This window comes from Pseudomonas sp. S3_A09 (assembly GCF_054668065.1).
The window spans coordinates 337,257-394,927 of sequence record NZ_CP162752.1 but is presented as its reverse complement, the minus strand read 5'-3'; the positions used below and the strand labels follow the sequence as shown (position 1 = coordinate 394,927).

At 60.8% G+C, this 57,671-nt stretch carries 50 protein-coding genes and 1 pseudogene (2 of these 51 cut by a window edge); 21 read left to right on the top strand and 30 right to left on the bottom strand.

Annotated elements, in window-relative coordinates:
• From hpaA to AB4N92_RS01840, 5 genes are all read left to right on the top strand, one after another.
• Positions 1-690, top strand: the 3' portion of a protein-coding gene (hpaA, locus tag AB4N92_RS01860; RefSeq protein ID WP_137205549.1) for a 4-hydroxyphenylacetate catabolism regulatory protein HpaA. It extends 171 nt beyond the left edge of the window; only the last 690 of its 861 coding nucleotides appear in the window; its start codon lies off the left edge, out of view; it ends in the stop codon at positions 688-690.
• Between the two features lie 206 nt (positions 691-896).
• Entirely contained in the window at positions 897-3,227 is a 2,331-nt protein-coding gene (locus tag AB4N92_RS01855; protein ID WP_460129104.1) for a putative mucin/carbohydrate-binding domain-containing protein, read from the top strand.
• A complete protein-coding gene (locus AB4N92_RS01850; RefSeq protein ID WP_460129102.1) occupies positions 3,158-3,448 on the top strand; it encodes a putative mucin/carbohydrate-binding domain-containing protein in 291 nt (96 codons plus the stop codon). Before AB4N92_RS01855 ends, AB4N92_RS01850 begins: the two co-directional genes overlap by 70 nt.
• Before the next feature lie 679 nt (positions 3,449-4,127).
• Positions 4,128-4,871 (top strand): hypothetical protein, encoded by a 744-nt coding sequence (locus tag AB4N92_RS01845; protein ID WP_010209269.1) that lies wholly within the window; start codon positions 4,128-4,130, stop codon positions 4,869-4,871.
• On the top strand, positions 4,871-5,584 hold the full coding sequence (locus AB4N92_RS01840; protein WP_236298279.1) for an AAA family ATPase: 714 nt from the start codon (positions 4,871-4,873) through the stop codon (positions 5,582-5,584). The genes AB4N92_RS01845 and AB4N92_RS01840 overlap by 1 nt, the downstream gene beginning before the upstream one ends.
• A gap of 52 nt (positions 5,585-5,636) precedes the next feature.
• Here AB4N92_RS01840 and AB4N92_RS01835 read toward each other — a convergent pair whose 3' ends face one another.
• From AB4N92_RS01835 to pmrG, 3 genes are all read right to left on the bottom strand, one after another.
• Positions 5,637-5,840: a hypothetical protein gene (locus AB4N92_RS01835; RefSeq protein WP_080662759.1), complete on the bottom strand. Its 204-nt coding sequence runs from the start codon at positions 5,838-5,840 to the stop codon at positions 5,637-5,639.
• A 60-nt stretch (positions 5,841-5,900) separates the two neighbouring features.
• Positions 5,901-7,556 carry a lipid IV(A) 4-amino-4-deoxy-L-arabinosyltransferase gene (gene arnT, locus AB4N92_RS01830; RefSeq protein WP_137205547.1) on the bottom strand — a complete coding sequence of 552 codons (1,656 nt, stop codon included), beginning with the start codon at positions 7,554-7,556 and terminating at the stop codon, positions 5,901-5,903.
• 174 nt (positions 7,557-7,730) lie between these two features.
• Positions 7,731-8,405 (bottom strand): lipopolysaccharide core heptose(II)-phosphate phosphatase PmrG, encoded by a 675-nt coding sequence (gene pmrG, locus AB4N92_RS01825; RefSeq protein ID WP_010209274.1) that lies wholly within the window; start codon positions 8,403-8,405, stop codon positions 7,731-7,733.
• A gap of 276 nt (positions 8,406-8,681) precedes the next feature.
• Here pmrG and AB4N92_RS01820 point away from each other — a divergent pair, with 276 nt between their 5' ends.
• From AB4N92_RS01820 to AB4N92_RS01800, 5 genes and pseudogenes are all read left to right on the top strand, one after another.
• Entirely contained in the window at positions 8,682-9,350 is a 669-nt protein-coding gene (locus AB4N92_RS01820) for an ABC transporter ATP-binding protein (RefSeq protein ID WP_010209278.1), read from the top strand.
• A 1-nt stretch (position 9,351) separates the two neighbouring features.
• The gene (locus AB4N92_RS01815) at positions 9,352-11,814 is read left to right on the top strand and encodes an ABC transporter permease (protein WP_044287424.1); all 2,463 of its coding nucleotides are present in this window, start codon (positions 9,352-9,354) and stop codon (positions 11,812-11,814) included.
• Positions 11,804-12,865, top strand: a complete 1,062-nt coding sequence (locus tag AB4N92_RS01810; RefSeq protein ID WP_137205546.1) for a lipocalin-like domain-containing protein — start codon at positions 11,804-11,806, stop codon at positions 12,863-12,865. The genes AB4N92_RS01815 and AB4N92_RS01810 overlap by 11 nt, the downstream gene beginning before the upstream one ends.
• 137 nt (positions 12,866-13,002) lie before the next feature.
• A pseudogene (locus AB4N92_RS01805) lies at positions 13,003-13,953 on the top strand (hypothetical protein).
• A 481-nt stretch (positions 13,954-14,434) separates the two neighbouring features.
• Entirely contained in the window at positions 14,435-15,877 is a 1,443-nt protein-coding gene (locus tag AB4N92_RS01800; RefSeq protein WP_137205544.1) for a PPC domain-containing protein, read from the top strand.
• A 48-nt stretch (positions 15,878-15,925) separates the two neighbouring features.
• On the opposite strand, the gene AB4N92_RS01795 is transcribed toward AB4N92_RS01800, so the two are convergent.
• A complete protein-coding gene (locus AB4N92_RS01795) occupies positions 15,926-17,026 on the bottom strand; it encodes an SMP-30/gluconolactonase/LRE family protein (RefSeq protein WP_137205543.1) in 1,101 nt (366 codons plus the stop codon).
• Positions 17,023-17,700, bottom strand: coding sequence for a sterol desaturase family protein (locus AB4N92_RS01790; protein WP_021492875.1), 678 nt, complete (start codon positions 17,698-17,700; stop codon positions 17,023-17,025). The genes AB4N92_RS01795 and AB4N92_RS01790 overlap by 4 nt, the downstream gene beginning before the upstream one ends.
• A 294-nt stretch (positions 17,701-17,994) precedes the next feature.
• Between AB4N92_RS01790 and AB4N92_RS01785 the strand changes: the two genes are divergently transcribed.
• The 6 genes from AB4N92_RS01785 to AB4N92_RS01760 all read left to right on the top strand — a co-directional run bounded on the left by AB4N92_RS01785 (position 17,995) and on the right by AB4N92_RS01760 (position 24,958).
• Positions 17,995-18,918: a substrate-binding domain-containing protein gene (locus AB4N92_RS01785; protein WP_137205542.1), complete on the top strand. Its 924-nt coding sequence runs from the start codon at positions 17,995-17,997 to the stop codon at positions 18,916-18,918.
• A 63-nt stretch (positions 18,919-18,981) separates the two neighbouring features.
• Positions 18,982-20,490, top strand: a complete 1,509-nt coding sequence (locus tag AB4N92_RS01780; RefSeq protein WP_045791862.1) for a sugar ABC transporter ATP-binding protein — start codon at positions 18,982-18,984, stop codon at positions 20,488-20,490.
• Entirely contained in the window at positions 20,456-21,448 is a 993-nt protein-coding gene (locus tag AB4N92_RS01775; RefSeq protein ID WP_010209289.1) for an ABC transporter permease, read from the top strand. The genes AB4N92_RS01780 and AB4N92_RS01775 overlap by 35 nt, the downstream gene beginning before the upstream one ends.
• A 28-nt stretch (positions 21,449-21,476) precedes the next feature.
• On the top strand, positions 21,477-22,556 hold the full coding sequence (locus AB4N92_RS01770) for an erythritol/L-threitol dehydrogenase (RefSeq protein WP_010209291.1): 1,080 nt from the start codon (positions 21,477-21,479) through the stop codon (positions 22,554-22,556).
• Between the two features lie 3 nt (positions 22,557-22,559).
• A complete protein-coding gene (locus tag AB4N92_RS01765) occupies positions 22,560-24,092 on the top strand; it encodes an FGGY-family carbohydrate kinase (protein ID WP_042572063.1) in 1,533 nt (510 codons plus the stop codon).
• Between the two features lie 140 nt (positions 24,093-24,232).
• Positions 24,233-24,958 (top strand): SDR family oxidoreductase, encoded by a 726-nt coding sequence (locus AB4N92_RS01760; RefSeq protein ID WP_021492873.1) that lies wholly within the window; start codon positions 24,233-24,235, stop codon positions 24,956-24,958.
• On the opposite strand, the gene AB4N92_RS01755 is transcribed toward AB4N92_RS01760, so the two are convergent.
• The 14 genes from AB4N92_RS01755 to AB4N92_RS01690 all read right to left on the bottom strand — a co-directional run bounded on the left by AB4N92_RS01755 (position 24,955) and on the right by AB4N92_RS01690 (position 41,519).
• A complete protein-coding gene (locus AB4N92_RS01755; RefSeq protein ID WP_021492872.1) occupies positions 24,955-25,959 on the bottom strand; it encodes a LacI family DNA-binding transcriptional regulator in 1,005 nt (334 codons plus the stop codon). The two genes, AB4N92_RS01760 and AB4N92_RS01755, sit on opposite strands and share 4 nt — an antisense overlap.
• Positions 25,960-26,017: 58 nt before the next feature.
• Positions 26,018-26,881 carry a LysR family transcriptional regulator gene (locus AB4N92_RS01750; protein ID WP_021492871.1) on the bottom strand — a complete coding sequence of 288 codons (864 nt, stop codon included), beginning with the start codon at positions 26,879-26,881 and terminating at the stop codon, positions 26,018-26,020.
• An 898-nt stretch (positions 26,882-27,779) separates the two neighbouring features.
• The gene (locus AB4N92_RS01745; protein ID WP_236267555.1) at positions 27,780-29,183 is read right to left on the bottom strand and encodes an amidase; all 1,404 of its coding nucleotides are present in this window, start codon (positions 29,181-29,183) and stop codon (positions 27,780-27,782) included.
• The gene (locus tag AB4N92_RS01740; RefSeq protein WP_236267554.1) at positions 29,180-30,448 is read right to left on the bottom strand and encodes a Zn-dependent hydrolase; all 1,269 of its coding nucleotides are present in this window, start codon (positions 30,446-30,448) and stop codon (positions 29,180-29,182) included. The genes AB4N92_RS01745 and AB4N92_RS01740 overlap by 4 nt, the downstream gene beginning before the upstream one ends.
• A gap of 13 nt (positions 30,449-30,461) precedes the next feature.
• Positions 30,462-31,157 (bottom strand): ABC transporter ATP-binding protein, encoded by a 696-nt coding sequence (locus AB4N92_RS01735; RefSeq protein WP_042572037.1) that lies wholly within the window; start codon positions 31,155-31,157, stop codon positions 30,462-30,464.
• Entirely contained in the window at positions 31,157-31,906 is a 750-nt protein-coding gene (locus AB4N92_RS01730) for an ABC transporter ATP-binding protein (protein WP_010209301.1), read from the bottom strand. Before AB4N92_RS01730 ends, AB4N92_RS01735 begins: the two co-directional genes overlap by 1 nt.
• On the bottom strand, positions 31,903-32,913 hold the full coding sequence (locus AB4N92_RS01725) for a branched-chain amino acid ABC transporter permease (protein ID WP_010209302.1): 1,011 nt from the start codon (positions 32,911-32,913) through the stop codon (positions 31,903-31,905). The genes AB4N92_RS01730 and AB4N92_RS01725 overlap by 4 nt, the downstream gene beginning before the upstream one ends.
• 1 nt (position 32,914) lies before the next feature.
• On the bottom strand, positions 32,915-33,775 hold the full coding sequence (locus tag AB4N92_RS01720) for a branched-chain amino acid ABC transporter permease (protein ID WP_021492866.1): 861 nt from the start codon (positions 33,773-33,775) through the stop codon (positions 32,915-32,917).
• Between the two features lie 57 nt (positions 33,776-33,832).
• Complete coding sequence (locus AB4N92_RS01715) at positions 33,833-35,035, bottom strand: ABC transporter substrate-binding protein (RefSeq protein ID WP_010209304.1); 1,203 nt, start codon at positions 35,033-35,035, stop codon at positions 33,833-33,835.
• Between the two features lie 223 nt (positions 35,036-35,258).
• Entirely contained in the window at positions 35,259-36,026 is a 768-nt protein-coding gene (locus tag AB4N92_RS01710) for a FadR/GntR family transcriptional regulator (RefSeq protein WP_010209305.1), read from the bottom strand.
• A gap of 107 nt (positions 36,027-36,133) precedes the next feature.
• Positions 36,134-36,877, bottom strand: coding sequence for an alpha/beta fold hydrolase (locus tag AB4N92_RS01705; protein ID WP_460129092.1), 744 nt, complete (start codon positions 36,875-36,877; stop codon positions 36,134-36,136).
• 104 nt (positions 36,878-36,981) lie between these two features.
• Entirely contained in the window at positions 36,982-38,385 is a 1,404-nt protein-coding gene (locus tag AB4N92_RS01700; protein ID WP_045791864.1) for an efflux transporter outer membrane subunit, read from the bottom strand.
• A complete protein-coding gene (locus AB4N92_RS01695; RefSeq protein WP_010209310.1) occupies positions 38,378-40,348 on the bottom strand; it encodes a MacB family efflux pump subunit in 1,971 nt (656 codons plus the stop codon). The genes AB4N92_RS01700 and AB4N92_RS01695 overlap by 8 nt, the downstream gene beginning before the upstream one ends.
• Before the next feature lies 1 nt (position 40,349).
• Positions 40,350-41,519 (bottom strand): efflux RND transporter periplasmic adaptor subunit, encoded by a 1,170-nt coding sequence (locus AB4N92_RS01690; RefSeq protein ID WP_236267552.1) that lies wholly within the window; start codon positions 41,517-41,519, stop codon positions 40,350-40,352.
• A gap of 365 nt (positions 41,520-41,884) precedes the next feature.
• Between AB4N92_RS01690 and AB4N92_RS01685 the strand changes: the two genes are divergently transcribed.
• From AB4N92_RS01685 to AB4N92_RS01670, 4 genes are all read left to right on the top strand, one after another.
• Positions 41,885-42,367: a sigma-70 family RNA polymerase sigma factor gene (locus AB4N92_RS01685; protein ID WP_029529099.1), complete on the top strand. Its 483-nt coding sequence runs from the start codon at positions 41,885-41,887 to the stop codon at positions 42,365-42,367.
• A 119-nt stretch (positions 42,368-42,486) separates the two neighbouring features.
• Positions 42,487-43,824: a lysine N(6)-hydroxylase/L-ornithine N(5)-oxygenase family protein gene (locus AB4N92_RS01680; protein ID WP_010209316.1), complete on the top strand. Its 1,338-nt coding sequence runs from the start codon at positions 42,487-42,489 to the stop codon at positions 43,822-43,824.
• A 77-nt stretch (positions 43,825-43,901) separates the two neighbouring features.
• A complete protein-coding gene (locus AB4N92_RS01675; protein WP_010209318.1) occupies positions 43,902-45,122 on the top strand; it encodes a putative DNA modification/repair radical SAM protein in 1,221 nt (406 codons plus the stop codon).
• Positions 45,119-45,949 carry a TIGR03915 family putative DNA repair protein gene (locus AB4N92_RS01670; protein ID WP_021492860.1) on the top strand — a complete coding sequence of 277 codons (831 nt, stop codon included), beginning with the start codon at positions 45,119-45,121 and terminating at the stop codon, positions 45,947-45,949. The genes AB4N92_RS01675 and AB4N92_RS01670 overlap by 4 nt, the downstream gene beginning before the upstream one ends.
• A 3-nt stretch (positions 45,950-45,952) precedes the next feature.
• Here the strand turns inward: AB4N92_RS01670 and AB4N92_RS01665 are convergent, their stop codons facing one another.
• From AB4N92_RS01665 to ctlX, 7 genes are all read right to left on the bottom strand, one after another.
• Complete coding sequence (locus tag AB4N92_RS01665; RefSeq protein WP_010209320.1) at positions 45,953-46,450, bottom strand: Lrp/AsnC family transcriptional regulator; 498 nt, start codon at positions 46,448-46,450, stop codon at positions 45,953-45,955.
• Positions 46,451-46,455: 5 nt separating this feature from the next.
• Positions 46,456-47,286 (bottom strand): ABC transporter ATP-binding protein, encoded by an 831-nt coding sequence (locus tag AB4N92_RS01660; RefSeq protein WP_010209321.1) that lies wholly within the window; start codon positions 47,284-47,286, stop codon positions 46,456-46,458.
• A gap of 3 nt (positions 47,287-47,289) precedes the next feature.
• Positions 47,290-48,003, bottom strand: a complete 714-nt coding sequence (locus AB4N92_RS01655) for an ABC transporter permease (protein ID WP_010209322.1) — start codon at positions 48,001-48,003, stop codon at positions 47,290-47,292.
• A complete protein-coding gene (locus tag AB4N92_RS01650) occupies positions 48,000-48,701 on the bottom strand; it encodes an ABC transporter permease (protein WP_021492859.1) in 702 nt (233 codons plus the stop codon). Before AB4N92_RS01650 ends, AB4N92_RS01655 begins: the two co-directional genes overlap by 4 nt.
• Positions 48,702-48,773: 72 nt before the next feature.
• A complete protein-coding gene (locus AB4N92_RS01645) occupies positions 48,774-49,550 on the bottom strand; it encodes an ABC transporter substrate-binding protein (protein ID WP_010209324.1) in 777 nt (258 codons plus the stop codon).
• Between the two features lie 244 nt (positions 49,551-49,794).
• Positions 49,795-50,841 carry an ornithine cyclodeaminase gene (locus AB4N92_RS01640; RefSeq protein WP_010209325.1) on the bottom strand — a complete coding sequence of 349 codons (1,047 nt, stop codon included), beginning with the start codon at positions 50,839-50,841 and terminating at the stop codon, positions 49,795-49,797.
• Positions 50,842-50,857: 16 nt separating this feature from the next.
• Entirely contained in the window at positions 50,858-51,784 is a 927-nt protein-coding gene (gene ctlX, locus AB4N92_RS01635) for a citrulline utilization hydrolase CtlX (protein WP_010209327.1), read from the bottom strand.
• A gap of 195 nt (positions 51,785-51,979) precedes the next feature.
• On the opposite strand from ctlX, the gene AB4N92_RS01630 reads away from it, so the two are divergent.
• Positions 51,980-52,873, top strand: coding sequence for a GNAT family acetyltransferase (locus tag AB4N92_RS01630; RefSeq protein ID WP_074900420.1), 894 nt, complete (start codon positions 51,980-51,982; stop codon positions 52,871-52,873).
• A 73-nt stretch (positions 52,874-52,946) separates the two neighbouring features.
• Here AB4N92_RS01630 and AB4N92_RS01625 read toward each other — a convergent pair whose 3' ends face one another.
• The 4 genes from AB4N92_RS01625 to AB4N92_RS01610 form a co-directional block, all read right to left on the bottom strand.
• Positions 52,947-53,966, bottom strand: coding sequence for a branched-chain amino acid aminotransferase (locus tag AB4N92_RS01625; protein WP_021492858.1), 1,020 nt, complete (start codon positions 53,964-53,966; stop codon positions 52,947-52,949).
• Positions 53,967-54,090: 124 nt separating this feature from the next.
• Positions 54,091-55,470 carry a dihydrolipoyl dehydrogenase gene (lpdA, locus tag AB4N92_RS01620; RefSeq protein WP_010209331.1) on the bottom strand — a complete coding sequence of 460 codons (1,380 nt, stop codon included), beginning with the start codon at positions 55,468-55,470 and terminating at the stop codon, positions 54,091-54,093.
• Positions 55,471-55,473: 3 nt separating this feature from the next.
• Positions 55,474-56,733: a dihydrolipoamide acetyltransferase family protein gene (locus AB4N92_RS01615; RefSeq protein ID WP_236267463.1), complete on the bottom strand. Its 1,260-nt coding sequence runs from the start codon at positions 56,731-56,733 to the stop codon at positions 55,474-55,476.
• Positions 56,734-57,671, bottom strand: the 3' portion of a protein-coding gene (locus AB4N92_RS01610) for an alpha-ketoacid dehydrogenase subunit beta (RefSeq protein ID WP_010209333.1). The gene runs 121 nt beyond the window's last position; only the last 938 of its 1,059 coding nucleotides appear in the window; its start codon lies off the right edge, out of view; its stop codon occupies positions 56,734-56,736.

The window sequence follows — 57,671 nt, the reverse complement described above, 5'->3', positions numbered from 1 at the left end:
CGGGTGTACCTGGACGACCGCCAGTACGTGGAGTCCGGGCCGATGTTCTTCCTGACGCCGCCCACGGTGCCCCACGCTTTTGTCACTGAGGCGGATGCCGACGGGCATGTGCTGACGGTGCGCCAGCAACTGGTGTGGGGATTGATCGATGCCGACCCCAGCCTGGCCTCCGGCGCCGCCTGTGTGGCGCTGACGGCGGGTGACCAGGGGCTGGATCGGTTGTTCGAAGAGTTGAACGAAGAGATCAACGCCGCGAGGGCAGGGCGTGCCGCCGCGCTGGACAGCCTTACGCGGCTGATCATGATTCGCCTGCTGCGCCTGTGCGTTCACTCACTGCCCGCGCAGCCGACCCGCCATGAAGACCTGCGCATCTTCCATCGCTTCAACGAACTGATCGAGGCCCACTACCTGGAACACTGGCCGCTGGCACGCTATGCCGAAGGAATTGGCGTGACCGAGGCACGCCTGAATGATGTGTGCCGGCGCCTGGCCGACCTGCCCTCCAAGCGCCTGATCCTGGAAAGGCTGATGCAGGAAGCCAAGCGCCTGCTGTTGTTCACCGGTAGCTCCGCCAACGAAATCTGCTATCAGCTGGGCTTCAAGGATCCGGCGTACTTCAGCCGGTTTTTCCTTCGGTATGCGCAGGTGACGCCGGGGGAGTATCGGCTGCGGCAGTCGGGCTTGCGCTGACTTGCAACGCGCCGCCCAACTCAACGGCGCCGCAGAATCTGACGGTTTAAGTGCGGTCCCTGTGGGAGCACCCTTAAACCATTCTTTAGATGCTTTTCTTTTAAGGGGGCAAAGAACTAATTATAAAAAACTGTCATTTATAACAGTCGCTGCGCAGTTGATTTCGGCTTAAGTTTGGATGGGCGAATCACTGTGCGAGTGTTGAAATGATCGAGTTAAAGGATAGTGTGAAAACGTACAAGCCTTATACGTTAGAGTATCCGTCCTGGTTGTTTGGGACCGGCTTTAGCAAAGGTATTTACCATGATCGCCAGTCGCTGGGCATTGCGTTGCCTGCCGGTGCCAGCTTTTCAATTCGTCGATCGAGTCCAATGGACACCGTGTTAGAGTTGGATATGCTGAATGATAGCGGATCGACGGAAACCTACGTTAGGATCACTGGAGAGTGGACGACACTTACTGTGACTAGCGCATCGGTACCCTTTATTCGTACACCCTATATTCCCATTGATGTGCAAATTGAATATTCGGCGGTGGGTGAGCATGTATTGCCGACCTATCGCGCGGGTGATGATGCTGACTTGTTTTTTCGGCAATGGGATGAAACTGACTCGGCGTTTACACTTGTTCAAACAACGTATGCAAATTTGCTGGTGCCGGCAGTTGATAAGTCAAGGCTCAAGGAGCTGCATCAGGCGGAAGGTCTGGGCGCCCTTGAAGCCTATTATGTGAATGTGTTTGAATATTTTAATCGGTTGGCGGGTATTTCGCTTGATGCAACAGTGCCTACGGATAAAAATATTCTCAATCGTTATTTTATCAAGGCTGATAAGGACGGAGGAGGGTCAGCGTATTATGGTCAGTATTGGACCGCCCAAGTGGCAGCAACTATCGCGCCTTGTTGGCTGGATACCCGCCCCGATAATTGGTGTGCGCTGCATGAGATCGCTCACGGTTATCAAACGTTAGCGATGTATAATAGTTCGATACCGACCGGTGAGGTTTGGAATAATATCTACGCAACGTACTATCAGCATAAGATGATGGGCGACAGTGTGTATGAGCGTGGTTGGATGTATGGGGGAAATGCTCAGGCTACCTTTGATGCCGTGCGTAGTCGTATTGATAGTGACGTCCCCCTTTCGATGTGGCCCCTGAGTGAGTTGCTTTTCATATTTATGCTTGTCATTGATAAAGTCGGTGAGCCTGCATTTACCGAGTTTAATCAGTATTATCGACGACTCGCCAATGCTGAAGGGTTTAATTACCTCACCTTTCCTTTGGAAGATATCTTCGTCACACGCTGGGCTGAACGAACCAACCTGGATGTCGGCCCGTTCATGACGCAAGTGGGGGCCAACGTCACGAATGCGGTTAGCTTCAACACTGCCTATGGCAATTATCAACCCTGTTGCCCCTTGTACAGGGTTGTTCCTCCCGAACAGCTGGCCTCCATTCAACGACGCCTGAAGTTAAAGACGCCACTGTCTCTTGTTGATTGCAAATCCCTCCTGGAGACCGACCTCAAGGGCGACGTGACACTGAGAATGACAGAGCGAGCCTATTTCGAAAATAAAGGCAAATCCCTTGTCATTCGGACGGGTAGCAATATATCAAGGGTCGTTAAGGTGATTTCACCAACGTTAGAAGTAAAGGGGCTGCCAATCGGTGTTTATACCTTGCAGCCCCCGGCGATGACCAGTGGGAATCTCATCAAAAATTACACGTACGTGGAAGTTGCCGCCAATATGAACAATCTCGTTGAGTTAGATAGCGTGCTGGCGAAGGGGACTTCATTGGCTTCCCAAACAATTGACTTTTTGGGACTTGGCGATGGGAAAATTGCAACGTTATGTATTGATATAGAATCGTGCAGGGCTTCGTTCAGTGTTGTCAGTACCACGCCACACTCTTACTTTGGTTCTGCGACGTATGCAAGTGTTCTTGTTAGGGATTTGAATGGCTTTATATTGTGCGATGTGGTACTTCCGGGCGTGGGTGCGCTCGTGGGCGTGTATGAGTTTCCGATAGCCCCGGGTTGTACTGTCAACGTTCACCACCAGGAACCTGTTCGGCTGAGAGAAGTTCCGAGGTTGCAGCCATTTATTGACCTCAAGGCAATAGATAATTTTTTAGAAGTTACAACGCAGGGTTTTAAAAATATCAAGATGGGCAGCTGGCCCGCGGATAACCTCAAGACCAGAATTGCAGCCGCGGCCGATGAAATCAGAAAAACACCGCATGTATTGCTCCATGCTGGATCAGCACCTGTGATGGATGTCTTCGCAGCGATCCATACGTTCGACGGCGCCGAAAAAGACACGCTCATCGGCCTGTATAAGGACTTGATCATTTCTTACGCGGACACGGGGGGGCAGTCGTTTCGGGTAACTATTTTACCTGGAGTCAGCCTGGACTTGAAAATAGGTCGGTCGCGGAAATCAATATTAATACAGCGACTCAGCAAGTGGCTATCCAAGTGCACCCCGGTGCGCCGCACTATTATTTTTCAACGATCTATATTGCCGTATGGGTGAGGACTGCGACAGGTGAAGTTCTGTTCTCTCAGGAACTAAGAGGTACTGCGCCTGCTGAGGCCAGTTATGTAAGTCTGCCGTTTGTCAAAGGGTCTACGGTCAGCGTTCTGCACGTGGAGTCGGTACGCTCTGAATTGGTGAATACCGATACTCAAGCGCGATATCCGGTGAAACAGATACAGGTTGTTCGAGCGCTCGGCGACGGGAAGTTACAGGTCTGATCGCCCTCAATGATAACGTCGTGCGGGGACCCGCGAGAAGATCGACCTGTCGGGCCGATGAAACCTCTGTCTATCGAAGCGTTGGCACAAACGCCACGCTTCCATCCTCACGCTTATGAAACCACCGCTCATCATTATCTGGTTGGGTGGTTATCACCCCATGATCTTCGCCTAAGTACGCCAGAGGCTCCCCCACATGTGGTACTGCTGCCACGGCGCGCGTTTGGCCGCTTCTGTTCGCACATCCTCGGAGAGCGCAGTTACTACGCGGGTAAGCAGCCAGTGTTAGCTTCGCGCAGGTAGCAAACCCTTAGAGACAAACAGCGCCACTTGTCGGATTTATTCTGCACACCTGTCGAGAAAAGTTCTGTTTTGCAAAAAAAATCGATATTGGTGTTGGCTGTTGCTTTTGGTTAGACGATTTGCAACGTATTAATTTTATTTAGATTGATTTTTTAATGCGTGGGTGGCGACGGTTTTTATATTTTTGGCAATTGTTTGGCTTCCGAAATTCATGAATGAATTTTCCTAAAATTATAAGTTATATGTCCTACATAAATTTTTTATTGTTGTTGCGAGATTCTCCAGTCGGACTAGATTTGATTTTGTTGCTTGTTGATGAGCGACCTAAAGTCAATAGCTTCACAAAGCTGGAGATCCGACATGAACGAGGTGAGTGATGGTTTTTTATTGTGTGTCGAGACCGGTCTCGTTAGCGGCGTTATTTATAAAAGAACAGCTCAGAGAGCCTGTTGCATTGTTTTGGACGGTGATATCTCCAGTGGTGACCTACTATTTGATTACCTACGTGCGTGCGCCACTGAATAGTTCGGCTGTGGATTATCTCTCCAGTACTTCGTGGTTCTATGCTTTTGTGTCATCGAACGTGGCATTGTTTGGGCTGGCGTTTTACATGGTCGGTCGGAGGGAAAGTGGTTTTCTTCGGTCTTTTGTTTATACGGGGCGTACTAAGGTTGTCTTTTTGGTTGGGCAGTTTTTCGCATATACAGTTGTGTCGATATTGTATGGCTCTGTGTTTTATTTACTTACCCGTATTTTTTCAGGGCGTGTGGATGTTGCCGAGTATCTCGTGATTATTGGACGGTTTTACGTTTGTTTTCTTGTTTTTTCTATTCCCTCGCTGTTGCTGACACTGGTCCCGTTAGGTTTTCAAAATACGAGTACACTTTTTTCTATTGTGTCCCTCACGATGTTAGCACTTGGAATTCTGAGTGTGGGTCCAGTAAGTCCGGCATTAGGGGTTATCAGTTTTTTTAATCCGATGTGGTGGGCGAATAGGATTATGTTGGACGGAGTGATGGAATGTGGGATGGTTGTCTTGGTGGTTATTATTTCACTTCCGTTTTTGTTTTTAGTGATGTGCCGGTTTTTACTGATTAACCCTGTTTGGAGCCGTTACTGATGGCGGGACTTCTTGTAGATTCTCTTGATGTCAGATATGGAACTCATATCGTGTTTCATAAGGCTTCTCTGACAGTCGAGGCCGGCTCCATATCAGGCCTTCTCGGTCCAAATGGCTCCGGCAAAACCACCTTTTTTGATGTGCTGTGCGGCCTGAAGAAAATGGATGGCGGCGCGATAAACAACGCCTTCTCAAAGCTGCTCTACCTGTCGCAGATCATCAGCACACCCCCTGTATTTCGCATGTTCGACATCTTCAAAATGACCATGCTGTTTTGCTCTGACACCAAGGTCACCCAACAACATGCGCTTGATAAAATCGAAAAATGGAGCCCAGGCATCGCAGAGCGTTACGGCGAGATCTGGAACAAAAAATCTGCACTCTGCAGCTACGGGGAAAAACGCTGGTTTTTTACGTTGTCCCTGCTCTGCGCCAGCCCGGACCTTGTGATATTGGATGAACCCACTGCGGGTGTGGATCCAGAGTTCCGTTATCACATCTGGCGTTGTCTGGAGGGGGCCGCGGCAGGAGGTGTCGCGGTGTTGGTTTCATCACACAATGTCGATGAGATCGTTGCGCATTGCGATGATTTCTACATGTTGAGTCAAAGACAATTCAACCGTTTCACTGATACGCAAGGCTTCATGGATGCATACAGCGCTAATAGCTTGGATGAGGCATTTATTCACGCCGCCAGCCTGCCAAAAGGATAAGACCGCCTCATATTTGGGCTGCGGAATGGACACCACGCTCCCACAGCGCGCTTTAGGGCGCCGCGGTTCGAACGTCTTCGGCAAAGCGCGGCACACCGCCATTTCCGTTGCTCCACGGGTAAACCACGCCCAGTATCAGCAGCATCAGCACAGCAGCTGTTCGTTGATCAGATAGATCCGCCACACGCTCAGCCAGGCGCCGATCCCGTACGGAAGACGCAGTGACCAGGACCGAGGCCACCCAGCTAGTGGGCATTGGCAATGATCAACCAGTTGCAGGACAGCGCGCCGCGTTCGGTCTTCCAGAACGTAGCCATCAAGGCGATTGCGGATAGATGATCAGTTCAAGGGAGCCTTTGTAGTAGCGTTTGCCTCCTGGCGGTAGTTGCCCGGCTTCGCGCATTTCACGGGTGCTGTTGACGCGCATCAGTACGCCGACCGATCCGATAAGGCGCTTCTCCTTGAGCCAGGCCTGCACGTCTTCCAACCCCACTTTGCGATGTACTGACCCCGCGTATTGCAAGCCATAACGCAACTCGCCCTCGGTGTCATACAACGCGACTTCCGGGCGTTTCAGGCGCCAGGCCAGGGCGCTGGCATTCCCCAGTTCGTTGCTCAGCAGGGCTTGGGTCTGTTGCAGTTCTTCCAGGTGTTCGAGCACAAACTGGTCGGGCATTTCGTTGTCTGCGATCCACTCCGGCATGCTCGCCGGCAGCAGGATAACCAGCACGCCAATGCCCAAGGTCGGCATCGCCCACAGCGTCAGCGGGCGGAAGGCTTGCAGCAGGTTAGTGAGGATCCACACCAACAACACGATAAACGCCAGGGACAGGCTGAACATCTCCGCGTGGCTGTTGCTGTACAGCGGCCGGGCGATTTGCAGGTAGATCAGCACGATCATGGCGGCCATGCCGATCAGGAAATTGAGCAGGCCATTGAGGCAAAGGGTGCGGGCGCGGCCGTTGTTGATCAGGTTGACCAGTGTATGCCCCATCAACAAGGCCAGGGGCAGCAGGCACGGCATGATGTAGGTCGGCAGCTTGCCTTTGCTCAAGCTGAAGAAACCCAGCGGCAACAGCAGCCACAAGGCGAGGAAGGCGATCGCCGGTTGGCGCTTTTCCTGCCAGGCCTTGCGCAGGGTGGTCGGCAGCAACCCTGCCCAGGGCAGGCAAGCCACTGCGATGATCGGCAGGAAGAACCACCATGGCCGCACGTGTTGCGCGTTGTCGGCGCTGAAGCGGCGGATGTGTTCATTCCAGAAAAAGAAGCGCCAGAAGTCCGGTTCCTGCAGATGGACCGCCAGTGCCCAAGGCACGCACACCAGCAAGCACACCAGCACGGCCAGCGGGCCATAACACAGCAGTTCGCCCAGGCGGCGTTGCCAGAGCATGTAAGGCACGGCAATCAGCACCGGCAACACCAAGGCCAGGAAACCCTTGGTCAGGAAACCCAGGGCGCAGGCCAGGCCCACGACGGCCCAGGCCCAAAGACGGCCGCGCAATGTGCTGCTGTCGAACGCAAACCACAGGGCTACCAGGCTCAGATTGACCCACAGGGTGAATTGCGGATCCAGGTTGGAATAACCCGCTTGCCCGGCCACCAGGCCGAAGCTCAGGTAGAGCAGCGCGCAGGCGAAGCTTTTGCGAGGGTCTTTCCACAGGCGACGGGCGATCAGATAGGCGAGCAGCACGCTCAATCCGGTGGTAAGGGCCGAGGCGATGCGCACACCAAACAGGTTCTGGCCGAACACCGCCTGGCCCAGGGCGATCAACCAGTAGCCGCCGGCAGGCTTTTCGAAATAGCGGATGCCCATGAAATGCGGCGCTATCCAGTTGCCGCTCTGGAGCATTTCCTGGCTGATCTGGGCGTAGCGGGTTTCGTCCGGGGTCCACAAGCCGTGCAGGCCCAGGGGAAGCAGGTAAAAGGCGACAAAGGCCAGTAATAATATCGGCAGGGGTTTTAATCGAGTCATGCAAACGTCGCTCCCTGACGTTTAGTTGCGGGGCTTTCAAGTAATGAAGTAGAAGAAAAAATCACAGCGCTCACTGAATTACGGGAAATAGTCATGATGTCCTTAGTTAAAAGGCGCAACTAAACATGCCAGAGCAGGGCTGTCTTTTTGCTGAACAAACAGACAGGAAAGTGTCTAGAGTTGTTTTAAGGCGGCGGGCCAGTCCTGGCTGTTGACGATGCCCAGCGTGTTGAATTTTCCGTTGGGCAATACCTGCACGAACAAGGCGCTGCCGTATTTGGGGAACGCGGCACGGGGAAAACCCAGGGTGCTTTCGAAGTCGGCGATGCAACCGCTGTGGGTGACGAAGACCAGGTTGCGTCCGGGGGTTTTGTGACTGAGCAATTCTTCGCCCATGGCCGCGCCGCAGACGGCTTGCTGGCCGGAGGTCAGTTCATTTTTGCCGAACATGAAGCGTAAGGTCTGGGCGGTGCGGATGGTTGGACTGGCCAGCACGTCGCTGCCCTCCATACCCAATGTTTTAAAGGCTTTTCCCAGGGCTTCGGCGTTCTGGCTGCCGTTGATCGTCAGGCCTTCCACGGGCCCCAGGCAAGGGTTGGTCGAACGGTCGCAACGTTCTTCGTGGCGCACCAGCACGATCAGGTCGCCGTCGCGCCACAGGGGCAGCATGTGGGAGGTCAATAGGCGATTGCCGATGCCCAGGTCCTTTGGCGATGCGTTCCACAGCAGGCTGGCGGCGAACAGCAAACCCACCACGAAGAGCCCCAGCCACAGGCGTCGCAGGCGCTTGATAAAGACCCATCGCGAGCGCGGTTTGGTCAGGGTAAAGTCAACCACTTCAGTCACCATGGGCAGTGTTGGCAAAGTTGTATTAGTTAGGTGCAACGTGTTGGCGTATGCCCACAGTGAAGCCAGAGGCTGTCACACGGAGGCTGTCTTTTGGCTGAACATGCTGCGGTTAAAAAGTTGTCAGGCGGGGCAACTAACAAGTTGCCGGCGAACGACCCATGGCCGGTAATCTAAAGTGTGCAGGGTGGTTAGCCGGTGAAATCCATGTGAAAAATTTGCATGGCCGGGATCGGCAGCCGTTATTCTCGATTGCCCCCCTATCAAACGAGTGTCGTCATGCTGCAGGTGCAAGGTGTGTTCAAAAGCTATGCCACCCCCCAGGGACCTCTGGCGGTATTGGCCGGTGTGGATCTGCATTTGGCCGAGCGCAGCAGCCTGGCATTGATGGGCGAGTCGGGCAGCGGCAAGAGCACCTTGCTGCATTTGGTGGCCGGGCTGGACCGGGTGGACGGTGGCAGCATCCAGGTCGGCGAGCAGCGCCTCGATCAGCTCAGCGAAGCGCAGCTGGCCCACTGGCGGCGCACGGACATCGGGCTGGTGTTTCAGCAGTTCAACCTGATCGGCAGTCTGCGGGTGGATGACAACCTGGCGTTTCAGGCGCGATTAGCGGGGCGGTTTGACCCGCAGTGGCAGGCCCAGTTGGTGGAGCGCCTGGGCCTGGGTGATCTGCTCAAGCGCTATCCGGAACAGCTTTCCGGCGGCCAGCAGCAACGGGTCGCGGTGGGGCGGGCATTGGCGTCACGGCCGGGTCTGTTATTGGCCGACGAACCCACCGGCAACCTGGACGAAGCCACCAGCGACGAAGTGCTGCAACTGCTGCTGGACTTGCTGCGTGACAGCCCCACCAGCCTGCTGATGGTCACTCACAGCCCGCGCATCGCCGCCCGGCTGGACCAGCAGGTGGTGCTGCACCGCGGTCGTGTCGTGCCCGCGGGCGTCGCCTGACATGGCGGTCTTTCATTGGACCCTGCGCGCGTTGCTCAGCCACTGGCGGCGGCATCCTGTGCAGTTTTTCAGCGTGCTCACCGGCTTATGGCTGGCCACCGCGTTACTGGTCGGCGTGCAAGCCCTCAACAGCCAGGCGCGTGATAGCTATGCCCGCGCCAGCCAATTGATCGGCGGCGAACCCCAAGCCAGCCTCGGTACGCCGGACGGCGCCAGTTTCGCCCAAGAGGTCTTTGCCCAATTGCGCCGTGCCGGATGGCCGGTGTCGCCGGTGGTACAGGGGCGGGTGCAGCTCGAGGGACAGCCAGACGTGCGCCTGCAACTGATGGGCATTGACCCGGTGTCGTTGCCCGGCAGCGGTGCGGTGGCGGGGCAGCGTTTGAGTCAGGCGCAGATGCTGGCGTTTTTCGATCCGCCGGGGCGTACCTGGATCGCACCGCAGACCTTGCAGGCCTTGGGGCTGCATGAAGGTCAACAGCCAACCACCCTGAGCGGACACACCCTGCCGCCGCTGCAAATCCAAGCGGATATGGCTCCCGGTCTATTGCTCACCGATATCGGGTTTGCCCAACCGGTGCTGGAGATGCCGGGTCGCCTATCGCGCCTGCTGGTGGACAAGGCATTCGCTGCCGGCCAGCCCACGGCGCCCGCCGGGCTGCAACTCAAGCAGGGCGAGGATAATAACCTCGCACGCCTCACCGAGAGCTTTCACCTGAACCTCGACGCACTGGGCTTTTTGTCCTTCGTAGTGGGGCTATTTATCGTGCATGCCGCCATCGGCCTGGCACTGGAGCAACGGCGCGGACTGCTGCGCACCCTGCGGGCCTGTGGCGTCAGTGTGCGGATGTTGATTGCCAGCCTCAGCGTGGAACTGGGCGCGCTCTCATTGCTGGGCGGTGTGTTAGGCGTGGCCAGCGGCTACCTGTTGGCCAGCCTGTTGTTGCCGGATGTGGCCGCCAGCCTGCGCGGGTTGTATGGCGCTGAGGTACCGGGGCAGTTGAACCTCAGCCCCTGGTGGTGGGGCGCGGGGTTGGGTTTGAGCCTGCTCGGTGCCTTGCTTGCCGGCGCCAGTAGCCTGTGGCGGGCGGCGCGTTTGCCCTTGCTGGCGCTGGCCAATGCACAGGCCTGGCATGAAGCCCATGGACGCTGGTTGCGTCGCCAAGGCTGGGTGGCCAGTGCGGCGCTGTTGATTGCGGTGCTGGCGCTGTGGTTGGGCAACAGCCTGGCTGCTGGTTTTGTGTTGATGGCGGCGTTGCTGCTCGGTGCCGCCCTGGGGTTGCCGGTGGTGCTCAATGGCCTGCTCAAGGCCGTGTTGGGGCGCAGCCGTTCGGTGCTCGGCCAATGGTTTCTGGCTGATTGCCGCCAACAATTGCCGGCATTGAGCCTGGCGTTAATGGCACTGTTGCTGGCCCTGGCTGCGAACATCGGGGCGGGTTCGATGACCTCGGGGTTTCGTTACACCTTCAACAATTGGCTGGAGCAACGCCTGACCGCCGAGCTGTACCTCAACCCACAAACCCCGGCTCAGGCACAGCAACTCAGCACCTGGCTGGCGCAGCAACCGTTGGTGCAAACCGTGCTGCCCACTTGGCAGGTCGCCGTGCAACTGCAAGGTTGGCCGGCGGACCTGTTTGGCGTGGTCGACGACCCGACCTATCGCCAGCATTGGCCCCTGCTGGAAGCGGCCAATAAACCGTGGGACCAGTTGCAGCAAGGCGACACCCTGATGCTCAGCGAGCAACTGGCGCGCCGGCTCAACGTGAGGCTGGGCGATAGCGTAAACATTGCCACGCCCCAAGGCGTGTGGGCGCCGAAGGTGGTGGGGGTCTACGCCGACTACGGCAACCCCAAGGGGCATATGTTGGTCAATTCCACGCACCTGTTGACCCACTGGCCGACGCTGTCGCCGGCGCGTTTCAACCTGCGGGTTGCGCCGGAAAATGTGGCGCCACTGGTGCGCGAGGTGCAACGCGCCTTTGCCCTGGATGACAGCCGTATCATCGATCAGCAACAACTCAAAGGCTGGTCGAGCCAGGTGTTCGAACGCACCTTCGCCGCCACTGCCGCATTGAACAGCCTGACGCTGGGCGTGGCCGGTGTGGCGCTGTTCATCAGCCTGTTGACCCAGAGCCAGAGCCGCCTCGGTCAACTCGCGCCGCTGTGGGCATTGGGTGTCACGCGACGGCAATTGATGCTGCTCAACCTTGGCCAGACCTGGCTGTTGGCTGTGCTCACGCTGATCCTGGCGTTGCCCCTGGGCCTGCTGCTGGCCTGGTGCCTGGATGCGGTAATCAATGTGCAGGCGTTTGGCTGGCGTCTGCCGTTGCAGGTGTTCCCGTGGCAATTGGCGCAATTGCTCGGGCTGGCAATGCTCGCCACGTTGCTGGCTTCGGCTTGGCCGCTGTGGCAGTTGTACCGCAGCCGTCCGGCAGACTTGTTGAGGACGTTTGCCCATGAAGATTAAGTGCCTGCTGTGGACGTTCCTGTTACTGGCCGCTTGCGACAAAGTGCCCGCGCCAGAGGAGAGCTTCGCCGGCTTGGGCAGTGATGCGGCCGACTTCGCCCAAGTGGTGCCTGGCAAGGTGTTCAGCTTCCCCGAGGATCATGGCCCCCACGCGGGGTTTCGGATCGAGTGGTGGTACGTCACCGCCAATCTCAGGGATGAACAAGGCAACGTATTCGGTGTGCAATGGACGTTGTTCCGCAATGCCCTCAAGGCCGGGCCGACACAGGCTGGCTGGCGCGATTCGACCATTTGGCTTGGCCACGCCGCCGTGACTTCCGCCACCCAACACTATGCCGCTGAGCGCTACGCGCGCGGCGGCGTGGGCCAGGCTGGAGCCCAGGCGAAGCCATTCAACGCCTGGATCGACGACTGGCATTTCGTCACCCGCCCCGGCGCCGCGAGCAGCTTGGCGGACATGCAACTCAAGGCCAGCGGTGCGCAATTCGCCTACGACCTGCACCTGACTTCCAGTCGCCCGTTGGTGTTGCAGGGCGACAATGGCTACAGCCGCAAGTCCGACCAGGGCCAGGCATCGTACTACTACAGCCAGCCGTTCTTCAGTGCCAGCGGCAGCGTCACTCTCGACGGTAAGGTGTATCAAGTCACGGGCCCGGCCTGGCTCGACCGCGAGTGGAGCAGCCAACCGCTGAGCGCCAGCCAGACCGGCTGGGATTGGTTCTCCCTGCACCTGGACCGTGGCGAACAGTTGATGCTGTTCCGAGTGCGACAAACCAACGGCACCGGGTATCTCACGGGCACCTGGATCGACGCGCAAGGCCAGACACAGACGCTGCACAACGCTGATATCCAGCTCGTACCGTTGGAAACCAGCACGATTGACGGCCGCAAGATTCCCACGCGCTGGTCGCTGAAAATTCCCGCAAAGCAGCTGGACATCACCACCCAAGCAGTCAATCCGAATGCCTGGATGAACCTGAGTATTCCGTACTGGGAGGGGCCGGTGCAGTTCGAAGGTGGGGTGGGTTACCTGGAAATGACCGGGTACTAGCGCGGTTTCCGTAGGCTCCTTTTCTTCGCTGTGTAGGCCGATTCCCAAATGTAAATTTGCCCCCCTGGACTTGTGTCCGGGGCGTAGGCGCTTGCTTATATCTCGACGCCATCTTCATCGCATCGGGAATGTGAAGCATGGCGCAGAGCTTTATCAATGACCGCGCGACGGACTATCAGAGTTTGAAAAATCGAGTGATGGGCGGCGCCCTGAGTCGACCGCGCTCCGATCATTTTGACGTGTTGAACCGGTACCTGCGGCCCGGCCTGGTGGCGCCGGGGCAACTGTGATTGTCCCCGACGGCCACAGCGTGAATTGTTCGGTCGAGGAAGCGTGGTTGATGCGTCATGCCGAAGAGGTGCGTCGCCACCTGGAGATGAGTGCAGCGGGCGGCGCAGCGGTGATCGACAACTATGACTTGCTGCAGAGTTTCATGGTGAATGGCTCGATTGGCATCGGCAGCGTGACGTCGGCGTGGGCGCGGCACCTGAATGAAGTGGCGCAAACGCTGGAGGACATCGAGCGGTTGCATCAGCGGTTGAAAGCCGGCGGCCTGGACAGGGCGGCATTTATCCAGCAGCGCCAGGCGTTGTTCCGGGGTTGCGGGGCAATGAGTCGTTGAAGAAAGTGCTGGGGATTTCGACCAAGAGCTATTTGCACAAGGGGGAGATCGCGGGGTATGCGAAGCGGATTCGGGAGACGGCGCAGACATCGAAGTGGTTGGGCAGAGGGACTTATGTGGGGTTGGCCTTGGACGTGGGCGTGGCGGGGTTGGAGATCAAGGAGGCGTGTGTGACGGGGCGGGAGGCACAGTGTCGAAGGGCGAAGTATGTGGAGACGGGGCCGTTTATGGGGGCGTGCTGGGGGCGGCGGGGGGAGGCGTGTTGGGTGCTGAGCTAACTCGTCGTGCATGCACCATTTTTTTAGGTGTCGCGACGAGAGGAAGCGGTGCTCTGACCTGCGCAATCGTTGGGGGCGCTGCTGGCGGGTATGCAGGAGGCAATCTAGGTGGCGACGGTGGCAAGTTCCTAGGCGGCAAGGTCATCGAGATGGAGGGTGATTTGATCTTTCAACCAGAGGGGGCTTAACAATGTCAGGGTTTTTTGCCTACACCATCGTGATGGTGATTGGGACGTTTGTTGTTGTGGGACTGGTGCGTTATGCCACGCGCACAAAACTCGACGAGTTGGAAAGTTACTTCAGTGAAAACGCAGAGGTACGCAAACTTCTGCAACGCTGGGAAAATCAGCGGTTCGCTAGATTTAATCGCATGTGCCTCATGATCAGTCTCCTCACAACGCCAAAACGACATGTGAAAGACAGGTTCGTGACTGAGGCAGAGTTGGCCTCCATACCCATAGCACTCAAGCGGTGGACGGTAGGGTTGTATCGTCTTGCGATTTTTTTGGCTGGCTACTGGGGGCTCTGGTTCACTTGGCTCTAGATTGCCCTTTCGGCGAAACATTTATTTGAAATAGTGCTGTACATTCATACAGTACTGTCCTACATTCCATCCCAGGTGACCGGATGTCACCTGAGCTTCACTTTTTAACTATGGATGGATAAAAAATGAAATCGAAAAAAGCCTTTATGCTGGGCGCAGCTATGGCAGCCTCTTGCTTCGTTTCGGCCTTTGCCCTGGCCGAGCAAACCCCTCAGAAACTCAGCGCCGAAGCGGTCAAGCAGGCCGTGGACAAAGCGCTCAAATCCGGTGGCAAGCTGGACGCGGCGAAGGTCCCGGCCAGCCTCAAGCAAAAACTCCAGGCGGCCAAGACCGGCCAGTCCAAGGCTGTCACTCAGTCCGTCAAATCCGCGCCTTTCAACACCGTGGTCGGCGAGTTGAAAAAGCCCGGCCAGGCCGAGCTGAAAAGCGCTGCCGTTGCGGCCTTCGTACCCCTGTTCCCGACCCTGGATATCAACACGCTGTACACCATCAGCGGGGTGGCTCAAGGTGAAGAGTTCGCTTATCACTTCAATCTGCCTGAGAACGCGCGGATCCAGGTGCAACTGGTCAACCAGAGTGCGGGCAGCGACATGTCGTTGACCCTGTTTCAGGACGACGGCCAGGGCAACCTGAGCGTGGTGGGTTCCTCGGATGCGGCGGGCAATACCGACGAGTATCTCAACGGTGTGCTGCCGGCCGGTGATTACTACTGGTACATGGTCGCCAAGGTTGCCAACAACTCGCAGTTCAGCTTTGGCGTGGCGGTGGACACCAACATCGACGCCTACGAGCCCAATGACTCGCCGCAAACCGCCTTTGTGCTGCCGGACTCGATGAACAAGGTGACCGGCAACCTCGACAACGCTAACGATGTCGATTACTTCGACTTCAAGGCGGTGCGTGGCCAAAGCGTGAGCATGTACCTGGCCGGTGACGCGAGCGGCAGTCGCAACCAATGGATCTTCGACCGTTTTGACGGCGTCAATTGGGTCACCATCCCTGCCGGTTCGACCTCCACCTACCCGAGTGTCACGCCGGGCACTACCGTGAAGGTGCGTGTGCGGGCCAACCCGGCGGCGGTACAAGACCCGACCAAGCAGTACCAGTTGAGCTTGGGCTCTACGCCGCGGCTGAACACATCGGATGTGAAGGGCGACAATATCGTGCGTGTACCCGCGTCGATTTTCTGGATGGCGACCCAGGCCGCACGTACGGTGAACTGGACCACCAACTGGTCCGACTCCACGGGCGCACCGCTGTTGGGTGTCACGCCGGTCCTGCGCATCGACAAACGCTTCGACGGTGCCGACTTCCACTGGACCGACTTCAAGGCCACCACCAACAGTGCGGGCACATCCCAGGCGAGTGCCGGTATCGGTGAGTGCTTCGGCGATAACCGTGTGCAGTACCCGGACAGCAGCACCGGTGTCACCTACACCTGGGACACCACCTTCAACTTCGGCGGCTGGCGTATCGAGCTGGACGAGTTCCCGGGTGTGGGCGTGGGGGGCGAGAACGTGCCTTACGTGACCTTCGGGCACATCTGCACCCAGAACATCGTCCACTGATTCAACGGTGTAAGTAAGCAGGGGCAGCCTGACGAGGCTGCCCCTTTTTTATTCACCCGCCAATGCCAGGTCCAACGGCAGGCGCGCCATGCTCGTGCTCGTCAGCGAGCCCAGGTACAACCAGTTTCCGTACTCCCTCGCGGTGGTGATCGGCGAGTAGTTCCCCGCGCTGCCATCCTGCAGGTTGGCGATGACCTTGCCTTCGGTATCCAACCCCAGCACAAAGGCTTTGTGCTCGATAGGCTTGGGCACCACCATCAGCGCCCGCACCATCACTTTGCGCAGCGATGGATAGCCGGCAAATCTGTCCAGCAAGGGATTGCGTGGTGAGTACAGCGCTACCCAGAAGCGGTCCTGGCCGTTGAAGCTGAGGTTGTCCGGCAGTCCGGGCAGGTTGTCGAGAAACAGGTCATGGGTACCGGCGCGCTCGCCTTTGAGCCAGTAACGGCTGATGCGATAGGCGCCCGTTTCATTCACCAGCACAAAGTTTTCATCCGAGCCCAAGGCAACGCCGTTGGCGAATTGCAACTGGTCCAGCAGCACCTCGGTCGTGCCGTTGCTGAAGTCATAGCGCAGTAGCCGACCATCGCCGCCATGTTCGATCACCGCTTCACCGTCCTGCCCATAACCCCAGCGGCTCGACGCGTCGCTGAAGTAGGCATAACGCCCGCTCGCGTCTACGGTGACGTCATCGGTAAAGCCAAAGGGCACGCCGTTGGCGCTGGTACTCAAGGTGGTGAGCTGGCGCTTGGCATCCAGGGCGAGCAAGCCCTTGATCCCGTCGGCAACGATCAGGCGTCCATCCGGGTGCAGCGCCAGGCCCAAGGGCCGCCCACCGGTATTGACCAATACTTCCAGGCTGCGGCTGTCGGGCGAGGTGCGGATGATGCGTCCGTCATGCAAACCACTGATCAGGTAGCCCTGAGTATCCAGCAGCAAGGCCTCGGGGCCGGCGATGTCCTGGGCGCCGATTCTCTGCACGCCCTTGAGGCGCTGGTTTTCGGCGTAAGGGCCGCTTTTCATCGACGGAGCCTTGGGCGGTGTCCAATTAACCGGTTGCACCTTCGTGGGCATCAACAGCAGGAAGGCGATCACCGCCAGAAACAGTACAAACAGCAGATGACGCAGTTTTTTTGGACGGGTGCTCATGACGATTCCTGGTTGTCCGGGGTGCTCGGTTCCCAGTGCAGGGTACCGAACAGGTAATCCATCAAAGGGAGGACGATATTGAAGTTGCGCCCCTGCATCAGTTCACGACGGTGATGCAGGGCGTGCAGTTGGTGCATCTGGCGGATCCACGGCAAGCGCGCTACCGGATGCTCGGCGGGCAGGTGCTCGCAGGCGTGAAACACTTCGTAAAGTAAATACCCGAGGATCATGCACCCGGCGAACAGCCCTGCAACGTTGGGGCTCAATTGCTTGAGCAACCACCAGGCGGGCAGGGTGATTGCCAGGCTGTGCAGCACGATCAGCCAGGCCGGGAACAGGATGACTCGCCAGTCGCGGGGGCTGTCGTAGGTCATGTGGCCGGGGGTGAAGAAACTGTGATGGTCGCCGGTGTGGCGTGCGTAGAACAGGCGGGCCAAGGCGTGTTTGTGGTGGCCGAGGTGGCGGTGTACGAGGTAGATGCAGAGGTTGAAGAACACCAGGGTCGCGGGCACGGTCAGCCATTGCAATGCGGATATATGGGCAGTGGATGACCAGGCCAGGGTGATGCAGGCAACGCCGTAGCCGAACACGAAACTGGCGTGGAGCCAGGGGTTGTAGTGGGGCGCGACGTTGGCGCGGTAACGGGCGCGAAAGGTCTCGGTGGGGTGGGCCATGGCGGGCAGCTCAGCGGCTTTTTGTTGGAGAGTGAGCTTAGTTGGTACTCGAATTTGTGCGAGTTTTTGCGTGGTACACCAATCTAATGTGGGAGCGGGCTTGCTCGCGAAAACGGTGTGTCAGGCACTCCATTGGGTGACTGGCTCATCGCATTCGCGAGCAAGCCCGCTCCTACATTTCGATCGCGACCGACCAGTGGCCCCTTGCGCCTGCCGAATTTACTTGTTAGCTTTTGGCAAAATGTTAACGATAACATTTGCTCTAACAATAAAAACAAAACAGAGAACCACGCCATGAAAATGCTTCCGAAAACCCTGTGTTTATTGGCTGTAAGCATCACCCTCGGCACCGCTGCTCCTGCTTTTGCCGACGCTGCCAAGCCGATTCGTATCGGCGCGTCCTTCCAGGAAATCAACAACCCTTATTTCGTCACCATGAAAAACGCCCTTGAAGAAGCCGGGGCGACCATCGGCGCGAAACTGATCATCACCGACGCCCGCCACGACGTGTCCAAGCAAGTCAGTGACGTTGAAGACATGCTGCAAAAAGGCATCGATATCCTGCTGATCAACCCCACGGATTCGGTCGGCGTGCAATCGGCAGTCAAGTCTGCCCACGCTGCGGGTGTGGTGGTCGTCGCGGTGGACGCCCAGGCGGACGGCCCGCTGGATTCCTTCGTCGGCTCGAAGAACTTCGACGCCGGCTTCCAGGCCTGTGAATACCTGGCCAAGAACATCGGCGACAAAGGCAATATCGCGATCCTCGACGGCATCGCCGTGGTGCCCATCCTCGAGCGCGTGCGCGGCTGCAAGGAGGCCGTGGCGAAGCATCCGGACATCAAGATTGTCAGCATCCAGAACGGCAAGCAGGAGCGTGACCAGGCGCTGACCGTCACCGAGAACATGTTGCAGGCCCAGCCCACCCTCAAGGGCATTTTCAGCGTGAATGACAACGGCTCGCTCGGTGTGCTCTCGGCCATCGAAGCCAGCGGCCTGGACGTGAAACTGGTCAGCGTCGACGGTGCACCGGAAGCGATCAAGGCGATCCAGAAGCCCGGCAGCAAATTCATTGCCACCTCGGCGCAATACCCCCGCGATCAGATCCGCCTCGCCCTGGGCATTGCCCTGGCCAGGAAGTGGGGCGCGCAGGTGCCGGCCACCCTCCCGGTGGACATCACCCTGATCGACCAGGCCAAAGCCAAGGATTTCAGCTGGTAAATCACCCAGGCCCCACACAATCCGTGGGGCCCAGGTCATCCTTCTGAATACGAGGTCGGCGGTATGAGCAGTCTTCTGAAGCTGGAAAACATCTGTAAACGTTACCCGGGCGTACAGGCCCTCAAGTCCATCAACCTGCAAGTCGAGCGCGGCGAGATCCATGCCTTGCTCGGCGAAAATGGCGCGGGCAAATCGACCCTGATGAAGATCCTCGGCGGCGTCGAGCATCAAGACGAGGGCCAGATCCTGATCGATGGCCGGGCGCAGCAGTTCGCGACCTATCGCGATGCGATTGCCGCCGGTATCGGCATCGTGTTCCAGGAATTCAGCCTGATCCCCTACCTCACGGCGGTGGAAAACATCTTCCTCGGCCATGAGCTGAGCAACCGCTTCGGCCTGCTGCGCAAGCGCGAAATGGTCGAGGCCAGCGAGGCCTTGTTCAAGCGCCTGGGCGTGACCATCGACCTGCAATGTGCGGTCAAGCACCTGAGCGTGGCCGAGCAGCAGTTTGTCGAGATCGCCAAGGCCCTGGCCCTGGATGCGCGCCTGCTGGTGCTTGACGAACCCACCGCGACCCTCACGCCCAGTGAGGCGGAACTGCTGTTCGAGATCATGCGCGAGCTCAAGCGCCAGGGCGTGGCGGTGATTTTCATCTCCCATCACCTGGAGGAGATTTTCCAGGTGTGTGACCGCATCAGCGTGTTGCGCGACGGCGGCAATGTCGGCGTTACCGATGTGGCCGACAGTGATATCGATCACTTGGTCGAGATGATGGTCGGGCGTCGCCTGGCATGCAGTTTTCCGCCCAAGCCGACCCGCGAACGCGGCCCGCTGTTACTGGAGGTCAAGGATATCCAGCTGGTGCGCAACGGGCCCCACAACCGCTTCCAACTGCACAAGGGCGAGATCCTCGGCTTTGCCGGACTGGTCGGTTCCGGTCGCACCGAACTGGCCCTGGGCATGATGGGCGCGCTGCCGTCGGTGAGCAAAGACGTGTGGCTGCGCGGCGAGAAAATCACCCTCGACGACCCGGCCCAGGCGCTGGCCCATGGCATCGGCCTACTGCCGGAAAGCCGCAAGAGCGAAGGGCTGATCACCGACTTCAGCATTCGCGAAAACATCTCGCTGAACAACCTGCCCAAATACCAGAACGCTTCGGGCCTGATCGACAAAAACCGCGAATGCGCCAGTGTCGAGGGCCTGATGAAGCAACTGTCGATCAAGGCTCCCAGCAGCGAAAGCCGGGTGTTCAACCTCAGCGGCGGCAACCAGCAAAAGGTGGTGATCGCGCGCTGGATCAACCACCACTGCGATGTGCTGGTGTTCGACGAGCCCACCCGTGGCATCGACGTGGGGGCCAAGGCGCAGATCTACGCGCTGATGCGCAGCCTTACCGAGCAGGGCTACGCAATCATCATGATTTCCTCCGAGTTGCCGGAAATCATCGGCATGTGCGACCGGGTCGCCGTGTTCCATAAGGGCGCCATCGTCAAGCTACTCGAAGCGTCCGCCGTCAATCCTCAAGAGGTCATGCGCCATGCAACAGGGGGCTCAAGTGAATACGTCCATTAGTACCGGCGACAGCAGCCGGCTGCGCCTCAACCTGGCGCGGCTGGTGCGCTCGCCGGCCTTCTACCCGTTCGTGGGGCTGGTGGTGGTGACCTTGGTGATGATCCTTGCCAGCGACACCTTCCTCACTGCCAGCAACCTGTCGAACATTGCCCGCCAGGTGTCGATCAACGCGATCATCGCGGTGGGCATGACCTGCGTGATCCTCACCGGCGGCATCGATTTGTCGGTAGGGCCGGTGATGGCCTTGTCCGGCACCCTCACGGCCGGGTTGATGGTCGCGGGGCTGCCGCCGGGCCTGGCGATTGGCGCAGGCATGTTGATCGGCGTGGCCTTCGGCATCGGCAACGGCTTGTTCGTGGCCTACCTGCACATGCCGCCGATCATCGTCACCCTGGCGACCATGGGCATCGCCCGTGGCCTGGGCCTGATGTACACCGACGGTTATCCGATTTCCGGTTTGCCGGACTGGTTTGCGTTCTTCGGCCGCGAAAGCCTGTTCGGCATCCAGGTGCCGATCCTGATCATGCTGCTCACCTACCTGGTCGCCTATGTGCTGCTGCAACACACACGCATCGGCCGCTACATCTACGCCATCGGCGGCAATGAAGAAGCCGTGCGTTTGTCCGGCGTGCGCGCAGCGCGCTTCAAGCTGCTGGTGTATGGCATCAGCGGCCTGACGGCGGCGATTGCCGGGCTGGTACTCACCTCACGCCTGATGAGTGGCCAGCCGAATGCCGGCGTGTCGTTCGAGCTGGATGCGATTGCTGCGGTGGTGCTCGGCGGCGCCTCGATTGCCGGCGGGCGCGGCGTGATCGTCGGTACGTTGCTCGGCGCCATGCTGCTCGGCGTGTTGAACAACGGATTGAACATGCTTGGTGTTTCGCCCTACGTCCAAAGCGTTATCAAGGGCGGGATCATTTTGCTGGCGATTTTTATCAGCCGTCAGCGCCACAAATAAACTCCTAACAAGAACAGGACTCGACACCATGGACAAGCACACCGAAATGCAAGCCGTCGTCTGCCACGGCCCCAAAGACTATCGCCTGGAACGCATCGGCAAACCCCAGGCACGCGCCAATGAACTGGTGATCCGCATCGCCGCCTGCGGCATATGCGCCAGTGACTGCAAGTGCCACTCGGGCGCAGCGATGTTCTGGGGCGGCGACAACCCGTGGGTCAAGGCGCCGGTGGTGCCGGGCCACGAGTTTTTCGGCTATGTGGTAGAAGCGGGCGAGGGCGCCGAAGAGCACTTCGAAGTCGCGGTGGGCGACAAGGTGATCGCCGAACAGATCGTGCCGTGCGGCAAGTGCCGTTTCTGCAAGTCGGGCAAGTATTGGATGTGCGAAGTGCACAACATCTTCGGCTTCCAGCGTGAAGTGGCCGAAGGCGGCATGGCCCAGTACATGCGCATTCCCAAGACCGCCATCGTGCACAAGATCCCCGAGTCGGTGTCGCTGGAAGACTCGGCGCTGGTGGAACCGATGGCCTGTTCCATCCATACCGTCAACCGCGGCGATATCCAGCTTGATGACGTGGTGGTGATCGCCGGTGCAGGCACCCTTGGCCTTTGCATGGTCCAGGTCGCTGCATTGAAGACGCCGAAGAAACTGGTGGTGATCGACATGGTCGACGAGCGCCTGGAACTGGCGAAGAAGTTCGGCGCCGATGTGGTGATCAACCCGTCGCGGGACAACGCCCGCGAGATCATCAATGGCCTGACCGACAACTATGGCTGCGACGTGTACATCGAAACCACCGGCGTTCCGGCCGGCGTGACCCAGGGCCTGGACCTGATCCGCAAGCTCGGGCGTTTTGTCGAGTTCAGCGTGTTTGGTGCCGAGACCAGCGTCGACTGGTCGATCATTGGCGATCGCAAGGAGTTGGACGTACGCGGCGCCCACCTCGGGCCGTATTGCTACCCGATCGCCATCGACCTGTTCGAGCGCGGCCTGGTCACGTCCAAGGGCATCGTTACCCATGACTTCCCGCTGGACGACTGGGCCGAAGCCTTCGAGCTGGCGAACTCGACCAAGTCGATCAAGGTGCTGTTGAAGCCGGTGGTCTGAAAAATGAACTACGTGATGGGTGTCGATATAGGAACCCAGAGCACCAAGGCGCTGCTGGTGGATGGTCAAGGTACGATCATCGCCCAGCACAGCCAGGGGTATCGTGTGGATACCCCGAAAGTGCGCTGGGCCGAGCAATGGCCTCAGGTCTGGCTGGATGCGGTCGAGGCCTGTGTGGCGCAGTGCATGGCCAAGGCCGGCGTGGCGGCGGAACAGGTCAAGGCATTGTGCATCAGCAGCCTGTACGGCGGCTCGGGGATTGCGGTGGATGCGCAGATCACGCCGCTGCACCCGTGCCTGATCTGGATGGATCGCCGCGCCGGCGAGCAGGTAGCCTGGGTACGCGAGCAGGTTGACCTGGACCGGCTGTTCGCGATCACCGGCAATTCGGTGGACAGCTACTATGGCTTCACCAAGATGCTCTGGCTCAAGCAGCACCAGCCTGAGGTGTGGGCGAACACCCGCTACCTGTTGCCGCCCAACAGCTATATCAATTGGTGCCTCACCGGGGAGTTGGCGGTGGACCATAGCAGCGCCGGCAATATCGGCGGTGTCTACGACGTGAAGGCGCGTGACTGGTCGGGGGAGATGCTGGATGCGCTGGGCATTCCCCAGACAATGATGCCGCAGCGGCTAGTGTATTCAGGGGAGGTGGTGGGTGGCCTGCTCGACACCTGGGCAACACGCCTGGGCCTGCAAGCTGGCACGCCGTTGCTTGCCGGTGGCGTCGATGCTGCCATGGCCACGCTGGCCGCAGGGGTCACCCAGCCGGGCAACCACGTGGCAATGATCGGCACCAGCATGTGCTGGGGTTACCTGAACCAACAGGTGGACGCCCATCACGGCTTGGTCAGCATGCCCCACGTCTACAACGGCCACCGCGACCTGTACATCTTCGGCGGTGCGATCACGGCCGGTGCCTCGGTCAGCTGGTTTCGCGAGCAGTTCTGCCAGGCCGAAGAGCAACAAGCCAAGGTTACCGGCCAGGACAGCCTGGTGCTGCTGGAGCAGCGTGCGATGAACCTCCCGGCGGGCAGCGAAGGCCTGTTGTTCCTGCCGTACCTGATGGGTGAACGCAGTCCGGTTTGGGATGACCGTGCCAGTGGCAGTTTTGTCGGCTTGAACCTTTACCACAGCCGCATTCACCTGTATCGCGCGGTGCTGGAGGGCGTGAGTTTTGCCTTGCGGCACAACATCGAAGCGGGCACCCGTGGCGCGCATTCCCTGGACCCGCGCTTGATTGTGGTGGGTGGGGCAAGCCATTCGGATTTGTGGATGCAGATCATCGCGGATATTACGCAGTACCCGGTGTACACCATCGTTCAGGAGGTGGAGGCGGCGTTGGGTGCGGCGTTGTTGGCGGCGCATTCGGTGGGGTTGGTGAGTGATGGGGAGATGGACAAAGGGTGGGTGCAATTGGCGCTGCGGGCGGAGCCCAAGGTTGAAAACGTCGGGGTTTATGACCGGGCGTTTGCCGAGTACTTGAAGCTGTATCCCGCGCTGAAACCGATCATGCATAACCTGCAAACCAACTGATTCAACACAGTCCAAAAATGTAGGAGCGGGCTTGCTCGCGAATGCGGTGTGTCAGTCAACAGATTCATTGGCGGATCCACCGCATTCGCGAGCAAGCCCGCTCCCACAGGGGATCTTCATTGCTTTTGAGATGTGTATTCATGAATGCAGCCTTCGACTTCACCCACCACCGTATCCTCGTCACCGGCGCCAGCAGCGGCATCGGTCGCGAAATCGCCCAACAGCTCATCGCCAGCGGCGCTGAAGTCTTCGCCCTTGGCCGCGACGCGCAAGCTCTGGCCCAACTCGGTTGCCACACCCTCTGCCTGGACATCGCCGACAGCGCCGCCCTCGACAAAGCCCTGCACGACCTGCCGCCGCTGCATGGCCTGGTCAACTGCGCCGGCATTTCGCGCCTGGAGCCCGCCGCCGCCATCAGCGCCGAAGCCTTCGACCAAGTGATGCAGGTTAATGCCCGTGCCGCCGCGCAAGTCGCCAGCCGCGTGGCGGCCAAGATGATAGAAGCGCAGATCGCCGGTAGCATCGTCAACGTTTCCAGCCAGGCCTCGCTGGTGGCCCTGGACGATCACCTTGGCTATTGCGCGTCCAAGGCCGCGCTGGATGCGATCACCCGTGTGCAATGCGCCGAGTGGGGTCGCTTTGGCATACGCGTCAACAGTGTCAACCCCACGGTGACGCTCACGCCGATGGCAGCCATGGCCTGGTCCGAGCCGGCCAAGCGCGACCCGGCGCTGGCGGCCATTCCATTGGGGCGCTTTGCGCAAACCGTGGAAGTGGCCTTGCCGGTGCTGTTCCTGCTGAGTCGCGCCGCCAGCATGATCAGTGGCGTCAGCTTGCCCATCGACGGCGGTTACACCAGTCGCTAGCCGTTTTCCAACTGGCCGGCGATTACCACCTTGTCCCGTGGCTTGAACGGGTCTTCCAGGCGGTCGAGCAGCAGCCGCACCGCGCTGCTGCCGGCCAGGGACGCATCGTGGGCCACGCAGGCGATGGGCACGCCAAAGATATCGGCGAAGGGCAGGCGGTCGATGCCGCAGATGGTCAGGCTGTCGTGGGCGATGTTGTGCATGCGCAGTGCGCGTAGGGCGCCGAGGGTGATCAACTGGTTGAAGCCCATGATCGCGTCTGGCGCCGAGTGTTCGGCCAGGTAGTCGAGGGTATGCAGGTAGGAGGGCATCAGCGTGTAGTCGCCGGCCTGCACCTCGACCTGTACCTGCGGGTGTTCGGCCAGCACTTCGCGCAGGCCCTTGAGGCGTTCGACGGTGATACGTGAGTGCTCGGGGCCGGTCAGCACCAGCAGGCGCTTGAGATTTGGTGTCTGGCGCAGCAGGTAATGCGCGGCCTGGATGCCGCTGTGGTAGTTGTCGAGCACCACGCGGCTGAACGGGCTGTCATGGATCGTGCGATCGAGCAGCACCACCGGGGTCTTGCCGTTGGCCAGGCGTTCAAGGTAGTCGGGCTGATAGCTTGGCTCATCCGAGACCGGCGACAGGATGATCCCCGCCACACGGTAGCCCAGCAGGGTATCCACGGCCTTGCTTTCCAGTTCTTCCAGCTCATCGGTGTCCACCAGCATGATGGTGTAGCCGTGCTGTTTGGCCTCGCGGGAAATCGCCTTGATCATTTCGCTGTAGAACGGGTTGTCCACCGATGCGGTGATCACGCCGATGATCAGGCTCTCACTGCGCTTGAGCCCGCGTGCGAAGGCGTTGGGCACGTAGTCCATCTCCCGTGCCACTTCAAGGATGCGCGCCAGGGTGGCCGGCTTGACCAAGTCGGGTTTGCTCAACGCCCGGGACACCGTGATGGTGGTCATGCCGACGCGTTTGGCGATATCGCTGATGGTGACGGACTTTTTCTTGTTCATCGGTAAGGCTGCAAAAGGAAACACTCGCAGGCTAGCATGCGCGCAGGGGGAGGGTGATTCAAATCAATGGGTCCCAGCGCTGCGACCAGTCACTTTCAGCCTTGACCACTTCGCGCAGCAACCCCAGTGCCTGTTGCAACACCGCCGAATCCCGCGCCCGTGAATACACCAGGTAAGTGGGGAAGCTGAACTCCGGCGCCTTGGGCACGCGCTGCATCACGCCATTGTCCAGGTAGCTCTGCACCACGCGGGTACGGAAGTAGCCGGCGCCACCGTTTTCCAGGATGTACTGCAACGCCAGCGGGCCGAGGTTGAAACTCAGCGCGGCGCGGGCCTTGTCGGGCAGGGCGGCATCGTGCTGTTGGCGAAAGCCGGGGCCCCAATCGATATACACGTAGGGGGCCGGATTGCTCATCAATTGCACCAGGATCAGTTTTTCTTCTAGCACTTGCTCCACCTGCAACCCCGGCCAGTACTGCGGCTGGAACACCAGCGCGGCGTCGAGCACGCCCAGTTCCAGCTGGCGCAACAGGTACTCGCCTTCGCGTACTTCGGTGCGCAGCGCATGGCCGGGGAGATGCTGACGCAGGGCCTGGGCCCAGCCGAGCATCAATGGGTTGCACAGGCTGACCTCGCCGCCGATATGCAGCACGTTGCGGTAGCCATCGGGCAGCGGCAGGTCGCGTTTTGCCGCTTCCCAGGTTTGCAGCAATTGGTTGGCGTATACCACGAAGGCCTCGCCGTCGGCGGTCAGCCTGGCGCCGGCGCGGTTGCGCACGAACAGTGTGCTGCCTAGCTGGCTTTCGAGGCTTTTGACTCGCGCGGTGATGGCGGTCTGGGTGACGTGCAGTTTCTCGGCGGCTGCGGCCAGGCTGCCGCAGCGGGTGATTTCGAGGAAGGTGCGTGCCAGTTCGATGTCCATGAAGCCCCCCGGGGTTGAATGGAGGGCATTGTAGTGGATGGCGGCCTGACAGCCGACGACAATCTCACTGTGGCCCCACGATCCAAATGTGGGAGCTGGCTTGCTCGCGAAGGCGGCCCGACAGCCGACGGCAATCTCACTGTGGCCCCGCGATCCAAATGTGGCAGCTGGCTTGCCTGCGAAGGCGGCCTGACAGCCGACGACAATCTCACTGTAGCCCCACGATCCAAATGTGGGAGCGGGCTTGCCTGCGAAGGCGGCCTGACAGCCGACGACAATCTCACTGTGGCCCCGCGATCCAAATGTGGCAGCTGGCTTGCCTGCGAAGGCAGCCTGACAGCCGACGACAATCTCACTGTAGCCCCGCGATCCAAATGTGGCAGCGGGCTTGCTCGCGAAGGCGGCCTGACAGCCGACGACAATCTCACTGTAGCCCCGCGATCCAAATGTGGGAGCTGGCTTGCCTGCGAAGGCGGCCTGACAGCCGACCTGGATGTTGGATCTGCCCGGGTACATATCCGTTATTTAGGTAACGACTACTATTGGTTCCGCCCTTACGGCGGGTCACTTTCGAAAAGCGCGAAAGTAACCAAAGCGCTCTTGCCCCAACACTCGGCACCTCGCCTAGGCTCGGTGTGCCCGTAATCCGACAGGGATTTGGGGGGCCGCCGCCACGCGCCATCCATGGCGCGGGGCGGCTAAACCGGCATCCCTGCCGGTTTACCCCCCAAATCCCTGTCGAATTCCGGCCAGCGTGTTTGACGGGGCGCTTAGGATCAAGATCAAGATCAAAAGCAAGAGCAAGAGCAAGAGCACGGCGGCCTGATAGCCGGCCTGAGTGGTTGAATCAAAAGCCGGTAGGTGTAGCGCCGGCAAGCCGGCTCCTACAGGGGGCATTTCAGGTTGGGGTTTGTGGGGCTTGGAGGTGCTGGGTCGGGAAGGCCTTCGCGTAGGCGTGGCACACCCGCAACACTTGTTCGTCGGCAAACCGCGCGCCCACTACATGCAAGCCCACCGGCAAGCCATTCGTCGCCAACCCACACGGCACCGAGGCCGCTGGCTGTTGGGTCAGGTTGAAGGGGTAGGTGAACGGTGTCCACTGTGTCCATTCCTCCAATCCGGAGCCGGGCGGTACGTCGTGCCCGGCGTCGAATGCCGTGATGGGCATCATCGGCGACACCAGTACATCGTAGTGCTCATGGAACGCCGCCATGCGCGCCACCAGGGCTGCGCGGGCTTCGAGGGCTGCGTTGAAGTCATCCAGGCTCAAGCGTTCGCCGCGTTGTGCAATACGCAGCAGGCCTGGGTCCAGCAGCTGTTTTTGCGCATCGTTCATGGGGCTTGTCAGGCGTGCGGCGCCGGCTGCCCACAGGGTGCTGAAGACTTCCAGCGGGTCGCTGAAGCCGGGGTCGATTTGCTCGACATGGGCGCCCAGTTGCACCAGCCCTGCCACCGCTTGAGCGACGACCTTGGCCACTTGCGGGTCGACGTCCACGTAACCGAAGTTCGGGCTATAGGCGACACGCAAACCGTTCAGATCCGTACCCGGTGTGAGCCACGGCGTGGTGCGTGGCGCGCCGATCAAGCCGTCGCGCGTGTCCGGCTGGGCGATGGTCTGTAGCATCAACACGCTGTCTTCCACCGTACGGGTCATCGGCCCCAGGTGCGAGAGAAGGGTCATGGCGCTGGCCGGCCACTGCGGCACATAGCCAAACGTCGGTTTGATCCCGAAGGTGCCGGTAAATGCACAGGGAATCCGGATCGAACCGCCGGCATCGCTGCCTTGGTGCAGCACGCCCAGGTTCAGCGCTGCCGCGGCCCCCGCGCCGCCGGATGAGCCGCCCGCCGTGGTGCGTGTGTCCCAGGGGTTGCGGGTAATGCCGTACAACGGGTTGTCGGTGACGCCTTTCCAACCGAATTCCGGGGTAGAGGTCTTGCCCAGCAGCACCGCACCGGCCTTGCGCATAAAGGCGGTGAAGGGCGCGTCGACGTCCCACGGGCCCTCGGCCGATGTGGTGCGCGAGCCCTTGCGGGTCGGCATGCCGACGGTCAGCGTCAGGTCTTTGATCGACGCCGGCACACCGTCCAGCGCGCCGCAAGGTCGGCCGCTGAGCCAGCGTTGTTCCGACGCGCGCGCGGCGTTCAGCGCGCCTTCCGGGTCCACGTGGCAGTAGGCATTCACCACCGGGTTATAGCGTTCGATACGCAGCAGGGCGTCTTCGGTGACGTCCACCGGTGACAAGGTCTTGTCGCGAAAATGCTGCAACAGTTGCACTGCCGTCAGTTGGCCGATCTCGCTCATGCCGTTTCCCCCTGGGCTGCATTGACCATGGTGCGCAGCAATACCGCGCAGCCCGCCGCCAGGTCGTCCGGCGCCGCGTTTTCGATTTCGTTATGGCTGATGCCGCCTTCGCACGGCACAAAAATCATCCCGGCCGGGCCGAGTTCGGCGACGAAAATCGCATCGTGCCCGGCGCCGCTGACGATATCCATATGGCTCAAGCCCAATACACCCGCGGCGTCGCGCACAGCGTTGACGCAGACCGGGTTGAAGTCCAGCGGCGGAAAGTCAGCCGTCGGCGTCAGCTCGAAGGTAAGGCCGTGCCTTTTAGCGGTGTCTTCGATCACGCCGCGTACTTCATCGACCATGGCTTGCAGCTTGTCCGCATGCAGGTGGCGCAGGTCGATGGTCATGTGCACTTGGCCAGGAATCACATTGCGTGAACCGGGGTGCAGGCTCAGGCAACCGACCGTGCCGCAGGCGTGCGGTTGTTGTTGATGGGCGATACGGTTGACCGCGCTGACCACCTCGGCGGCGCCGACCAGGGCATCCTTGCGCAGGTGCATCGGCGTCGGGCCGGCGTGGGCTTCGACGCCGGAAAGGGTTAGGTCGAACCACTTCTGGCCCAGGCAGCCCATGACCACGCCAATGGTGGTGGCCTGGTCCTCCAGCACCGGGCCTTGTTCGATGTGTGCTTCGAAGTAGGCACCCACCGGGTGGCCGAGCACGGCGCGGGATCCGGCATAACCGATGCGCTGCAATTCGGCGCCGACCGACAGACCCTGGTCATCGAGCTTGTCGAGGGTGTCCTGCAAATCGAACTTACCGGCAAACACCCCGGAGCCCATCATGCACGGCGGAAAACGCGAGCCTTCTTCGTTGGTCCACACCACCACTTCAATCGGCGCGGCGGTTTCGATGTTCAAGTCATTCAGGGTGCGGATCACTTCCAGCCCGGCCATCACCCCGTAGCACCCGTCGAACTTGCCGCCGGTGGGCTGGGTGTCGATATGGCTGCCGGTCATCACCGGGGGCAGGGCGGGGTTGCGCCCGGCACGGCGTGCAAAGATATTGCCGATGGCGTCGACACTGACACTGCAGCCGGCGGCCTCGCACCATTGCACAAACAGGTCGCGGGCCTGGCGGTCCAGGTCGGTCAGCGCCAGGCGGCACACACCACCTTTGACGGTGGCACCGAGCTGGGCCAGGTCCATCAAGGATTGCCAGAGGCGGTCGCGGTTGATCAGCGGGGCGTTGCTCTTGAGCGGTTGCGCAAAACTATTCATGTGCAATCTCCGGTCAGGCACTCAGGGCCAAATAACGGTTTTTGATGGTTGGGTCGGCGCGGAAGGCTTCGGCGCTGCCCTCGTAGACCACGCGGCCCTGTTCGAGCACGTAGTGGCGGTCGGCGAGCTTGTCGCAGACCATGAGGTTCTGTTCCACCAACAGCACCGGCAGGCCGTCGTCCTTGACCTTGCGCAGGATCTTCACCAGTTCGTCGACGATCACCGGCGCCAGGCCCTCGGTGGGTTCATCGAGAATCAGCAGCTTGGGATCGTTGAGCAGGGCGCGGGCGATGGCGAGCATCTGTTGCTCGCCGCCGGACAGCGCATGGCCGGCGTTTTTGCGGCGTTCCTTGAGACGCGGGAACATGCCGTAGACGTCCTCAAGCTGCCAGCGGCTGGTCTTGCGCGTGGCGATGCGCAGGTTTTCCTCGACCGTGAGCAGGCGGAAAATCCCACGGTTCTCCGGCACCAGCGCCAGGCCCTGGCGCGCGATTTCGAAGATTTTCTGGCCCACCAGCGCCTGGCCGTTGAAGTGGATCTGGCCCTGGCGCGGGCAGATGATGCCGAGGATGCTGCGCAGGGTGGTGGTCTTGCCGGCGCCATTGCGTCCCAGCAGCGTCACCAGTTCGCCAGGGTTGACGGTCAGCGACACGCCTTCCAGCACATGGCTCTTGTCGTAGTAGGAATGGATATTCTCGACGATCAGCATCAGGCAGCCTCCCCAAGATACGCGGTGCGCACGCGTTCATCGGCACGCACGAATTCCGGCGTGCCTTCCACCAGGATCTGCCCGTGGCTCATCACCGTGATGCGTTGGCTGATGGACATGACAATGCTCATGTTGTGTTCGATCAGCAGCACCGTGTGGTCACGGCCTAGGTCGCTGATCAACTGGGTCATGATCGGGATGTCATCGATGCCCATGCCCGAGGTGGGCTCATCCAGCATCAACAGTTTCGGTTTGGAGCAGATCGACATGCCCACCTCCAGCACCCGCTGCTGGCCGTGGGACAACTCGCCGGCGAGGGTATCGGCGCGGGCAGTGAGTTGCAGACGCTCCAGCACCTGGTCGGCCATCTCCAGGTGTTCGCGCTTGCTGTCGACGCGACGCCAGAAATTCAAGGCACGCGCACCGTCGCGGCCTTGGGCGGCCAGGCGCAGGTTTTCGCGCACGCTGAGGTTCTGGAACAGGCTGGTAAGCTGGAACGAGCGCGCCATGCCCAAGCCGACCCGGCCGTGGGCGGGCTTGCGCATCAGGTTCTTGCCGTCGAAATGAATCGCCCCGGCGGTGGCCTGGCGTTCGCCGGTAAGGCAGTGGAAAAGGCTGGTCTTGCCCGCGCCGTTGGGCCCGATGATGGTGTGGATGGTGCCGGCCTCGACCTTGAGGTTCACGCCGTTCACCGCATGGAACGCGCCGTAGGCCAGTTCCAGGTCTTTGGTTTCCAACAGGATGCTCATAGCCCTTCCTCCTTGGCGACAGCGGCGGTCTTGCGGCTGCCACGCACCCGTTCAAACAGCGACACCAGGCCGCCCCACAAACCACCGCGCATGAAGATCACCACCAGGATCAGAATCACCCCCAGCAGCATCAGCCAGCGCGGCCACAGGTCGGAAAGGAAATCCCCCAGCAACACGATGGAACCGGCGCCCAGCAACGAGCCGAACAACGAGCCCGTGCCGCCGACGATGGTCATGATCAGGATGTTTTCGGACATCATCAGGTCGATATTCGACAGCGGCACAAAGTGCAGCAGCATCGCGTAGAGCGCGCCGGCGATGCCGGTGACGGCGCCGGACAGCACAAACACCAGGATTTTGAAGTGGCGTGTGTCATAGCCGATGGCTGAGGCGCGGGTTTCGTTTTCGCGGATGGCCATCAGCGTGCTGCCGAACGGCGAAGCGATCACCCGGCGTGCGCCGATGAAGATCAGCAGGAACAGCACCGCGACAAAGGCGTAGAAGGCGCGGGCGTCGGCCAGTGACAGCAGCACGGTTTCACCCAGGCGGATCTCCGGGCGTGGCACGCTGAGCAGGCCGTTGTCGCCACCGGTCCAGTCGCTGAGGGTGTAGGCGACAAAGTAGGCCATCTGGCTGAATGCGAGGGTCAGCATCACGAAGTAGATGCCGGTGCGACGGATCGCCAGGGCGCCCACCAGCAACGCCAGGAAGCCACCCGCGATGGCGGCGCCGAGCAATGCGGTGAACAGGCCCAGTTGCAGATGAATCATCAGCAACGCCGCACAGTAGGCGCCGGCCCCGAAGAAGATGCCTTGGCCGAACGACAGCAGCCCGGTGTAGCCCAGCAACAGGTTGCAGGCGAGGGCGGCCATGGCAAAGATCAGGATCTCGGTGGCCAGGGTCGCCGAGGGCAATATCAACGGCAGGCCGATCAGTACCGCCAGCACCCACAGCAACATGGCCTTGGATTGGGTCTTGGCGAACGGCAGGGGATTTTTCTCGCTCATCTCAGGCTCTCCCGAACAGGCCGTAAGGACGTACCAGAATCACCACGGCCATTGCGCCATAGATCATCAGGCTCGCGCCTTGGGGCCAGAGTGTGGTCATCAGGCTTTGCACCACGCCCACCAGCAAACCGCCGACCAGCGCACCGCTGAACGAACCCATGCCGCCGATCACCACCACCACGAAGGCCACCCCGAGAATCTCCGGGCCGACAAAGGGCTGGGCGCCGCGCAACGGGGCGAACAGTACGCCGGCAACGCCGGCCAGGGCCACGCCGAGGGCGAAGGTCATGGAGAACAGGCGGAAAATATTGGTGCCCAGCAGCGACACGGTTTCGGTGCTTTCACTGCCGGCCCGCACCAGGGCACCGAAGCGCGTGCGTTCCAGCAGCAGCCACAGGCCCAGGCCGACCAGCCCGGAGAACACGATGAGGAACAGGCGGTAGTAGGGGTAGACGAAGTCACCCACCACCAGCACGCCGCGCAGCAGTTCCGGCACGGCGACGCTCTTGCCCACCGGGCCCCAAATCATCACGCTGGCTTCCTGGATGATCAGCGCGATCCCTAAGGTCACCAGGATCTGGAACATGTGTGGCAAGTGATAGATCCGCTGGATCAACACTCGCTCGATGACCCAGGCCAGTGCGGCCACCACCAGCGGCGCGATCAGCAGCGCCAGCCAGAAGTTGCCGGTGAGGCTCACAGCGGTGTAGCAGATGTAGGCACCCAGCAGGAAAAACGCGCCGTGGGCGAAGTTGACGAAGTTGAGCAGGCCGAAAATGATCGTCAGCCCGACCGCGATCAGGAAGTAGATCATCCCCAATCCGAGGCCGTTGAGAATCTGGAACAGGTAAAGATTAAGCATGCAGGAACCCTCTGCAGGAGGCCGCTTGCACGGCCCTGCGCTACCAAATTCAGGGGATCAGCCGAGCGTGCAGCCCGTGGCTTCCACGGGTGGGAACGACTGGCCGGCGCTGAGCACCTTGGCCAGGTCATCCTTGTCGGCCATGTCGGCAGTGGCCTTGCCGATCAGCAGGTAGTAATCCTTGATCACCTGATGGTCGCCGGCGCGGATCGATTCCTTGCCGGTCGGCCCTTCGTAGCTCAGGCCCTGCATGGCCTTGGCCACGGTGGGCCCGTCGAAGCTGCCGGTGGCGATGATGGTGTCGAGCATGATCTTGGTGCTGATGTAGTCGGCGGCCAGCGGATAGGTGGGGTTGATGCCGTATTGGGCCTGGGTGAGCTTGACCAGTTCACGGTTGAGCGGGGTGTCGACCTGGTGCCAGTACTGCGCGCCAAGGTACACGCCTTCCAGCACGTCGCTGCCCAGTTCCTGGAACTGGTCGAGGCCGGCGGACCACACCAACAGCACTTTCATGCGTTCCTTGATGCCGAAGTTGACCGCCTGGCGCAGGGTGTTGGACGACTGGCTGCCGAAGTTGAGCAGTACCAGCACATCGGGCTTGGCGGCGATGGCATTGGTCAGGTAACCGGAGAACTCCTGTTCCTGCAGTGAGTGGTAGCTGTTGCCGATGTGCTCCAGGCCGTTTTCCTTGAGCACATTTTTTGCGCCTTCGAGCAACGCTTCGCCGAACACGTATTGCGGGGTGATGGTGTACCAGCGCTTGGCGTCCGGCAGCAGCTTGATCAGCGGCACCATGGTTTCGCGGATGGCACCGTAGGTGGGCACCGACCAGCGGAAGGTCGCGAGGTTGCAGTCCTTGCCGGTGACTTCATCGGCGCCGACCGGGGTCATGAACACGCCACCCACCTTGTCGACTTCCTTGGCCACCGCCAGTGCCGACGACGACAAGGTGCAACCCTGGAAGAACCGTGCGCCGTCCTGCTGGATGGCTTCCTGCACCTTGCGCACCGCCTTGCCGGCGTTGCCTTCGGTGTCGATGACCTTGTAGTTCAACGCGCGACCTAGCACCTGCGGGTGCTGTTGCACCGCCAGGCGCGAACCCATGTCGGCAAACTTGCCATAGCTGGCAAAGGCGCCAGACATGGACTTGAGGCCGTAAAAGGTAAAGGGCTCGGCGGCGAATGCAGACCGAATGCTCAGCGGGAGGCTGAGGGCGGCGGCTGCGGTAAGACTGGCTTTCAACAACGTACGACGCTGCATGGGGTGACTCCCTGGTTTAGTTATTGGCAGGAGTGGCAATGGCGATACGGTGGAGCAAGGGCCTGTGGGCAGGCCTGTTATTGGGATAACGCGGTTTTGGTTGGAATAGGGTAAAACTGTGGGAGCGGGCTTGCTCGCGAATGCGGTGTATCAGTCACCGGATGCATTGCTGACCCACTGCATTCGCGAGCAAGCCCGCTCCCACATTGGATTCGTGGTGTCCTTAACGATGATCGAACTCCAATAGAAAATGCGGGCTGACTTCACCTTCCAGCGCCGTCATATGGTGTTCGGCGTCGCACATGTGTTCATGCATCAGGCTGCGCACTGCGCTTTCATCCCCGGCCCGAAACGCGATCAGCAATTGCTTGTGATAATCCAGGTTGGCCGCATCGAACTGCTTGCGCTTGGGCTTGTAGGCCTTTTTCAACACCACCAGGTCACGCAACAGGTCGTTGAGGAACTGCGCCATGAAACTCAGCAACGGGTTGGGGCAGGCCTTGGCCAGCAGGTTGTGAAATTCCAGTTCTGCCAGGCGCTGTTCACGTTGGCCAGCCTCGCTGTCTTCGGGCGCGCTGCAAAAATCCACGTTGTCTTGCAGGGCTTGGTAGTCGTCTTCGCTCAAGCGTCCGAGTACCGACACCGCCAGTTCCACTTCGATGACTTTGCGCAGTTGGTACACCTGCTCGCCGTCCAGGTGCTGGAAGTGCAGGTAGTTGCGCAACGCCCGGCTGGCCGGTTCGGTGCCGGCCTGGTTCAGGTAGGCGCCGCCGCTGGGCCCGGTACGCGTGCTCACCAACCCTTCGACTTCCAAGGCCTTGAGCGCTTCACGGGCCGAGCCTTTGGAGCACTGGAAGCTTTCCATCAGCTCGCGTTCGGTGGGCAAGCGGTCGCCGGGCTTCAAGGCATCGGTGACGATGGAGCGCTTGACCGACTCGACAATCACGTCGGACAGCTTCTGGCGTTTGCGTCGTAGCGGGCGGCTTAGCATAAGTTCGATTTATCGTATTAATGCGGATAAATAGCACTTAATAACGATCGGGGGGCAGCGTCAACGGCGGGTGTCGTTTTCGACGGCAAAAGGTCGCAATCGGGTGGTTACTCCCCGTCGCCTGAGTCCAGGCATCGGGTGGACGGCGGCGGCTGCTTGCCGAAGACCAGGAAATCGCCCACCCAACGGTTGATGCAGCTGCTGGCGTCCTGTTTGGTTGTTTCTTTCAGGCGCAGTTGTTCGACGTGGGGCGCTGCCGATTCGGGCTGCTGCGCATTGACCAGCACCATGCGCGCTACCCGTTCGGGAAACAGGGCCGCGTAACGGTTGCCCAGGCGGGTGGCATCGGCATTGCCCAGGTAGAACAGTTGGGCCTCGCCCAGTTGGCTGCGCACATACTCAAGGTCTTGAGCGGCCTGTTCGACTCCAGTCTCGTTGTCGAGGTCGCGAGGGCTGAGCTCGATGACGTCGTAGCGGTTGACCAGTGTGCGATACGCCGGGTTGGAGTAAGAACCCCAAAGGCTGGTCAGGTGAATGACGAAGGTGCCGCCCTGATTCCTTTTAGGCGCGTCGCCGGCCTGGGCGAACACCACGCCTTCCCGGTTCAGTGGGTCTCGGGCGCCGACGCGGGTCAGGTAGAGGCGCAGGTTGCTTTGCCGGGGGGCTGCGTAATTGCGCGGTACGCTCACGACGCCGCATTGGGTGCGCTGCAGCACTTCGGGGTCCAGGCGTTCAACGGTCGGCAGGGGGCAATCCAGCAGCCAATCGATGGCGGTGGGGGCAATCAGGTCTTGGGCAGCGCTTGCTGTCATCCAGAGACAGGCGCACGTCAGGTATTTTGCGACAGTCATCAAGAGGTCCTGGGCAACCGTGTGAGTGCGGTTTTTTTACCAAGGACCGTTGGTCGAAGAATGTAGGGCGAGAAGACAGCTGGCGTACGAAAACGGAGTTTTGTTTATCGGATCTGAGTCTGCCAGCCGCCGCCTAATGCTTTGTACAACGCGATGCTGGCCTGTAGGCGCGACAGCCGCAGTTGCACGTTCTGGTCCTGGGCTGTGTACAGGGTGCGCTGGGTTTCCAGTACCGTGAGCAGGTCTTCGGCACCCGCCTGATAGCGGCTTTCTGCAATTTGGAAGGCGGTCTGGGCCTGTTGCAGTTCTTCGCTTTGCCATTCGCGCTGCTGGTCGAGACGCGTGATGCTGCTGAGGGATTTTTCCACGTCGGCAAAGCCGTTGATGATCGCACCGCGATAAGTTTGCAGCAGTTCATCCTGGCGCGCGCGGGCCTTGTCGCGTTCAGCACTTAAACGGCCGTTGTTGAAGATCGGCGCCACCAGTCCAGCGGTAAGCGTGTAATAAGGGCTGCGCAGCACATCCACGGCTTTGTAGGCGTCGGAACCCAGGGTGGCGCCAAGGGTGATGGCGGGCAGCATGGCCGCGCGAGCCACCGTGACGTCGGCCTGCGCTGCCGCCAGCTGCGCCTCGGCCTTGGCGATATCGGGGCGACGGCTGAGCAACTGGCTTGGCAAGCCGGCGCCGATTGCAGGCCAGGTCAAGGCTTGGAACGGTTCGGTGCCTAGGTTCAGAGCCTGTACCGGCTGGCCGAGGAGGGCAGCCAGCGTAATCCGCGACTCTTCGGCCAATTGCTGGATCAACGGCAGTTGGCGTTGCTGGCTGGCCACCAGGCTTTTTTGCTGGGCCAGTTCCAGGGCAGTGGCGGAGCCGGCGTCATAGCGAGTCTGTACAAGGTCGAGCACATTACGCGCATTGGCCAGGTTCAACTCGGCAATCTGCTGGCGTTGCTGCGCGGCCAGGGTTTGTGCGTAGCGGTCGGCCACGCTGCTGAGCAAGGTCAGCTCCACGGTGGCCTGGTCAAACTCGCTGGCGCGCACGTTGTGCAGGGCGCTGTCGCGAGCGGCGGCGCGACCGCCCCAGAAGTCCACTTCGTAGCTGGCGGTGAGGTTGGCGCCGAAATTGTCGACGGTGTCATCGCTTTGTGATGCGTCAAGATCCGGTCCACCCGGACCACGCAACAGTTTCTGACGGCTGGTGGTGAGGTTGAGCTTCACCTCCGGCAACAGCGGCGCGCCGGCGATCACTGCACTGGCTTGGGCTTGGCGCACGCGCGCGGTGGCGGCGGCCACGTCGAAGCTGTCACGCCGGGCCTGGTCGATCAGACGGTTGAGCTGCGGGCTGCCAAACTGTGTCCACCATTGCTGATTGGTGGCTTGGGCGGCGTCGCGTTCGGCAAATTGCCAGGCGGCAGGCGGTGCAATCCCGCTGTCGACCGCTGGCGGGTTGCCGGTGCAGGCGCTGAGTAATACGCACAAGGCGGGCAGGTAGAGGGACCGTTTATTCACTGGTCAACGCCTTAACCGGATCGAGCCGGGCAGCTTTACGGGCCGGCATGAAGCCGAATACGACACCGGTGACGAGTGCGCAACCAAACGCGCCAAACACCGCCAATAGGGAGAACTGCACCGCCACCTTGGCCAGCACCAGCACCCCGCCGACCAACAATGCTAGGGCGATGCCGCACAAACCGCCGACCACCGAGAGCATCACCGCTTCCGTGAGGAACTGGCGCAGGATGTCGCGCTGGCGTGCGCCGGTGGCCATGCGAATGCCGATTTCGCGGGTACGCTCGCGCACGGTCATCAGCATGATATTCATCACGCCGATCCCGCCCACCAGCAGGGAAATTGCCGCAATCGAACCGAGCATCAATGACAGCGTGTTCTGAGTGCGGGCCTCGGCCTGGATCATCGCGGCGTTGTTGGTCAGCTCATAGTCGCGCTTGCCGTTGTGCAGCTTTTGCATCAACTGGTCGATGGCCACCTCGGTTTCGCGGACTTTGCGCGCATCGGCCGCCGCGATCACGACATACTCGGGGTTGTAGTTGCCGAACAGACGCACGCTGGCGGCGGTGTAAGGGATGGCAACGCGGTCGTCACTGTCCTTGTTGCCGGAGGCGGCGCCTTTTTCCGCCAGCACACCGATTACCTGGAATGGCACGTTTTCAATCAGGATGTACTGGCCGATCGGGTTGACCTCGCCCTTGAACAGCTTCTCGCGCACGCGATGACCGATCACCGCCACCGTGGCGGCGGCACGCTCGTCGGCGGCCGTGAAGTAATTACCCTCGACCACCGGCCAATTAAAAATCTCCGGGAAGTTGGTGTCATTGCCCCCCACGTAGGCCATGTAGTCGACGTTGCTGAAGCGCACCCCGACTTCGCTGCCGTTGACCGGCATGATGCGCTGGACCTGGGGTAACGCCGCCAGTGCGTGGACGTCGTCGAGGGTCACGATACCCAGGGGCGTGCGCGGGTTGGGCGATGTTCCACTGAGGTAGATAATGTTGGAACCGAACGCCCCCATCTGCGCCATGACCTGGCGCTTGCTGCCCTCACCGACGGCCAGCATCACCACCACCGAGGCCACGCCAATGATGATCCCCAGCAGGGTCAGTGCGGTGCGGAAGCGGTTGATCCACATCACCCGCCAGGCGGCTTGCACCGCGTCCACCAGCTCGGCTTTCCACGCGCCATTGTGCTCGGCGCCGTCGGCCAGGCGCTGGCGCAGATCCACGGCTTGCAGAGCACCGTTCGCTAATGCTGGCGCAACGTCGCTGCTGTCCGCCGAGTCGCTGATGATCAAACCATCGCGAATCTCGATGATGCGATTGGCCCGCGCCGCCACTTCGCGGTCGTGGGTGATCAGGATCACCACGTGGCCCTGGCTGGCGAGTTCATCGAGCAGGGTCATGACCTCGGCGCCACTGTGGCTGTCGAGGGCGCCGGTGGGTTCGTCGGCGAGGATGATATGCCCGCCGTTCATCAAGGCTCGGGCAATGGATACCCGCTGTTGCTGGCCCCCGGAGAGTTGGTGCGGACGGTTGCCGGTGCGTTCGGCCAGGCCCAGGCGCGTGAGCAGGGCGTTGGCGCGGGCATGGCGCTCGGCGGCGCTGATGCCGGCGTAGATCGCCGGCATCTCGACGTTCTCCTGGGCCGAGCCCGACGGGATCAGGTGGTAGCCCTGGAACACGAACCCGAACGCTTCGCGGCGCAGCCAGGCCAGTTCATCGCTGTCCAGGTGGGCGACGTTTTCCCCGGCGAACAGGTAGTTGCCTGTGCTGGGGCGGTCGAGACAGCCAAGGATATTCATCAGCGTGGACTTGCCGGAGCCGGAGGCGCCGACGATGGCGACGAACTCCCCGGCATGGATCGACAGGTCTATGCCGCGCAACACGTCGACCTGCGGGCTGTCGCCGCCGCCGTAGGATTTGCGGATGTTCTTGAGTTCGATCAGGGGCGTGGTCACCTCAACCCCCGTTGCCGTCGGCGGGGCCGATCAGCAGGTGATCGCCTTCGCTCAAGCCGTCGAGCACCTGGACGCGCAGGCGGTCGCTGATGCCCACCTGCACCTGGCGCTGCTCGATACGGCCGTTCTTGCCCACGACCTGGGCGATCTGCTGGTTGGCGTTCGCCGTGCCCGATAACGCGGCAACCGGCGCGGTGAGCGCATCCTTGACTTGGCTGGCGACGAAAAATACCTGGGTGGTCATTTCGGCCATCAGCGCGTTGTCGCTGTTGTCCACGTCCAGCAGCACGGTGTACAGCACCACGCGGCCGCTGCCGCTTTTACTGGTGCTGTTGGGGCTGCCGCTGCCTTGGGTTTCATTCAACGGCTTGGGCGGGATCGGCAGGATCTGCCGCACGGTGCTGGTCCAGCGTCGGTTACCGCCGCTCAAGGTAGTGAAGTACGCGGTCATGCTGGGTTTGACGTGGCCGATATCGGCCTCCGAGACTTCTGCCCACACCGTCATCGGCGACAGCTTGGCGATGCGCAGGATCAACGGCGTCTGCTGCTGGGCATTGAGGGTTTGGCCAACCCGCGCGTCCACCGCGACCACGGTGCCGGTCATGGGCGCGTAGATGCGTGTGTAGCCCAATTCCGCTTCGTCACTGCGCAGGCTGGCCTGGGCTTGCAGGATCTGCGCCTGGAACATGTCGACCCGGGCCTGGGTAGCGCTCAGTTCGGCCTTCGCGGTTTGCACGTCTTCCTCACGGGTGGCGTTTGCGGCGGTCAGGCGTTGCTGGCGCTGGTACTTCTGGCGTGCCAATTCGTGCTGAGCCTTTTGTTCCTGCAACTGGGCCTTGAGGTTTTCGATGGCGTAGCGGCTGGCGTCCAGCTTGGCATTTTGCGTGGACGGATCGATCTCAACCAGCAATTGGCCTTCCTCGACCTGGTCGCCGGCTTCGACGTGGATTTTGCGGATCTGGCCAGAGGCCTGGGCACCGACGTCCACATAGCGACGCGGTTGTAGGGTGCCCAAGGCGGTCACGCTGTTTTCGATACTGCCGCGGGTGACGGTGACGGTGGTGAGAGTGTCACGCCCCGGCGGCAGCACCTGCCAGGCCGCGACGGCGATAAAAGGGATCAGGCACGCGATAACAAGCAAGGCGCGTCGGGCAGGTCGAGGGCGTTTCATGCTTTGGTTCCAGCCAGGAAAGTTCGGACCGCAGTTGCGGGGAGCTGACAAGTAAACGAGGGAATTGCGCGGGGATTTAGGCGGTTACATAAGCAGTTACAGCTCCCTTGAAGAAAAAAATCGTCCGTTGATGCAAGTCTGCTTTAAAAGTAGATGAGAATTACTATAAATTGCACGCACTCAAACTGCCATCACCGAACGGGTTGATTTAAGTGTAGGAGCGAGCTTGCCCGCGAGGGACGTTCAGGCGCTGCGTTTATCCTGAATGCTCGCGATATCATTAACGGTCTTCGCAAGCACGCTCGCGTCTACAGGCTGTTTTTTGCACCCAGGGACCAAATGCCGCCACCCGGCGGTCGGGAGTCATGTTGGAAAACTACTATCGCGAGCTGGTGTGTTTCCTCAACGCCAAGCTGGGCAACCGTCAGGTGGCCGAGGATGTGGTGCATGACGCTTATGTCCGGGTGCTGGAGCGTTCCAGCGACACGCCCATCGAACAACCCCGTGCCTTTTTGTACCGCACCGCATTGAATCTGGTGATCGATGGACATCGGCGCAATGCCTTGCGCCAGGTTGAACCCCTGGACGTGCTGGATGCCGAAGAGCGCTTCGCCAGCAGTTCGCCTCACACCCACCACGATCACGGCCAGCGCCTGGAACTGCTCGAACGCGCCCTGGCCGAGCTGCCGCCCGCCTGTCGCGACAGCTTCCTGCTGCGCAAACTCGAAGGCCTGACCCACCTGCAGATCGCCGAACGCCTGAGCATTTCCCGCGCCATGGTGGAGAAACACATCGTCAATGCCATGAAGCACTGCCGGGTGCGGATGCGCGAGTGGGAAACGCACTGATCGAAGATCAGTTAAATTTTATTTCATTGTCCTCGTTTCCTATCAACACACGACCTGTTGTTCAGGTCTTGAAGGTATTCCCGCCCCACCGCCAAGGGGCTTATCCAGAGGACACTGGAATGACACAGGCAATTGCTTCGCCCGCGGTTCACGACCTGATCGGTATCGGTTTCGGCCCTTCGAACCTGGCGCTGGCCATCGCCCTGCAGGAGCGCGAAAAGGCCCAGGGCAAACTGGATGTGCTGTTTCTCGACAAACAGGCCGACTACCGCTGGCACGGCAACACCCTGGTGACCCAGAGCGAGCTGCAGATTTCATTCCTCAAGGACCTGGTGACCCTGCGCAACCCCACCAGCCCGTATTCCTTCGTTAATTACCTGAAAGCCCACGACCGCTTGGTGGACTTCATCAACCTGGGCACCTTCTACCCGTGCCGCATGGAGTACAACGACTACCTGCGCTGGGTCGCCGGGCAGTTTCAGGCCCAGGCGCGCTACGGCGAGGAAGTGCTGTCCATCGAGCCGATCCTGCACCAGCAGCAGGTTGAAGCGCTGCGTGTGATTTCCCGCGATGCGCTGGGGGAGCAACATGTACGCACCACCCGTTCGGTGGTGGTCAGCGCCGGGGGCACGCCGCGTATTCCCGAAGCGTTCAAGGCGCTCAAGGGCGATAGCCGGGTGTTCCACCATTCCCAATACTTGGAGCGGATGGCCAGCCAGCCATGTGTCGAGGGCAAGGCCATGCGCATCGCCATCATCGGCGGTGGCCAGAGCGCGGCAGAAGCCTTTATCGACCTGAACGACAGCTTCCCGTCGGTGCAGGTCGACATGATTCTGCGCGGTTCGGCGCTCAAACCCGCCGATGACAGCCCGTTCGTCAACGAAGTGTTCTCGCCGGCCTTCACCGACCTGGTGTTCCAGCAAGAGGGCGCCGAGCGTGAGCGCCTGGTCGCCGAGTACCAGAACACCAACTATTCGGTGGTGGACCTGGACTTGATCGAGCGTATCTATGGCATCTTCTACCGCCAGAAGGTCTCCGGCATCGCCCGCCAGGCGTTCCGCACCCTGACCGTGGTCGAGAAGGCCACACCAGGCCCGTTGGGCATCGAACTGGTGCTGCGCAACAACGCCAACGGCGACACCAGCGTCAACCACTACGACGCGGTGATCCTCGCCACCGGCTACGAGCGCCAGACACACCGCGCGCTGCTGGCGCCATTGGAAGACTACCTGGGCGACTTCGACGTGGCGCGCGACTATCGCATCGTCACCGACGAGCGTTGCAACGCCGGTATCTACATCCAGGGCTTCAGCCAGGCCAGCCATGGGTTGAGCGATACCCTGCTGTCGGTACTGCCGATTCGGGCGGATGAGATTGCGGCGTCGCTGTATGCGCTGGACCGTGGGCGCGGCAAGGGTCGTTCGGTGCAGGATTTGTTGCTCGCCACCGCGAGCTGATACCCGCTCCTACAAACGGCACTTGTGGCAACGAGTGGCTATTGGTACTGTACAAAAAACCAGTATCGGTAGCCCCCATGCAGTTGATCGAAAAACTCAGCATCCTCGCCGACGCCGCCAAGTACGATGCCTCGTGCGCCAGCAGTGGTGCGCCCAAGCGCAGCTCCGAGGGCAAGGCGGGGCTGGGTTCCACCGATGGCATGGGCATCTGCCACAGCTACACGCCGGACGGGCGTTGTGTGTCGTTGCTCAAGGTATTGCTCACCAACTTCTGTCTCTACGACTGCCAGTATTGCGTCAACCGCCGCTCCAGCGACGTGCCCCGCGCGCGTTTCAGCCCGGAGGAGGTGGTCACCCTGACCCTGGATTTCTACCGACGCAACTGCGTCAGCGGGCTGTTTCTCAGTTCCGGCATCATCCGTTCGTCCGATTACACCATGGAGCAATTGGTGCGGGTCGCCAAACTGCTGCGCGAAGAGCATGACTTTCGCGGCTATATCCACCTCAAGACGATTCCTGATGCCGACCCGGCACTGATCGCCGAAGCCGGACGCTATGCCGATCGCCTGAGCGTGAACATCGAACTGCCCACCGAGGCCAGCCTGCAGACCCTGGCGCCGGAAAAGAAGATCGTGTCGATCAAACAGGCCATGCAGACCATCTACACCGGCGAGCAGACGGTACGCAACGAGCCACGCGCACCGCGTTTTGCCCCGGCCGGGCAGAGCACGCAACTGATCGTCGGCGCCGACGACACCGATGACAGCACCATTCTCCACGGTGCCGAGGCGTTGTACGGCAACTTCAAGCTGCGCCGCGTGTATTACTCGGCGTTCAGTCCCATCCCCAATAGCCCGAAAACCGTGCCTCTGGCCGCGCCGCCGCTGATGCGCGAGCACCGTTTGTACCAGGCCGATTTCCTGTTGCGCAGCTATGGGTTCAACGCCAATGAGCTGTTCAAAGGTCCTGGTCACCTGGCGCTGGATATCGATCCCAAGCTGGCGTGGGCGCTGGATAATCGCGAAGTCTTCCCTCTAGACCTGAATCGCGCGGAACCGACCTTGATAGCGCGCATTCCGGGCATTGGCCTGCGTACCACCCAGCGTCTGGTGGACCTGCGCCGTGAACGCAAGATCCGCTTCGAAGACCTGGCGCGCATGCGGTGCGTATTGGCCAAGGCCAAGCCGTTTTTCATCACCAGCGACTACCACCCGCAACAGGCCGACAGCACCAGCGTGTTGTTGCGCGAACAACTGCGCGACCGTCCTCAGCCGCAGCAAATGGGGTTGTGGGGATGATCAGCCTGGAGTGCAACAACCTGTTCAGCACTTGGCGCGAGCAGGCGCGCTGGCTGCTCAGCCATCAGATCGACCCCAGCCAGGTGAGTTGGGGCGAGGCCGAAGTGGCGGACCTGTTTGCCACCGACGAACCGATTCCCGAGGGGATGGGGCCTTTCCAGACACGGGTGCCCAAGGCCCTGCTGGAATTGTTGGAGTCGGCCGCCTGTTACCACGGCGACCAGCGTTGGAGCTTGTTGTATGAAGTGCTGTGGCGCGTCAGTCATGGTGATCGCACGGCGATGCTGGCAGGGGACAAACTGGGCAGTGAGTTGCAACGGCGGATCAAGCAGGTCAGTCGCGAGGCACACCATCTGCACGCGTTTGTGCGGTTCATCGCGTTACCCGCCGAGGCCGGGCTGGAATTGCCCGAGTACGTGGCCTGGCACGAGCCGGCCCATGACATCTTGAAATCAGCCAGCCAGCATTTCATCGGGCGCATGGGGCGTCACCGCTGGATGATCGCCACACCGTTGGACGGTGTGTACTACGACGGTGAGCAGTTGATCCATCAGCGCGAATGCCCCGAGGCCTGGCGGCAATTGGCGCAGAATGTCGAGGATCCACACAGTGCGATGTGGCTGACCTACTACAGCCACATCTTCAATCCAGCACGGTTGAACCCCAAGGTGATGGAAGGGCATTTGCCCAGCCGGTTCTGGAAGAATCTGCCAGAGGGCAAGTTGATACCGGGGTTGATCAGTGAGGCGCGTACCGGCAAGCAAAAGGATGGGCAGGCGAAGATGATCGGGGCAAAGCTGGGCAAGCGAATCGCTCGCGCCTTTTAAGGCTCAGCTGAGTTCCGTCGCTGTGTTCTTGACCACCGCCAACTCCGGATGCGCGACCAGCTTATCGATGTGCAATTCGTCGTTGTTCAACCAGGTCTCCGTCAGCACCCGGTAGTGCTCCATATCCCGGCAACGCATGCGCAGGCTGTAGTCAAACGGACCGCTGATCAACTGGCATTCGAACACCTGCGGGCAAGCCTTGACGCAGGCTTCGAAGGCCTTTTGCGCCGAGCGCCCGCTCTGGTTGGACAAGGCTACCAACACCAGCAATGACAGCCCTGGCGAGACCATCTGCACATCGATGATCGCCCCATACCCACGGATCACCCCGCGTCGCTCCAGCTTGCGCACCCGCTCCAGGCAGGGCCTGGGCGTGAGGTGCACCAGCGACGAGAGCTTTTCGTAGGTGATACGCCCCTGATGCCGCAGCACTTCGATGATTGCTTCATCAATGCGGTCCAGCGTGGGGGAGGAATGGGGTCCGTTGGCCTTGGTATCCATGGGGTTCACTTCAAACGGTTGGAGAGAAATTGCTGCAAGCGCTCGCTATTGGGCTGGTCGAGAATCCTGGCATCGCCGTGTTCCTCAACCCGGCCCTGGTGCAAGAACAACACTTGGCTGGACACCTGGCGGGCAAAGCCCATTTCGTGGGTGACCATCAGCATGGTACGACCTTCCTCGGCCAACGTCTGTATGACTTTGAGGACTTCTCCTACAAGTTCTGGGTCGAGTGCGGAAGTCGGCTCATCGAACAGGATGATCTCCGGCTCCATCGCCAAGGCCCGGGCAATCGCCACGCGCTGTTGTTGGCCGCCGGAGAGAAACGCCGGGTACTGATCCGCCACGCGGCTCGGCAGGCCGACCTTGTCCAAGTACATTCGCGCGCGTTTTTCCGCCTCCGCAGCGCTTACGTCCAGTACCCGGCGCGGCGCCATGGTGATGTTTTCCAGCACGGTCATGTGGCTCCACAGATTGAAGTGCTGGAACACCATGGCCAGGCGTGTGCGCAGGTTCTGCAATTGATCTTGGTGCGGCGCACGGGTGCCGGCGCGGCCCTGGCGCATTTCAATGCTGATGCCGTCCAGGGTGATCACCCCGGCGTCCGGCTGTTCGAGGAAGTTGATGCAGCGCAGCATCGTGCTTTTGCCAGAGCCGCTGGCGCCGATCAGGCTGATCACATCGCCCTGGCGCGCATTCAGGGAAACACCCTTGAGCACTTCGTGCTCGCCATAGCGTTTGTGGATGCCTTCGACTTGAAGCTTGATGGCCGCGGTGACGGGTTGGGCAACGGGTTCATCAACGGGATAAGCGGCCAGGGCCTGCGCGGACTGATTCATGGGTTAGCCTCGGGTAGGAACAAGAAAGCGCATCCAGCGACGTTCGGCCAGTCGGAACAGGCCCACCAGTGCAAAGGACAGCAGCATGTAGAGCAGGGCAGCGATGCCGAACGCCTGGAACGTCAGGAACGTTTCGGCATTGGCGTCGCGGGCCACCTTGAGGATGTCGGCGACGGTGGCGGTAAAGGCCAGCGAGGTGGCGTGCAGCATCAGGATCATTTCGTTGCTGTAGGCCGGTAACGCACGACGCAGCGCGGCGGGCACCACCACGAACAGGTTGAGACGCCAACCGTGCAGGCCGTAGGCGCGGGCCGCTTCGATTTCGCCATGGGGGATATTGCGGATCGCCCCGGCGAAGATCTCCACGGTGTAGGCGCAGGTGTTGAGCACGAAGGCCAGCAGCGTGCAGTTCAGCGCATTGCGGAAAAACTGGTTGAGCAGGGCGTTATCCTGCACGATTTCCAGGCTGTACAGCCCGGTGTAGCAAATCAGCAGTTGGATATACAGCGGCGTGCCGCGAAACAGGTAGGTGTAGACCTCCACTGGCCAGCGCAGCCAGACGTGCTCGGAAACACGCGCGAGCGCCAACGGGATCGACAGGAAAAAACCCAACACCACCGAGATGATGAACAACCACAGTGTCATGGCCACGCCGGACAATCCTGCGCCATCGCTGAACAGATAGGCCAGACCGTATTGCTGGAACAGTTCGATCATCGCGCCATCCCCTTGATGCCGAGGTTATAGCGCCGTTCGAGGCGCTTGAGGACGCGGTTGGACAGGCTGGTGATCACCAGGTACATCAGGCCCGCGAGGATCAGGAAGTACAGCGGCTCATTAGTGGTTTTGCCGGCATTTTGTGCGGCCTTGACCAGGTCCGACAAGCCGATGATCGACACCAGCGCCGTGGATTTGAGCAGCACCAGCCAGTTATTGCCCAGGCCCGGCAGGGCAAAGCGCATCAGTTGCGGGAACAGCACCAGGTGAAAGCGCTGCCAGCGGCTCAGGCCATAGGCGGTCGCCGCTTCCAGCTGGCCCACCGGCACGCTGAGGATCGCGCCTCGGAAGTTCTCGGTGAAATACGCGCCGTAGATAAAGCCCAGGGTGATCACCCCAGCGGTAAACGGGTCAATTTCAAAATAGTCCCAGCCGAACACTTCACTCAGGTCGTTGAGCCACAGTTGCAGGCTGTAGAAAATCAGCAGGATCAGCACCAGGTCCGGCACACTCCGGATCAAGGTGGTGTAGAGCGTGGCCGGCACACGCAGCCATTTGGCGCTGGAGAGCTTGGCAGCGGCGGCGATCAGGCCCAGGGCGAGGCTCAGCGCCAGCGCGAGGAAGGCCAGCTTGAGCGTCATCCAGGCACCCTGGGCCAGCATCGGGCCGTAGCCGTGCAGATTCAGGAATTCGTTCATGGGGAAGGAGATCTCTTTTATGCAGGCGCGAGCTCGCTCGCGCCTACAGGGGACTTTTGCCTGGCTCGGACATCACTCGTGGTAGATGTCCTGATCGCCGAAGTACTTCTTCTGGATCTGTGCGTAGGTGCCATCCGCCTGCACAGCGGCGATGCCTTTGTTGATCAGCGCCCGCAGTGCCTGATCGTTCTTGCGCAGGCCCATGGCGATGTCCAGGGGCAGGGTCGGGTCCTTGAAGGCAGGGCCGGTCTTGAAGTCGCTGCCTTCGGGTTTGGACAGGAAGTTGAGCTGGGCTTCGAGCTTGTCGGTCAGGGTCGCGTCCAGGCGGCCGTTCTGCAGATCGGCGTAGTTCTGGTCCTGGGACTGATACGCCTTGATCTGCGCGCCGAGCTTGGCCAGGTGGGCACGGGCGTAGGCCTCCTGCAACGAGCCTTGCAGTACCCCGACTTGCTTGCCCATGAGGGATTCCGGGGTGTCGCCGAAGTCGGCGCTCTTGCGCGTGATCACGGAGGTAGGGCTGAGGAACAGGCGGTCACTGAAGTCGATGATCTTTTCGCGGGCCGGGGTTACAGCCATGGAGGACATGATCGCGTCGAACTTGCGGGCGCGCAGGGCCGGGATCATGCCGTCGAATTCGTTGTGCACCCAGGTGCATTTCACTTCCAGCTTGGCGCAGATCGCGTTGCCCAGCTCGATATCGAAGCCTTGCAGGCTGCCGTCGGCGGCAACGGATTCGAAGGGGGGATATTCGGGGAACACGCCGAAGCGGATTTCTTTCCATTCCTGAGCGTGGGCGGTTGCGCAGAGTGGCAACAGCAACGCAGCGAAGAGTGATCGCAGTGGAGTCATGTGTAGTCCCTATATTTTGTAATTGATGTCAGGGCAGTCATTGAGCTGAAACAAATCGTTCTTATTGGCGCAGAGAATGCTCCATGGTGGTGCGTTTTTTGTGTCGTTTACCCCGTGCTCAAAGCGCGAATTGCGCTGTTAAAACGGGCAATGCAGCGGAATCGGCTGTGCCACCCGCTGAATCGGCTTTTCACCCACCCAAATCTGGGCCGCCCTCGACGCAGAGCGGCAGGCCAGAGCGTTCTCAGGCGCGCTTTTTCTGCTGTGCGCGAGGTTGTTGTGCCAGGCGTGCGAACAGGTCTTTCGGGTCGGCCAGGTCCGGCACCAGCTCCAGGTCGCTGCCCACATCCAAGGCCTTGGCCACGTCCAGCACATAGCGCAGGGCCGAGTAGTCTTCGATGGCAAAACCTACCGAGTCGAACAGGGTGACCTGGCGCGCATTTTCGCGGCCGGGTTGTTGCCCGTTGATCACTTGCCAGAGTTCGGTGACCGGCGAGTCTTCCGGCATGTGCTGGATTTCACCTTCGATGCGGCTTTGCGGTTCGTACTCGACGATCACCCGGGCGCGCTCGACGATACGTCGGTCCAGCTCGGTCTTGCCGGGGCAGTCGCCGCCGACGGCGTTGAGGTGCATGCCGGGTTCGATCATCTCGTCCGTCAGGATGGTGGCGTAGGCCTTGTCGGCCGTGACGGTGGTGACGATGTCCGCGCCTTTTACCGCTTCGGCGACGCTGCCGGCCAGGATCACCTTGATCGCCGGGAAGGCTTTGAGGTTGGCGGCCAGCTTGGCGGTGGCCTTGGCGTCGATATCGAACAGGCGGATCTCAGTGATGCCGAGCATGGCGTGGAAGGCCAGGGCCTGAAATTCGCTCTGGGAGCCGTTGCCGATCAGCGCCATGCTGCGGCTGTTGTCGCGGGCCAGGTAGCGGGCGACCAGCGCCGACGTGGCGGCGGTGCGAATCGCAGTGGTCAGCGTCATTTCCGCCAGCAGCACCGGCAAGCCGGTGTCCACGTCCCCCAGCGCGCCGAAAGCCATCACGGTGAGCATGCCGGCCAGGGTGTTTTTCGGGTGGCCGTTGACGTATTTGAACGCGTACAGCGATGCGTCGGAGACCGGCATCAGCTCGATCACACCGTCCGGCGAGTGGTTGGCCAGGCGCGCGCATTTTTCGAAATCCTGCCAGCGCAGGTAGTCGGCACGGATGTACTCGGCCATCTCGGTGATGCAGGTTTGCAAGCCTTTTTGCGAGACCAGGTAGCAGAGATCGTTGACGTCGATATAGCGGGTCATGACAAGACTCCTTGAGTTATTGGACGGTGGCGCGGGCGGGCAGGTGCACTTCCGCCAGCATGCAGCGGGCACTGCCGCCGCCGATGCGTTCGATGTTGTCGATGTTTACCACCACCGGCCGCGTATGGCGTTCCACGTGCTGGCGCTGGGCGGGTTGCAAGGCGCCCCAGGCGCTGGCGGACATCACCAACAGGGGCTGCCCGTCGCGGTCGTGGATTTCGAGCATGTTGCCGGCGAAGCCCTCCAACTGATCGAAATCGAGCGCGAGGATGTCCTTGCCGGTGTCGCGCAGGGAGCGTTCCAGGCCCTGGCGTTCGCTGGCGTCCGGCAGGGCTTGCAGGCACACCACCGAGAGGTCGCGACCGACGCTCATCATCACGTTGCTGTGGTAGATCGGCGCGTGATGGCGGTCGACGGCGTGAAAAACGCAGAGCTGGTAGTCGAGGCGTTCGGCGAACTGGCGCAGGGCGTCCTGGTGAGTGCGCCCGGAGTGGCAGGCGTAGCTGATGCGGTGTTGGCGGTCGAGCACCATGCTGCCGGTGCCTTCGAGGAAGATGTTCTGCTGTTCCAGGTGGCTGAGATCAATGGTGCTGTTGATCGCAAAACGTTGCTCCAGCACTTGCAGCACGCCTTTGTTGCGCTCCAGTCGTCGGTTCTGGCCTTCCATCGGGTACAGCACCAGGCTGCCGTCGGCGTGGCTGCTCCACCAGTTGTTGGGGAATATCGAGTCGGGGGTGTGGGGCGCCGGCGTGTCCTGCACCACCAGCACTTCCACGCCGTGCCGGCGTAGGGTGTCGACATAGCCGTCGAACTCTTCCAGCGCTTTCTGCTGTGCGCCGAGTGGGTCGAGGGGTTGGCGTTGGAAGCGGTTGTTGATCGCGGTGTCCGGGTTGAAGGCAAAGCGCGCCGGGCGAATCATCAAGACGGTATTGGTGGTTTGCATGGGTGCACGAATCCATGGGTTGAACTGTGGGGCTATTTTGTGGGTTGTGCGGGGTGAATCCCGGCTGAAACCGGGAAGCGGGTCAGCCGGGAAAGCTGAAGAGTGGGGTGAGGCAGCCGAATCGGCTGTTCGGGCGAGCGCAGGTCAAAATTGCTATTGTGCGGGTTGTTCAAACGCAGTCAGCCAGGAGGAATCATGTCTACCGCCGTTCGCCTCGCCCAGGCAGCCGATGCCGAGGGCATCAGCCAGGTCATCCTGGCGGCCTTGCATAGCAGCAATGCGCGGGATTATCCGGCGGATGTGATTGCGCGGGTGGCCAGTAACTTCACACCGGATGCGGTGCTGGCCTTGCTCAAGCGTCGCCAGGTACTGGTGGCAATTCAAGATCATGTGATCGTCGCCACCGCCGCCCTCGACGGTAATGTGGTGCGCTCGGTGTTCGTCAATCCAGCGCTGCAAGGGCAGGGGATCGGTCGCCTGCTGATGATCGAGATCGAACTGCGCGCCCGCGAGGCTGGGGTGACGGTATTGAGCGTGCCTGCTTCGCTGACGGCCGAGCCGTTCTACACCAAGCTGGGGTTTAACACCGTGCGTGACGTTTACCACGGCAACGAACGTACATTGGTGATGGAAAAAGCGCTGCTGTCCCGGCATCCCATCGGTCCGTATCGCGACCGTCAGCATCGGGCGCAAGTGGTTGCGCTCTGGCAGCAGGCCTTTGGCTATGACACCGCCCACAACCTGCCAACGCTGGCGATTGATAAGAAGCTGGCCGTCAACGATGGGCTGTTCTTCGTAGCCATGGATAAAAAAGCAGTGATCGGGACGATTCTTGCCGGCTACGACGGTCATCGCGGCTGGCTGTATTCGGTGGCGGTGCACGCCGACTATCGGCGCCATGGCTTGGGGTCTTCGTTGGTACGCCACGCGGAACAGGCATTGACCGCGTTGGGGTGCATGAAGATCAACCTGCAGATCACCGGCGGCAACGACGCGGTGGTGGGGTTCTACGAGGCGTTGGGGTATGGGGTGGAACCGAGGATCAGTATGGGCAAGAAGATTGTAGGGAATATTCCCAAGGACTTGTGAGAACACCCAAATAAACTGTGGGAGCTGGCACGCCAGCTCCCACATAGGCTTTGTGGTGGGGCTCGTTGCAGAGTTAGACCTTGACGATCCAGCCTTGCGGCGCTTCAACGTCGCCGGTCTGCACGCCGGTCAGCTCTTTGTAGAGCTTCTGGGTGATCGGACCGACTTCGGTCTCGCTGTGGAACACGTGCAGCTTGCCGTTGTACTGGATGCCGCCGATTGGCGAGATCACTGCAGCCGTACCGCAGGCGCCGGCTTCCTTGAACTGGTCGAGCTTGTCGATGAACACTTCGCCTTCGACCACTTCCAGGCCCAGGCGGGTCTTGGCCAGTTCGATCAGCGACAGGCGGGTGATGCCTGGCAGCACCGACGGCGACTTCGGCGTGATGAACTTATTGTCGTGGGTGATCCCGAAGAAGTTGGCCGAGCCGACTTCTTCGATTTTCGAATGGGTCATCGGGTCCAGGTAGATCGCGTCGGCGAAACCGGACTTCTTCGCTTCGGAACCTGGCATCAGGCTGGCGGCATAGTTGCCACCGACCTTGGCGGCGCCGGTGCCTTGTGGTGCCGCGCGGTCGAAGGTGGAGATCTGGAAGTTATGTGGTACCAGGCCACCTTTGAAGTAGGCGCCGACGGGGATGCAGAACACGGAGAAGATGAACTCCGGGGCGGTCCGCACGCCGATGTTGTCACCGGTGCCGATCACGAACGGGCGCAGGTACAGCGCGCCGCCGCTGCCGTATGGCGGGATGAAGTGCTCGTTGGCCTTGACCACTTGCTTGCAGGCGTCGATGAACACGTCGGTCGGCACATGCGGCATCAGCAGGCGGGCGCAGCTGCGTTGCATGCGGGCGGCGTTCTGGTCCGGACGGAACAGGTTGATCGAACCGTCCTTGCAGCGGTAGGCCTTGAGGCCTTCAAAGCATTGCTGGCCGTAGTGCAGGGCAGTGGAGCCCTCGCTGATGTGCAGCACATTGTCATCGGTCAGGGTGCCTGCTTGCCATTCGCCGTTTTTCCAGACCTGGAGAAACCGCTTGTCGGTCTTGATGTAGTCAAAACCCAGCTTGTCCCAATTGATGCTTTCGTTACCCATGACACCCTCTATCTCTGGTCAACCGCCTGGTCGAAGGCAGGCTTGTCGGTTTTTTTCTGGATGGGCACAACAATACTTCATTCTTGGCCGGTGTGGGAGCGGGTGGGTGGGCCCTGCCGCGCTTTTACAGGTGCAGGGCGTGGCCCAACGCCCTTAACGCGGCTTCCTGAACGGCTTCGCCGAGGGTCGGGTGGGCGTGGATGGTGCCCGCCACATCTTCCAGACGTGAACCCATTTCCAGGCTCAGGCCAAAGGCGGTGGACAGCTCGGAGACACCCACCCCCACGGCCTGCCAGCCGACGATCAGGTGGTTGTCACGTCGCGCCACCACCCGCACGAAACCGGTCTTCGACTCCAGGGTCATGGCCCTGCCATTGGCCGCGAACGGGAAGCTCGACACGATGCAGTCCAATCCGGCGGCCTTGGCTTCGTCGGGTGTCTTGCCGACGACCACCAGTTCCGGGTCGGTAAAACACACGGCCGGGATCGCGGCCGGGTTGAATTCACGGTGTTTACCGCTGATCAGTTCGGCCACCATCTCGCCCTGGGCCATGGCGCGGTGCGCCAGCATCGGCTCGCCGCTCAAGTCACCGATGGCATACACGTTGCGCATGCTGGTCTGGCAGCGGCTGTCGATCTTGATCGCCGCGCCGTTCATCTCCAGGTTCAGCGCCTCGAGGTTCCAGCCTTGGGTGTTGGGCTTGCGACCCACAGCAACCAGCACCTGATCAGTTGCCAACGACACGGTGTCGCCATTCGGGTCGCGTACTTGCAGGCTGCCATCGGTAAAACCGGTGACACTGTGCTTGAGGTACAGCTTCACCCCCAGGTGCTTGAGGGATTCGTTCACCGGCTGCGTCAGCTCAGCATCATAGGCCGGCAGGATACGATCCTGGGCCTCGACCACGCTGACCTCGGCACCCAGCTTGCGGTAGGCAATGCCCAGCTCCAGGCCGATATAGCCGCCACCCACCACGATCAGGCGCTTGGGCACCCGCGTGGGCGCGAGCGCCTCGGTGGACGAGATGATCGGCCCGCCAATCGGCAGCATCGGCAGGTTGACGCTCTTTGAACCGGTGGCCAGCAGCAGGTGTTCGCACTGGATGCGCTGGTCGCCGACCTCGACGGTCTTTCCGTCTACGACCTTGGCCCAGCCGTGGATCACTTGCACCTTGTGCTTTTTCAACAGCGCGGCGACGCCGGTGGTCAGGCGGTCGACGATGCCGTCTTTCCATTCCACGCTTTTGCGGATGTCCAGGGTCGGCACATCCACTTCGATGCCCAGGTGCGAACCCTGGCTATGGTGGATGGTTTGCTGGAACTGCTCGGCCACATGGATCAGGGCCTTGGACGGGATGCAGCCGATGTTCAGGCACGTGCCGCCCAGCGCCTGGCCTTCCACCAGGATGGTCGGGATGCCCAGTTGGCCGGCGCGGATCGCCGCCACATAACCGCCAGGGCCGCCGCCGATAATCAGCAGCGTGGTATTCAACGTCTGAGTCATGCGTTACTCCAGGAACAGGCTGGCGGGTTGTTCGAGCAGGCCGCGAATGGCCTGGATGAATTGCGCCGCGTCCATGCCATCGACTACACGGTGATCGAAGGAACTGGAGAGGTTCATCATCTTGCGCACCACGATCTGACCCTTGATCACCATCGGCCTTTCGACGATACGGTTGACGCCCACGATCGCCACTTCCGGCAGGTTCAGTACCGGCGTGCTGACGATGCCGCCCAAGGCACCCAGGCTGGTCAGGGTGATGGTTGAACCGGACAGCTCATCGCGACTGGCCTTGCCATTGCGCGCAGCAGTGGCCAAGCGGGCGATTTCTTCGGCGTTGCCCCACAGGCTGCGACCTTCGGCGTGACGCACCACCGGCACCATCAGGCCTACGTCGCTTTGGGTGGCGACACCTACGTGCACCGCGCCAAGGCGGGTGATCACCTGGGCTTCATCGTCGTAACGCGCATTGATCTGCGGGAAGTCCCGCAGTGCAACCACCATGGCGCGCACGATAAACGGCAGCAGGGTCAACTTGCCACGCGTGGCGCCGTGCTTCTCGTTGAGGTGCACGCGCAACTCGTCGAGGGCGGTGACGTCGATCTCTTCTACATAGCTGAAATGCGCGGCACGACGGGTGGCGTCCTGCATGCGCTGTGCGATCTTGCGGCGCATGCCGATGACGGGGATCTGTTTTTCGGTGTTGCGTTCGGCGTAGGGATTGGTGGCTGTTGAAGGCTTTGACGCGCCTTGTTGCAGGTAGGCGTCGAGGTCCTCATGCAGAATCCGCCCGGCCGGACCGGAGCCCTGGACCAGGCGCAGTTGAATCCCCGCGTCCAATGCGTGCTTGCGTACGGCGGGGGAGGCCAATGGGCGTTCGTCGGCGGCACGCGCCACAGGCGCCTGGGCCGCGACAACCGGCGCTGGTTTGCTTTCAACCGCCACCGGCGCAGGCTTGGCTTCAACCACCGGTGCGGCTGTCGGCGTCTCCTTCGCTGCCGGCGCTTCCTTGGCGTTGCCCGCACCTTCCACTTCAATGCTGATCAAAATACTGCCCACGGCCATGACTTCACCTGGCTCGCCGCCGAGGGAAATGACCTTCCCATGCACCGGCGAGGGAATGTCCACCATTGCCTTGTCGGTCATCACATCCGCCAGCACCTGGTCTTCGACGACCATGTCGCCGACCTTCACATGCCACACCGACAATTCAACTTCTGCGATGCCTTCACCAATGTCCGGCATCTTGATAACGTGCGTGCCCATTCAGACCTCCATGACCCGTTTCAACGCCGCGCCCACTCGGGACGGCCCTGGGAAATACGCCCACTCCTGCGCGTGCGGATAGGGGGTGTCCCAACCGGTGACGCGTTCGATCGGCGCTTCCAGGTGGTGGAAGCAATGCTCTTGCACCAGCGACACCAGCTCGGCACCAAAGCCGCAGGTGCGGGTGGCTTCATGTACCACCACGCAACGGCCGGTCTTTTTCACCGACTTGACGATGGTTTCCAGGTCCAGCGGCCACAGGCTGCGCAGGTCGATGACTTCGGCGTCGATGCCGGTCTCTTCGGCAGCGACTTGCGACACATACACCGTGGTGCCGTAGGTCAGCACCGTCACGGCCGAGCCCGGACGCACAATGGCGGCCACGTCCAGTGGCACGGTGTAGTAGCCGTCCGGCACTTGGGCTTGCGGGTGTTTCGACCACGGGGTCACCGGACGATCGTGATGGCCATCGAACGGGCCGTTGTACAGGCGTTTTGGCTCCAGGAAGATCACCGGGTCATCGTTTTCGATGGAGGCAATCAACAGGCCTTTGGCGTCATAGGGGTTCGACGGCATGACCGTGCGCAGCCCGCAGACCTGGGTGAACACCGCTTCGATACTCTGGCTGTGGGTCTGGCCGCCGTAGATGCCGCCGCCGCAAGGCATGCGCATGGTCAATGGCGCGGTGAACTGGCCGGCCGAGCGATAACGCAGGCGCGCTGCTTCGGAGATGATCTGGTCGGTGGCAGGGTAGACATAGTCGGCGAATTGGATCTCGGCCACCGGGCGCAGGCCGTAGGCGCCCATGCCCACCGCCACGCCGACAATGCCGCTTTCGGAGATCGGCGCGTCAAACACGCGAGAGCTGCCGTATTTGGTCTGCAAGCCTTCGGTGCACCGGAATACTCCGCCGAAATAGCCGACGTCCTGGCCAAATA

Coding starts and splice junctions, on each gene's coding strand:
- AB4N92_RS01760 (WP_021492873.1), top strand. CDS start 24,233: ATGAATGCAGCCTTCGACTTCACCCACCACCGTATCCTCGTCACCGGC.
- AB4N92_RS01790 (WP_021492875.1), bottom strand. CDS start 17,700: ATGGCCCACCCCACCGAGACCTTTCGCGCCCGTTACCGCGCCAACGTC.
- AB4N92_RS01615 (WP_236267463.1), bottom strand. CDS start 56,733: ATGGGCACGCACGTTATCAAGATGCCGGACATTGGTGAAGGCATCGCA.
- AB4N92_RS01840 (WP_236298279.1), top strand. CDS start 4,871: ATGGCGGGACTTCTTGTAGATTCTCTTGATGTCAGATATGGAACTCAT.
- AB4N92_RS01710 (WP_010209305.1), bottom strand. CDS start 36,026: ATGCTAAGCCGCCCGCTACGACGCAAACGCCAGAAGCTGTCCGACGTG.
- AB4N92_RS01730 (WP_010209301.1), bottom strand. CDS start 31,906: ATGAGCATCCTGTTGGAAACCAAAGACCTGGAACTGGCCTACGGCGCG.
- AB4N92_RS01660 (WP_010209321.1), bottom strand. CDS start 47,286: ATGAATCAGTCCGCGCAGGCCCTGGCCGCTTATCCCGTTGATGAACCC.
- lpdA (WP_010209331.1), bottom strand. CDS start 55,470: ATGACTCAGACGTTGAATACCACGCTGCTGATTATCGGCGGCGGCCCT.
- AB4N92_RS01705 (WP_460129092.1), bottom strand. CDS start 36,877: ATGACTGTCGCAAAATACCTGACGTGCGCCTGTCTCTGGATGACAGCA.
- AB4N92_RS01755 (WP_021492872.1), bottom strand. CDS start 25,959: ATGAACAAGAAAAAGTCCGTCACCATCAGCGATATCGCCAAACGCGTC.
- AB4N92_RS01725 (WP_010209302.1), bottom strand. CDS start 32,913: ATGAGCGAGAAAAATCCCCTGCCGTTCGCCAAGACCCAATCCAAGGCC.
- AB4N92_RS01690 (WP_236267552.1), bottom strand. CDS start 41,519: ATGAAACGCCCTCGACCTGCCCGACGCGCCTTGCTTGTTATCGCGTGC.
- AB4N92_RS01785 (WP_137205542.1), top strand. CDS start 17,995: ATGAAAATGCTTCCGAAAACCCTGTGTTTATTGGCTGTAAGCATCACC.
- AB4N92_RS01680 (WP_010209316.1), top strand. CDS start 42,487: ATGACACAGGCAATTGCTTCGCCCGCGGTTCACGACCTGATCGGTATC.
- AB4N92_RS01800 (WP_137205544.1), top strand. CDS start 14,435: ATGAAATCGAAAAAAGCCTTTATGCTGGGCGCAGCTATGGCAGCCTCT.
- AB4N92_RS01835 (WP_080662759.1), bottom strand. CDS start 5,840: ATGCCCACTAGCTGGGTGGCCTCGGTCCTGGTCACTGCGTCTTCCGTA.
- AB4N92_RS01770 (WP_010209291.1), top strand. CDS start 21,477: ATGGACAAGCACACCGAAATGCAAGCCGTCGTCTGCCACGGCCCCAAA.
- AB4N92_RS01740 (WP_236267554.1), bottom strand. CDS start 30,448: ATGAATAGTTTTGCGCAACCGCTCAAGAGCAACGCCCCGCTGATCAAC.
- AB4N92_RS01775 (WP_010209289.1), top strand. CDS start 20,456: ATGCAACAGGGGGCTCAAGTGAATACGTCCATTAGTACCGGCGACAGC.
- AB4N92_RS01715 (WP_010209304.1), bottom strand. CDS start 35,035: ATGCAGCGTCGTACGTTGTTGAAAGCCAGTCTTACCGCAGCCGCCGCC.
- AB4N92_RS01685 (WP_029529099.1), top strand. CDS start 41,885: ATGTTGGAAAACTACTATCGCGAGCTGGTGTGTTTCCTCAACGCCAAG.
- AB4N92_RS01630 (WP_074900420.1), top strand. CDS start 51,980: ATGTCTACCGCCGTTCGCCTCGCCCAGGCAGCCGATGCCGAGGGCATC.
- AB4N92_RS01665 (WP_010209320.1), bottom strand. CDS start 46,450: ATGGATACCAAGGCCAACGGACCCCATTCCTCCCCCACGCTGGACCGC.
- AB4N92_RS01795 (WP_137205543.1), bottom strand. CDS start 17,026: ATGAGCACCCGTCCAAAAAAACTGCGTCATCTGCTGTTTGTACTGTTT.
- AB4N92_RS01675 (WP_010209318.1), top strand. CDS start 43,902: ATGCAGTTGATCGAAAAACTCAGCATCCTCGCCGACGCCGCCAAGTAC.
- arnT (WP_137205547.1), bottom strand. CDS start 7,556: ATGACTCGATTAAAACCCCTGCCGATATTATTACTGGCCTTTGTCGCC.
- AB4N92_RS01780 (WP_045791862.1), top strand. CDS start 18,982: ATGAGCAGTCTTCTGAAGCTGGAAAACATCTGTAAACGTTACCCGGGC.
- AB4N92_RS01650 (WP_021492859.1), bottom strand. CDS start 48,701: ATGAACGAATTCCTGAATCTGCACGGCTACGGCCCGATGCTGGCCCAG.
- AB4N92_RS01670 (WP_021492860.1), top strand. CDS start 45,119: ATGATCAGCCTGGAGTGCAACAACCTGTTCAGCACTTGGCGCGAGCAG.
- AB4N92_RS01720 (WP_021492866.1), bottom strand. CDS start 33,775: ATGCTTAATCTTTACCTGTTCCAGATTCTCAACGGCCTCGGATTGGGG.
- AB4N92_RS01855 (WP_460129104.1), top strand. CDS start 897: ATGATCGAGTTAAAGGATAGTGTGAAAACGTACAAGCCTTATACGTTA.
- AB4N92_RS01625 (WP_021492858.1), bottom strand. CDS start 53,966: ATGGGTAACGAAAGCATCAATTGGGACAAGCTGGGTTTTGACTACATC.
- AB4N92_RS01735 (WP_042572037.1), bottom strand. CDS start 31,157: ATGCTGATCGTCGAGAATATCCATTCCTACTACGACAAGAGCCATGTG.
- AB4N92_RS01745 (WP_236267555.1), bottom strand. CDS start 29,183: ATGAGCGAGATCGGCCAACTGACGGCAGTGCAACTGTTGCAGCATTTT.
- AB4N92_RS01820 (WP_010209278.1), top strand. CDS start 8,682: ATGCTGCAGGTGCAAGGTGTGTTCAAAAGCTATGCCACCCCCCAGGGA.
- AB4N92_RS01815 (WP_044287424.1), top strand. CDS start 9,352: ATGGCGGTCTTTCATTGGACCCTGCGCGCGTTGCTCAGCCACTGGCGG.
- AB4N92_RS01655 (WP_010209322.1), bottom strand. CDS start 48,003: ATGATCGAACTGTTCCAGCAATACGGTCTGGCCTATCTGTTCAGCGAT.
- AB4N92_RS01645 (WP_010209324.1), bottom strand. CDS start 49,550: ATGACTCCACTGCGATCACTCTTCGCTGCGTTGCTGTTGCCACTCTGC.
- AB4N92_RS01845 (WP_010209269.1), top strand. CDS start 4,128: ATGGTTTTTTATTGTGTGTCGAGACCGGTCTCGTTAGCGGCGTTATTT.
- ctlX (WP_010209327.1), bottom strand. CDS start 51,784: ATGCAAACCACCAATACCGTCTTGATGATTCGCCCGGCGCGCTTTGCC.
- pmrG (WP_010209274.1), bottom strand. CDS start 8,405: ATGGTGACTGAAGTGGTTGACTTTACCCTGACCAAACCGCGCTCGCGA.
- AB4N92_RS01750 (WP_021492871.1), bottom strand. CDS start 26,881: ATGGACATCGAACTGGCACGCACCTTCCTCGAAATCACCCGCTGCGGC.
- AB4N92_RS01640 (WP_010209325.1), bottom strand. CDS start 50,841: ATGACCCGCTATATCGACGTCAACGATCTCTGCTACCTGGTCTCGCAA.
- AB4N92_RS01810 (WP_137205546.1), top strand. CDS start 11,804: ATGAAGATTAAGTGCCTGCTGTGGACGTTCCTGTTACTGGCCGCTTGC.
- AB4N92_RS01765 (WP_042572063.1), top strand. CDS start 22,560: ATGAACTACGTGATGGGTGTCGATATAGGAACCCAGAGCACCAAGGCG.